Source organism: Pseudomonas sp. 313 (assembly GCF_000316965.1).
GTDB lineage: Bacteria > Pseudomonadota > Gammaproteobacteria > Pseudomonadales > Pseudomonadaceae > Chryseomonas > Chryseomonas benzopyrenica.
This window is the reverse complement of the sequence record NZ_ANBZ01000031.1, coordinates 1-55733: the sequence shown is the minus strand read 5'-3', so window position 1 is coordinate 55733 and position 55733 is coordinate 1. Positions and strand designations below refer to the sequence as shown.

The following is a 55733-nucleotide window of genomic DNA, read 5'->3' as shown; positions in this document are numbered from 1 at the left end:
CATCGAGCGCTGGGCCGAGTTGGAGTGATCCAACCCGGCCGCGGGATCAGGTCTTGTCCTTGTTCAGGGCCACCGCCAGGGTATCGCAAGGCGCGCCGTGCAGCAGGTCGTTGGACGTCGAGCCCAGCAGCAAGGCCAGACCGTGACGACCATGGCTGCCGACCACGATCAGGTCGCAGCCCTGCTCCTTGGCCATGCGGTGGATCTCCTGGCGCGGCTGCCCATAGGCCAGCACGCAGTTGCCAGCCAACTCGGCGTACTGGGTGGTGAAACCATCCAGTCGTTCGCGGGCCTGCTCGATCTGCTGCTGCTGCAGCGACGACAGATCCATGGGCACATCACCGCCAAAGGCCATGGCCATGGGCTCGACCACGTGCACCAGGGACACCTTGCTGCCACAGCACTGACCCAGGGCCACGGCGCGGCGGATCACCGGCTGGCAATCGTCGGTCAGGTCGACGGCAACCAATATGTGTTGGTAGGCCATACACATCTCTCCTTCATGATGGGGCGCCAGGCCGTACCGTGGCTGGCGCTCGATTCGCAGGCTTCAGGTTCTGCCTGGAAAGAACCGGCTGTCGCTCGGCAGCTGTTCAGGCAGAGGCTCGCCCACTTGTAGTTTCGACTCCAGGAGTCGGGGATAGCTCCACGGCTATCTTGCACAGAAGCGCGCCAAGCTCAAGCGCCCACCACGCGAACCCCCGGTTGCGCTTTCCCCGCGTGTCCCAATTGACAAGCGCCCGCTTTTGCCAGAAGGTTGTGCGAGCCGTTCAAACGGTTGTATGAATTTTCGCCCCGGCCCGGCCGGTGCCCTCCACAGAACAATATCGGGGCTGGCGATTTTCGGCTTCCACCCGAAGCTGCCGCCCGCCTCGCGACCAGGACTCAAGGGAGACCCGCTGATGATTTTCGAAGGCAAAGCCCTTTCGGTGCGCGACGTGGAGGACGGCATCGCCGAACTTCGCTTCGACCTCCAAGGCGAATCGGTCAACAAGTTCAGCGCCATCACCCTGCGCGAATTCCGCCAGGCCGTGGATGCCCTGAAAGCCCACGCCGGCCTGCGCGGCGTCATCGTCACCAGCGGCAAGGACGTCTTCATCGTCGGCGCCGACATCACCGAATTCGTCGAGATGTTCGGCCGGCCGACCGAAGAGCTGCAGGCCGGCATCGCCGAGATCAACCGCATCTTCAACGACTTCGAAGACCTGCCGGTGCCCACCGTGGCCGCCGTGGGCGGCATCGCCCTGGGTGGTGGTTGCGAGATGACCCTGGCCGCCGACTACCGGGTGCTGAGCACCGCCGCGCGCATCGGCTTGCCGGAAGTCAAGCTGGGCATCTATCCCGGCTGGGGCGGCACCGTTCGCCTGCCGCGCCTGATCGGCAGCGACAACGCCATCGAGTGGATCGCCTCCGGCAAGGAAAACGACGCCGCCACCGCCCTCAAGGTCGGCGTGGCCGATGCCGTGGTCGCCCCCGAGCATCTGTTCGACGCCGCCCTGGATCTGGTCCGCCGTGCTGCGGCCGGCGAGCTGGACTACAAGGCCAAGCGCAAGCCCAAGCTGGAAAAGCTGCAGCTCAATGCCATCGAAGCCATGATGGCCTTCGAATCGGCAAAGGGTTTCGTCGCCAGTCAGGCCGGTCCGCACTATCCGGCGCCGCTGGAAGCCATCAAGGCCATCCAGAAGTCCGCCAACTACGGTCGTGACAAGGCCCTGGAAGTCGAAGGCGCCGGTTTCGCCAAGATGGCCCAGACCTCGGTCTCCGCCAGCCTGGTCGGGCTGTTCCTCAATGACCAGGCGCTCAAGCGCAAGGCCAAGGTGCTGGAAAAGCAGGCTGCGCCGGTCAAGCTGACCAGCGTCCTGGGTGCCGGCATCATGGGTGGCGGCATCGCCTACCAGTCTGCGCTCAAGGGCACGCCGATCCTGATGAAGGACATTCGTGACGAAGCCCTGGAACTGGGCCTGAACGAAGCCAGCAAGCTGCTCAACAAGCGCGTCGAGAAGGGCCGCCTGGAGCCGGTGAAGATGGCCGAGGCGCTCAATCGCATCCGCCCGACCCTGTCCTATGGCGACTTCAAGAGCGTCGACCTGGTGGTCGAGGCGGTGGTCGAGAACCCCAAGGTCAAGCAGGCCGTGCTGGCCGAAGTGGAAGGCCAGGTACGCGAGGACGCCATCCTCACCTCCAACACCTCCACCATCTCCATCAGTCTCCTGGCCCAGGCGCTCAAGCGTCCGGAAAACTTCTGCGGCATGCACTTCTTCAACCCGGTGCACATGATGCCCCTCGTCGAGGTGATCCGTGGCGAGAAGACCAGCGAAAGAGCCATCGCCACCACCGTGGCCTACGCTCGCCAGATGGGCAAGAACCCCATCGTGGTCAATGACTGCCCCGGCTTCCTGGTCAACCGCATTCTCTTCCCGTACTTCGGCGGCTTCGCCGCGCTGCTGGCCCAGGGGGCCGATTTCCAGCGCGTCGACAAGCTGATGGAGAAGTTCGGCTGGCCCATGGGCCCGGCCTACCTGATGGACGTGGTCGGCATGGACACCGCCCACCACGCCCGCGACGTCATGGCCGAGGGCTTCCCCGAGCGCATGAGGGAAAGCCGCAAGACCGCGGTGGACGCCCTTTACGAAGCCCATCGCTTCGGCCAGAAGAACGGCAAGGGCTTCTATGTCTACGAGACCGACAAGAAGGGCAAGCCGAAGAAGGTCGCCGATCCGACCGTGGCCGAGGTGCTGGCACCGGTCACCTACGAACAGCGTGAATTCACCGACGAGGAGATCGTCGAGCGGATGATGGTGCCGCTGTGTCTGGAAGCCGTGCGCTGCCTGGAAGACGGCATCGTCGACAGCGCCGCCGAGGCCGACATGGGCCTGATCTACGGCATCGGCTTCCCGCCCTTCCGTGGTGGTGCGCTGCGCTACATCGACAGCCTTGGCGTGGCCGAATTCGTCGCCATGGCCGACAAGTACGCCGACCTCGGGCCGCTGTACCACCCGACCCCCAAACTCCGCGAAATGGCCGCCGCTGGCCAACGCTTCTTCGGTTGAGCCTGGAGTAAAGAAATGAGTCTGAATCCGAGAGACGTCGTCATCGTCGACTTCGCCCGCACGCCCATGGGCCGTTCCAAGGGCGGCATGCACCGCAACACCCGCGCCGAGACCCTGTCCGCGCGGCTGATCGACGCGGTCCTCGACCGCAACCCCCAGGTCAACCCGGCCGAGGTGGAAGACGTGATCTGGGGCTGCGTCAACCAGACCCTGGAACAGGGCTGGAACATCGCCCGCATGGCCTCGCTGCTGACCCGCATCCCCCATACCAGCGGCGCCCAGACGGTGAGCCGCCTGTGCGGTTCTTCCATGAGCGCCCTGCACACCGCCGCCCAGGCGATCCAGACCGGCAACGGCGACGTCTTCGTCGTCGGCGGGGTGGAGCACATGGGCCACGTCGGCATGATGCACGGCGTCGATCCGAATCCCCAGCTGTCGCTGCACGCCGCCAAAGCCTCCGGCATGATGGGCCTGACCGCCGAGATGCTGGGCAAGATGCACGGCATCACCCGCGAAGCCCAGGACCAGTTCGGCTACCGCTCTCATCAACTGGCCTGGAAGGCCACCCAGGAAGGCAAATTCAAGGACGAGATCATTCCCCTGGAAGGTCACGACGAGAACGGCTTCCTCAAGGTCTTCAGCCAGGACGAGACCATCCGTCCGGAAACCACCCTCGAAGGACTGGCGGCCCTGAAGCCGGCCTTCAACCCGAAGGGCGGGACCGTGACCGCCGGCACCTCCTCGCAGATCACTGATGGCGCCTCCTGCATGCTGGTCATGTCCGCCCAGCGCGCCCAGGACCTGGGCCTGCAACCGCTGGCCAAGATCCGCTCCATGGCGGTGGCCGGCGTCGACCCGGCGATCATGGGCTACGGTCCGGTCCCGGCCTCGCAGAAGGCGCTCAAGCGCGCCGGCCTGACCATCGCCGACATCGATTTCATCGAGCTCAACGAAGCCTTCGCCGCCCAGGCCCTGCCGGTGCTCAAGGACCTCAAGGTGCTCGACAAGATGGAGGAAAAGGTCAACCTGCACGGCGGTGCCATCGCCCTGGGTCACCCCTTCGGTTGCTCTGGCGCCAGAATTTCAGGCACGCTGTTAAATGTCATGAAACAGAATGACGGCACCTTCGGCCTGGCCACCATGTGCGTGGGGCTCGGCCAGGGCATCACCACGGTGTTCGAACGCCTGCGCTGATCCGCCGCAGCGTGCGTCATCCGACCGGGGCGCCCCCAGGGCTGCCCCGGTTTTCTTTTTTCGAGGTGGAACATGGCATTGCAGACGGGACTCTACCGGCACTACAAGGGTCAGCAGTATCGGGTGCTGGGTCTGGCCCGGCATTCGGAGACCGAGGAAGAGCTGGTCATCTATCAGGCGTTGTATGGCGAATATGGTCTCTGGGCCCGCCCCTTGAGCATGTTTCGCGAGAGCGTCCAGGTCGATGGCGAGCAGGTGCCGCGCTTCGCGCTGATCAGCGTCGAAGCCGATCCCTTGGGTCTGGATGCCACGCCGCAGCCTTGACCTTGCCGACATCGCCACTATATATAGCGGTGCCGCGTTGGCCGACCGCCCCCGGCGCACCAGACTGAAGTCGTTCTGGTCCTCCATCCGCCGTATTGGCGCTCGCCTTTCGCTCGCTCATCGCTTTCAAGCAGGAATCTGACTCTCCCATGGGTAAATCGCTGGTCATCGTGGAATCCCCGGCCAAGGCCAAGACCATCAACAAGTATCTGGGTAACCAGTACGTGGTGAAGTCGAGCATCGGCCACATCCGCGACCTTCCCACCAGCGGCGCCGGCACCGCCAAGGAGCCCGCCGCCAAGACGCGCAAGACCGCCGCCGAGGCGCCCGCGCTGTCACCCAAGGAAAAGGCCCGGCGCCAGCTCTTCACCCGCATGGGCGTCGATCCCGAACACGGCTGGAAGGCGCACTACGAGATCCTGCCTGGCAAGGAAAAGGTGATCGAGGAACTGCGCCGTTTGGCCAAGGACGCCGACACCGTCTATCTCGCAACCGACTTGGATCGCGAAGGGGAGGCCATCGCCTGGCACCTGCGGGAAGCCATCGGTGGCGACGACTCGCGCTACAAGCGCGTGGTCTTCAACGAAATTACCAAGAAGGCCATCCAGGAGGCCTTCTCCCAGCCCGGCGAACTGGACATCAATCGTGTCAACGCCCAGCAGGCGCGGCGTTTTCTTGACCGCGTGGTCGGCTACATGGTCTCGCCGCTGCTGTGGTCGAAGATCGCCCGTGGCCTGTCCGCTGGTCGAGTTCAGTCGGTAGCGGTCAAGCTGGTGGTGGAGCGCGAGCGCGAGATCCGCGCTTTCGTCCCCGAGGAATACTGGGAGATCCATGCGGACCTGGCCACGCCGAAGAAGGCCCAGGTGCGTTTCGAAGTGGTGCGCGAGAAGGGCGAAGCCTTCAAGCCGCTGAACGAAGCCCAGGCCAAGGCCGCGCTGACCAAGCTGGAAAAGGCCGCCTATCGCATCGCCAAGCGCGAAGACAAGCCGACCAGCAGCAGGCCCTCCGCACCCTTCATCACCTCCACCCTGCAGCAGGCGGCGAGCAATCGCCTGGGCTTCGGGGTGAAGAAGACCATGATGATGGCCCAGCGTCTCTATGAAGCCGGCTACATCACCTACATGCGTACCGACTCGACTAACCTGTCGGGCGATGCCATCGCCATGGCCCGTGGCTACATCGAGAGTGAATTTGGCAAGCAGTACCTGCCGGAAAAGGCCAACGTCTACGGCAGTCGCGAAGGCGCCCAGGAAGCGCACGAGGCCATCCGTCCGTCCGACGTCAACGTCAAGCCCAACAGCCTGTCGGGCATGGAACGTGACGCCGAGCGCCTGTACGAACTGATCTGGCGCCAGTTCCTGGCCTGCCAGATGCCGCCGGCCGAATACCTGTCCACCACGGTGACCGCCGCGGCGGGCGACTTCGAGCTGCGTGCCCGCGGTCGCATCCTCAAGTTCGATGGTTACACCCGCGTCCTGCCGCAGCAGAGCAAGCCGGGTGACGACGACGTCCTGCCGGAGATGAAGCAGGGCGAGGACCTCGGCCTGGTCAAGCTCGACCCGAGCCAGCACTTCACCAAGCCGCCGGCCCGCTTCTCCGAAGCCAGCCTGGTCAAGGAGCTGGAGAAGCGCGGCATCGGCCGGCCGTCCACCTATGCCGCCATCATCTCCACCATCCAGGATCGTGGCTACGTGACGGTGCACAACCGCCGTTTCTATGCCGAGAAGATGGGCGACATCGTCACCGATCGCCTCAACGAAAGTTTTGCCAACCTGATGGACTTCAGCTTCACCGCCAACATGGAAGGCAACCTGGACAACGTCGCCCAGGGCGAGCGGGACTGGAAGAATCTGCTCGACGAATTCTATGGCGACTTCAAGCAGAAGCTGGAGAACGCCGAAGCGGGCGAGAAGGGCATGAGGGCCAATCAGCCTACCCTGACCGACATTCCCTGCCAGCTCTGCGGCCGGCCGATGATGATCCGGACCGCCTCCACCGGGGTCTTCCTCGGCTGCTCGGGCTATGCCCTGCCGCCCAAGGAACGCTGCAAGGCCACCATCAACCTGGTGCCGGGCGACGAGATCGCCGAAGACGACGAGGGCGAGTCCGAATCCCTGGTTCTGCGCGGCAAGCATCGTTGCCCCATCTGCAGCACCGCGATGGACGCCTATCTGATCGACGAGCACCGCAAGTTGCACGTCTGCGGCAACAATCCGGACTGCCCGGGCTACGAGATCGAAGAGGGCAGCTATCGCATCAAGGGCTACGAAGGCCCGTCGCTGGAATGCGACAAGTGCGGCAGCGAGATGCAGCTCAAGACCGGCCGTTTCGGCAAATTCTTCGGCTGTACCAATCCGGCCTGCAAGAACACTCGCAAGTTGCTCAAGAACGGCGAGCCGGCTCCGCCGAAGATGGATGCCGTGCCCATGCCTGAGCTGCGCTGCGAAAAGGTCGACGACACCTATGTGTTGCGCGACGGGGCGTCGGGCTTGTTCCTGGCCGCCAGTGGCTTCCCGAAGAATCGCGAGACCCGTGCGCCGTTGGTCAGTGAACTGCTGCCCCATCGCGACGAGATCGATCCCAAGTACCATTATCTGCTGAGTGCCCCGGTGAAGGACGCCGAAGGCCGCCCGGCGGTGATCCGCTTCAGCCGCAAGACCAAGGAGCAGTACGTGCAGACCGAGGTCGAGGGCAAGCCCACCGGCTGGAAGGCCTTCTACGACGGCAAGAAGTGGCAGGTGGAAGAGAAGCGCTAGGGCCTTTGGCTCCGGCGCGAGACAGGTGGTCGGCGTGAGCCGGCCTGAGGAGAAGGGCATGGCCAACGAGCGTTACACCCGCACCAACCAGAAGCTCTATTTCGCCGGTCTGGCGCTGGACAGCTGGCGCTCGGCTCAGGCGGCACCCTCCGCACAAAGCCAGGGCCGCATCATGGCCGAGCGCGAGGCCTGCCTGTTTCACCTGCATGGCGCCCTGCTGGGGCTCTGTCAGGAGGTGGCAGGCTTCTACCGTCATCCCACCATGGAAGCCACGTCGCTCGCCGTCCTGCTCTCACCCGACGCCTTGAACGAGGCGCCCAGTCCGGAAATGGGTGAACTGGTGGAGCTGGCTGGCAATTCGGAGACTTGGCTGGCGCAGTTGATCGCCGAATACCAGCGGCTGCTGCAACCGCCCCAGGCGCCGCGGCGGCCCAAGCAGGACCCGACCTTGGCCCTCATCGAAGCGGTCAGCCTGGAACCGGCCGAGCCGGAACTGGGTCTTGAAGAAGTGGAAGCCTGGCGCGAAAGTCTCAAGCAGACGGCGCTCAGATTCCGCGGTGCCATGACCGAGTGGTAGGAGCCGTCCAGCTAGCATGCCGCAGAGGCCGTCAGGACGATGGCCTTGCAGACCGTCGAAAAAGGCTCAGGCAAGTCAGCCTCCCAGACCCCACGCTGTTACACTATCCGCTTAGCTGTGGAGATACTGAATGACTACTGCCTACCTGGAAATCGTTGAACTCTCCGATGGTCGCATCGTGTTGCGCCGTGCGGACGACGAGGAAGCCCTCGTGACCCTTGAGTTTTCCAGCGATGCCAAGGATTTCCTGCATGGACAGCAGATAGAGGTGGCCAAGGCCATGTTCAACCTGGGCGTGCAGATGGCGGGTCGCTTGGCCGAAGGCGACAGCCTTCAGCGTGACGATCAACCCCGCGTCCTGCACTGACTCTCCGCCTGATCCGGCATTCCGTGCGGGAATGCCGCCGCTACATCCCTTCCTGCCCGCTGCCTAGGCGAATCTGACGTTCAGACTCTGGCTATTGCCCTGGGCCGCGGCGCGTGCCAGTTGCTGCTTGCCCGCATCGCTGAGGTCGTGCAGCCAGCTGATCACCGTATGACTCTGCCCCTTGCGCAGCACCTCGCAGGCCAGTTGCAGCGTCTTGGCCGCGCTCGGCGTCTGCAGCAGGAGCACCCGTTCCGGATTCAGATGGGTACTGCGCAACCAGGCGTTGCTGAGCAGCGACGGCGGCGTGACCAGGGTCAGCCAGCGAGCATCGTCTTTGTCGCTCAGCTGGCGCAGGATGGGCGCCAGCAACTGCAGGCATTGTTCCTGGCTACCGTGCAGGGACATCTCGCTGAAGGTGTCCGGCAGCGGGGCGGCCGGCAGCTCCCGGGCCGGCTTGCCGGCCTTGGGCAGAAAGGCGGTCAGCTCCTGCAGCAGGAGCTCAGGTGCCAGGTCCAGCTCTTGAACCAACGAACGCGGGGCATCGAACATCAGGGGAAATTGCATGGCGACCTCCTGGAGGCGACTCGATCAAATCCACTTGAGGTCATGTACCACGGATACATGACGTCACTGTGCTCAGCCTGGTCTTGAGCGCTTTTTCGGAGCGCGAACCGATACCCCCGATCAAGACTTCGGCGTAAGGCAAATAGCGGTGACAAGAGGCTGGCCCGCAGGCCAGCCCTAGACGTTAGCGGCGGATGACGCCAACGCTTAACCCTTCGATGGCGAATTCCTGGGTGGAAAGATCGACTTCGATAGGGGCGAACTCGGGATTTTCCGCCAGCAGGGTTACCTGGTTGCCCGAGCGCTTGAATCTCTTCACGGTGACTTCGTCGCCCACCCGGGCCACGACGATCTGGCCATTGTGCACCTCACGGGTCACATGGACGGCCAAGAGGTCGCCATCGAGGATGCCGACGTCTCTCATGCTCATGCCCTTGACCTTGAGCAGGTAGTCGGCACGGGGCTGGAAGAAGGCCGGGTTGATGGCGCAGTTTTCCTCGACGTTCTGCTCGGCCAGGATGGGGGCGCCCGCGGCGACCCGACCGATGACTGGCAGGCTCTCGTCGGCCTTGCGCGTGGTATCCAGCCCCGGGATGCGGATGCCACGAGAGGCGCCCGGCGTCATCTCGATGGCGCCCTTGCGGGCCAGGGCCTTGAGGTGCTCCTCGGCCGCATTCGGCGATTTGAAACCAAGCTCCTGCGCGATCTCCGCGCGGGTAGGCGGAAAGCCATTGGCTTCGAGGCAACGCTTGATGAAGGCCAGGATCTCGGCTTGTCGCGGTGTCAGTTTCAGCATGATGCACGTCGCGTCGTCTAATGATGCTGTGATTATATACAGTAACTCCAGGTGGTAGGCAAGGGCACCTGGCCCGGCTTCGGACGACAGGCCGGATTGGTGGCAAATAGCCCGCAAACAGCGGAAGGACGAGTGCTCCAGCGCTTTCAGGTCAGGCTCACCGCCCGAACTGCGATTGACTTGGATAGCGTTTGAAACATATGTTTCAAACGGAAATTCATCTATCGAGGAAGGTCATGGCGCAGTCGGATACCGTGGAGCGCATTCTGGATGCGGCCGAGCAACTGTTCGCCGAGCGCGGCTTTGCCGAAACCTCGCTGCGACTCATCACCACCCGCGCCGGGGTCAATCTGGCGGCCGTCAACTATCACTTCGGCTCCAAGAAGGCCCTGATCCAGGCGGTGTTCTCGCGCTTTCTCGATCCCTTCTGCTTCAACCTGGAGCGGGATCTGGATCAGTGGCAGCCGAAGAACGGGGAAGAGGTGAGCCTGGAGGCGCTGCTGAATCTGCTGGTGGACCACTCCCTGGCCATCAAGCCACGGCATGGCAATGACCTCTCGGTGTTCATGCGTCTGCTGGGTCTGGCGTTCAGCCAGAGCCAAGGCCACCTGCGCAAATACCTGGAACAGACCTATGGGCGTGCCTTCCGCCGCTTCCTGCTGCTGGTGAACCGCGCCGTGCCCGAGATTCCGCCCCTGGAGCTGTTCTGGCGCGCCCACTTCATGCTGGGCGCGGCGGTGTTCAGCATGTCCGGCATCAAGGCACTGCGGGCGATCGGCGAGAACGATTTCGGCGTCGATACCCACACCGACCAGGTGCTGCGGCTGATGGTCCCCTTCCTCGCCACCGGCATGCGGGCGCCGACGGCGATGCATGCACCGGAGCTGGCCCAGGCCCAGTATCGGCCGCGGCGGCCAGTCGCGGTGGAGACGGCCGAGACCTACTAGGCTGCGGCATCGAGGGTGGCTGGGGTAAGCTTGCGTCCCTTTCACGGCGCCATGCGCCGGAGCATTCGGACGAGGTACCCATGCAAGGCTCCCTGATGGTCGATATCGCTGGCACCTGGCTCACCGCCGAGGATCGTCAGCTGCTGCGCCAGCCAGAGGTGGGCGGACTGATCCTGTTCGCCCGCAACATCGAAACCCCGGGGCAGGTCCGCGAACTGTGCCGCGCGATCCGCGCGGTGCGCCCGGAGCTGTTGCTGGCCGTGGACCAGGAAGGCGGTCGCGTGCAGCGCCTGCGCCGCGACGTGGTACGGCTGCCGGCCATGGGGCAGCTGGGCGGTCGCGCGGACAGCCTGGAATTGGCCCGGCTCTGTGGCTGGATCATGGCGACCGAGATCCTGGCGGTGGGGCTGGACTTCAGCTTCGCTCCGGTGCTGGACGTCGACCATGGGCGCAGTCAGGTCATAGGCCTGCGCTCCTTCGGCGCTGCCGAGCAGGTGATCAGGCTGGGCGGTGCCTTCATCGCCGGCATGGGTGACGCCGGCATGGCCGCCACGGGCAAGCATTTCCCCGGGCATGGCTGGGCCGAAGCCGATTCCCACTATGCCATTCCCACCGACGAGCGCGATCTGGACACCCTGCTGCGCACCGACCTGCGCCCGTTCCAGGCGCTGCTGCCAGCGCTGGGTGGCGTCATGCCCGCCCATGTCATCTATCCTGCCGTGGATCCCCAGCCGGCCGGCTTTTCCCGACGCTGGCTGCAGGACATCCTGCGCGGCGAACTGGATTACCAGGGGGTGATCTTCAGCGACGACCTGTCCATGGCCGGTGCCCATGTGGCCGGCGATGCCGGTCAGCGCGTCGAAGCGGCCCTCAGCGCTGGTTGCGACATGGGACTGGTCTGCAACGATCGCGCGGCGGCCGAGCTGGCCCTGACCCGGGTACAGCAGCTGGGCGTTTCGCCCGCGCCACGGTTGGCCAGCATGAGGGCTCGTCGCCACGTCGATCTCGATTATCGGCAGCAGCCGCAGTGGAGTCTTGCCCTGCAGCGGCTGCGCCAGGCTGAACTCATCTAGAGGACGTATCCATGACCACCTACGCTATCATCGGAGGCACCGGCCTCACCGCGCTCGCCGGCCTGGAGCTGGACCAGGCCCAGACCTTCGAAACGCCCTGGGGAGAGCCTTCGGCACCCGTGCGGCGCGGTCGCTATGCTGGCCGCGAGGTGCTGTTCCTGGCGCGCCATGGCCATCCCCATCGCCTTCCGCCGCATCAGGTCAACTACCGCGCCAACCTCTGGGCGCTCAAGGAGGCCGGTGCCGACGCCATCGTCGCGGTGAATGCCGTGGGCGGTATCCATGCGGCCATGGGCAGCGGCCATCTGTGCGTGCCCCATCAACTGGTGGACTATACCTGGGGGCGCGGCCATACCTTCTTCGAAGGCGCGGACCTGGAGCAGGTCACCCACATCGACTTCAGCTTTCCCTACGACGAGCCCTTGCGTCAGCGGCTGCTGAGCGCACTGCGCACGCTGCAACTGGCGCACAGCGACCACGGCGTCTACGCCGCGACCCAGGGGCCGCGGTTGGAGACTGCAGGGGAGATCGTCCGCCTGGAGCGCGACGGCTGCGACATCGTCGGCATGACCGGAATGCCGGAAGCGGCCCTGGCCCGGGAACTGGGTCTGCCCTATGCCTGCCTGGCGCTGGTGGTGAATCCGGCCGCCGGCAAGGTGCAGCGGGAAATCACCATGGCTGAGATCGAAGCCGTCCTCGCCAGCGGCATCGATGAGGTCCGGCAGGTGCTGGCCGAGGTGCTGACGGGCTGATAGCACCCGAGCCGCTCCCAGGATGCCCCGGGAGCGGCTCTTCGCTCAGCTGGCGGCGGGCGTCAGGCGATCGAAGAGGGCTTCCAGGACGTTGAAGCGTTCTTCCGCCCGCTCCATCGGCACCTGGAACTTGAACAGGGTCGCGCCTTCCAGTCGATACTTCTTCGGCTGCGCCTGGATCATCTTCACCAGCACCAGCGGATCCACCTGGGTATCGGCGGCGAATTCCAGCCGTCCGCCCTGGGGTCCCGCATCCACCTTGACGATGCCCAGGCCCTCCGCACGCAGCTTGAGCAGCGTCAGGCGTACCAGGTTCTTGGTTGGTTCCGGCAGGAGCCCGAAGCGGTCGATCATCTCCACCTGCAGCTCCTTTAGTGCGTCTTCGTCCGCTGCCGAGGCGATGCGCTTGTAGAGGATCAACCGGGCATGGACATCGGGCAGGTAGTCTTCCGGGATCAGCGCGGGGACGCGCATGTTGATGTCCGGACCGCCGCCCAGGGGTTTTTCGAGGTTGGGTTGCTCGCCCTTGCGGATGGCCTTGACCGCGCGCTCCAGCATTTCCATGTAGAGGGTGAAACCTACCGCCTGGATCTGGCCGCTCTGGCCTTCGCCGAGCAATTCGCCGGCACCACGGATCTCCAGGTCGTGGGTCGCCAGGATGAAACCGGCCCCCAGGTCCTGGGCACCGGCGATGGCTTCCAGGCGCTTTTCGGCGTCCGGGGTCATGCCCTTACGCGGTGGGGTGAGCAGGTAGGCATAGGCCTGGTGGTGACTACGACCGACCCGGCCGCGTAGCTGGTGCAGCTGGGCCAGGCCAAACTTGTCGGCGCGCTCGATGATGATGGTGTTGGCGTTGGGGACGTCGATACCGGTCTCGATGATGGTCGAGGCCACCAGCACGTTGAATCTCTTGTGGTAGAAATCGCTCATCACCTGTTCGAGATCGCGTTCACGCATCTGCCCGTGGCCGATGCCGACCCGGGCCTCGGGCACCAATTCGGCCAGTTCGCGGGCCCGCTTCTCGATGGTCTTGACCTCGTTGTGCAGGAAGTACACCTGGCCGCCGCGCAACAGCTCGCGCAGCAGGGCTTCCTTGATCACCGCGTTCTGCTCCTCCATGACGAAGGTGCGCACCGAGAGGCGCCGTGCGGGCGGGGTGGCGATGATGGACAGGTCGCGCATGCCGGCCACGGCCATGTTCAGGGTGCGGGGAATCGGTGTGGCGGTGAGGGTGAGGATGTCCACCTCGCTGCGCAGCGACTTGAGCTGTTCCTTCTGGCGTACCCCGAAGCGGTGTTCCTCATCGATGATGGCCAGGCCGAGGTCCTTGAACTTTACATCGCCCTGCAGCAGCTTGTGGGTGCCGATGATGATGTCGATCTTGCCATCAGCCAGCTCGCGCGCGGCGGCGGCGACCTCCTGGGCCGATTTGAAGCGGCTCATCACCTCGACTCGCACCGGCCAGTCGGCGAAGCGGTCGCGGAAGCTGTTGTAGTGCTGCTGGGCGAGCAGGGTGGTGGGGACCAGCACCGCCACCTGGCGTCCACCGTGCACGGCGATGAAGGCCGCGCGCATGGCCACCTCGGTCTTGCCGAAGCCCACGTCGCCGCAGACCAGGCGATCCATGGGCGTGCCCGCCAGCATGTCCTTGTGCACGGCCTCGATGGCGGCCTGCTGGTCCGGCGTCTCCTCGAAGGGGAAGCCGGCGGAGAAGGTGGCGTAGTCCGCCGCCGGATCCTTGAAGGCATAGCCCTTGCGCGCGGCGCGGCGGGCATAGATGTCGAGCAGCTCGGCGGCGACGTCCCGTACCTGTTCGGCGGCCTTGCGCTTGGCCTTCTGCCAGGTTTCGGAGCCCAGCTTGTGCAGCGGCGCCAGAGCGTCGTCGGTGCCCGAGTAGCGGGCGATCAGGTGCAGGTTGGCCACCGGCACATAGAGCTTGGCGTCGTCGGCGTATTCGAGCAGCAGGAATTCCTGGGGCTGGTCGTCCAGCTCCAGGGTGATCAGGCCCATGTAGCGGCCTACGCCATGATCGATGTGCACCACCGGCGCGCCTTCGCGCAGCTCGGTGAGGTTCTTGATGACGTTCTCGCCGGCGTCACGACCCTTCTCGCGACGGCGGCGCTGCATGATGCGCTGGCCGAACAGCGGATTCTCCGGAATCAGGGCGACACCGGCGTCATCCAGCACCAGGCCTTCGTCCAGCGGCGCCAGGGCGATGGCGATGCGCTCGGCACTGGCTTGGAAGGCTGCCCAGCCTTCGACTTGGCCAGGGCGCAGATTCAGCCGCGCCAGCAATTCCAGCAGCACCTCGCGGCGACCGGCGCTTTCCGCGGTGAACAGCACGCGACCGGGGAAATCGGTGATGAAGTGCTCCAGTGCCGCCAGCGGCTGGCTGGCCTTGGCGTCGATGGCCAGATCAGGCAACGCCCGCGCGGTAAAACGTTCGCGGCCCACACCGGATTCCAGATCGTCCGCACCGATGACCACCCGCGGCCAGGCCTTCAGCCGGGCGAAACAGTCTTCCACCGGCAGGAAGACATCGGCCGGCGGCAGCAAGGGTCGCTCCGGATCGACTCGGCGGTCTTCGTAGCGATTGCGGACGTCGGTCCAGAATTGCTCGGCGGCCTGTTCGATGCCCGGCAGGGAAAACACCTGGGTGTTGGCCGGCAGATAGTCGAAGAGCGTCGAGGTCTCGTCGAAGAACAGCGGCAGGTAGTACTCGATGCCCGCCGGGGTGATGCCGCTGGCGAGATCCTGATAGATGGGGCAGCGGCGATAGTCGACGTCGAAGCGCTCGCGGAATCGCGCGCGAAAGCCGGTCACGGCTTCCTTATGCAGTGGGAATTCCCGCGCCGGCAACAGGCGGATACTGTCGACCTTGTCGATGGAACGCTGCGTCTCCGGATCGAAGGTGCGCAGCGTCTCGATCTCGTCGTCGAACAAGTCGATCCGGTAGGGCAGGTTGCTGCCCATGGGAAAGAGATCGATCAGGGCGCCGCGCACGGCGAACTCGCCATGTTCGTACACCGTATCCACATATCTATAGCCGGCTGCTTCCAGGCGCGCGCGGGTGGCTTCCACGTCCAGCCGCTGGCCGACGTCCAGCACCAGGCTGCTGCCGAGCAGGAAGCGCGTGGGTGCCAGGCGGTGTAGGGCGGTCGCCAGAGGGACTACCAAAATACCGTGGGAAAGCTCCGGCAGCCGATAAAGGGTGGCGACGCGCTGGGAGATGATGTCCTGGTGTGGCGAGAAGACATCGTAGGGCAGCGTCTCCCAATCGGGGAAATTCAGCACCGGCAATTCGGGGGCGAAGAAGCGCAGTTCCTGCTCCAGGCGATCAGCGGTCTGGCTGTCCTGGGTGATCAGCAGGGTGAAGCGGCGGGTCGCGGCCTTGGCGGCTTCAGCGATGGCGAGGGCTAGCGCGGCGCCGGGCAGATTGCCCCACTGCTGGCGGCCGGCGGTTTCAGGAATTGACGGGGTACGCAAAACTGACACGCGGGCGGAACTCCGGTGGATTTTGGGAGGGTTGGGATTGTAACGACCGGGCTTTCGCGCTGTCAGTGCAGCGACGCGCGTCGATTGCCTGGGACAGGCAGCGCGGTCATAATGTAGTTCCTTTTTTCAGCTCCTACATAGGGAAGGATTTGTCGTGAGTCAGAAGCCTGAGCAGTGCCTTGAAGAATGGATCGATCGCGAAGCGCTCGCCGAGGCCATGATTCCCCTGATTGGTCAGCTGTACCGTAACAACAATGTTGTGACCTCGATTTACGGTCGCGGTTTGGTCAACCGTTCGGTGATCTCCATTCTCAAGGCCCACCGGTTCGCCCGCCAGATCGACAACGTCGAGCTGTCCGTGCAGGACACCTACCCGTTGGTGAAGGCCCTGAGCGAGCTGGAACTGGGCGCCGCCTCCATCGACCTGGCCCGCCTGAGCCTGAAGTTCAAGGCCGAGGGTGCCGGTCGCGACCTTAAGGACTTCCTGCGCAGCGAGCTGTCCGCCGTGGTCGGCAAGCAGGGCGTCGAGCAGCGCAAGGGCAAGGACGTCGTACTCTACGGCTTCGGTCGCATCGGCCGCCTGCTGGCGCGCATCCTCATCGAGCACCAGGGTAGCGGCGACGGCCTGCGCCTGCGCGCCATCGTCGTGCGCAAGGGCGCCGACAACGACCTGGTCAAGCGTGCCAGCCTGCTGCGTCGCGACTCCGTGCACGGTTCCTTCGACGGCACCATCACCGTCGACGAAGCCAACAGCACCCTGTGCGCCAACGGCACCCTGATTAAGGTGATCTACTCCAACGATCCCACCACCGTCGACTACACCGCCTACGGCATCCAGGATGCCATCGTGGTCGACAACACCGGCAGATGGCGCGATGCCGAAGGCCTGGGCCAGCACCTCAAGTGCAAGGGCGTCTCCCGCGTGGTGCTGACCGCACCGGGCAAGGGCAGCCTGAAGAACATCGTGCATGGCATCAACCATGACACCATCACCGCCGAAGACACCATCGTTACCGCGGCGTCCTGCACCACCAACGCCATCGTGCCGATCCTGAAAGCGGTCAACGACAAGTACGGCATCGTCAACGGTCACGTCGAGACCGTGCATTCGTACACCAACGACCAGAACCTGATCGACAACTTCCACAAGGGCGATCGCCGTGGCCGCAGCGCCGCGCTGAACATGGTCATCACCGAGACCGGCGCCGCCAAGGCCGTGGCCAAGGCGCTGCCGGAACTGGCTGGCAAGCTGACCGGCAACGCCATCCGCGTGCCGACGCCCAACGTCTCCATGGCGATCCTCAACCTGAACCTGGAGAACGGCACCAGCAAGGACGAGATCAACGAGTACCTGCGTGAAATGGCGCTGCACTCGCCGCTGCACAAGCAGATCGACTTCGTGAACTCGCCGGAAGTAGTCTCCAGCGACTTCGTCGGCTCCCGCCATGCGGGCGTGGTCGACGCCGGTGCCACCATCGTCAGCGACAACCGCGTCGTGCTCTACGTCTGGTACGACAACGAGTTCGGCTACAGCTGTCAGGTCGTGCGGGTGCTGGAAGAGATGGCGGGGGTCAATCCGCCGGCCTTCCCGGCCTGAGTCTTGCGTCCTAGGCAAGGCTGACTTGCAAGAAAAAGCGGGAGCCCAGGCGGCTCCCGTTTTCGTTTTGGTCAGGTTTTGCGCCACAATAGCGGCCCGTGACAAGAGGTCGCAGCCCCCTGGGGCGATCTCGCGCCGGATCTGGCCTCTCGCGAGGCGATCCGGCTCCAGCCGTCGCCTGCGGACGGCTAACCTTCTGAGGAGAAAGCATGGCGGTCTATAGCTACGACGTGGTGGTACTGGGTTCGGGACCGGCAGGCGAGGGCGCGGCGATGAACGCCGCCAAGAATGGCCGCCGCGTGGCGGTGGTGGACAATCGCCAGGTGGTCGGCGGCAACTGCACCCATCTCGGTACCATTCCCTCCAAGGCCCTGCGCCATTCGGTCAAGCAGATCATCCAGTTCAACACCAACGAGATGTTCCGCTCCATCGGCGAGCCACGCTGGTTCTCCTTTCCCGACGTGTTGCGCAGCGCCGAGCGGGTGATCGCCCGTCAGGTGTCATCCCGTACCGGCTACTACGCACGCAACCGGGTCGACCTGTTCTTCGGTACCGCCAGCTTCGCCGACGAGAACACCATCGAGATCGTCAACCAGCGCGGCGACCTCGAGCGCCTGGTGGCCAAGCAGGTCGTCATCGCCACCGGTTCGCGTCCCTACCGGCCGGTGGATGTCGACTTCAGCCATCCGCGCATCTACGACAGCGACACCATCCTGTCGCTGACCCACACGCCGCGCCGGCTGATCATCTACGGCGCCGGGGTGATCGGCAGCGAATACGCCTCCATCTTCAGCGGCCTCGGCGTACTGGTCGACCTGATCGACAACCGCGACCAGCTGCTCAGCTTCCTCGACGACGAAATCTCCGACGCCCTGAGCTATCACCTGCAGAACAACAATGTGCTCATTCGTCACAACGAGGAATACGAGCGCATCGAAGGCCAGGAAAACGGCGTGATCCTGCACCTGAAGTCCGGCAAGAAGCTGCGCGCCGATGCCTTGCTGTGGTGCAACGGCCGGACCGGCAACACCGATCAGCTCGGGCTGCAGAACGTGGGCATCTCGGTGAACAGTCGTGGCCAGGTCACCGTGGACGAAAATTACCGGACTTCGGTTGCCAACATCTATGCGGCGGGCGATGTCATCGGCTGGCCGAGCCTGGCCAGTGCCGCCTACGACCAGGGGCGTTCGGCCTCGGACAATATCCTGCACGACAACAACGGGCGGGTAGTCAACGACATCCCTACCGGCATCTACACCATTCCCGAGATCAGTTCGCTGGGCAAGACCGAGCGTGAGCTGACCCAGGAGCGGGTGCCCTACGAGGTCGGCAAGGCCTTCTTCAAGAGCATGGCGCGGGCGCAGATCTCCGGCGAACCGGTGGGCATGCTGAAGATCCTCTTCCACCGCGAGACCCTACAGGTGCTGGGCGTGCACTGCTTCGGCGACCAGGCCTCGGAGATCCTGCACATCGGCCAGGCGATCATGAACCAGCAAGGCGAGGCGAACAGCATCCGCTATTTCGTCAACACCACCTTCAACTACCCGACCATGGCCGAAGCCTATCGGGTGGCGGCTTTCGATGGCTTGAATCGGTTGTTTTGACCGAGACGGCTTTACTCGCCGACACAATCGCGGCCATGGGCCGCTCCTACAGGGTGTAATGCTTCTGTAGGAGCGGCCCATGGCCGCGATAATGCGAGCAGCCGGTAGGTTGGGCTGAGTGCAGCGAAGCCCAACGATGCCTGGGTTCAACGCGGGCTGTTGGGCTTCGACGATAGAGCTGTCTCAACCCAACCTACGATTCCATGCGGCACCCGTAGGTTGGGCTGAGCACAGCGAAGCCCAACGATGCCTGGGTTCGACTCCGGGCCGTTGGGCTTCGACGATAGAGCTGTCTCAACCCAACCTACGATTCCATGCGGCACCCGTAGGTTGGGCTGAGCACAGCGAAGCCCAACGATGCTGGGTTCACTCGGGCTGTTGGGCTTCGACGATGGAGCCGTCTCAGCCCAACCTACGATCCCATGCGGCACCCGTATGTTGGGCTGAGCACAGCGAAGCCCAACGATGCTCGGATTCGATTCGTCAGGTCCTACCCCAGCGTCCGCTGCGCCAGGCTCGGGAAGTCGGTGATCAGGCTGTCCGCGCCGAAATCGGCCAGACGGCGCATCAGGCTGGCGTCGTTCACCGTCCAGACCGAGACGTGCAGTCCCTGCCGCTGGGCCTTGAGCAGGCGTTCCGGGGTGCACAGCGTCCAGTTCAGCGCCAGCAGGTGGCAATCGTAGTGGGCGGCCACCTTGAGCGGATCCAGCCAGGCGTATTCCGCCACCAGGCCACGGGCCAGATGGGGGGTATCGCGCTGCAGGGCGCCCAGGACCTCACGCGAGGCACTGGTCACGGTGATCTTCTCCTGCAGGCCGAATTCCTCGACCAGCTGGGCGATGGCCTTCACGGTCTGCGCCGCCCGCACCCGCGAGGCGCTCTTCACTTCCAGCTGCCAGTGTTCGAAGGGGCACTTCTCGAACAGCTCGCGCAGGGTCGGGATGGGGCTGGGACGTGGCCAGACCGGGCCACCCTGGCGGGCATCCAGGGCGACCAGATCGGCGACGGCCTTTTCGCTGACCTTGCCGCCCCGGCCGGTGGTGCGTTTCAGGGTGGGGTCGTGGATCACCACCAGTTCGCCGTCACGGGAGAGGTGCAGGTCCAGCTCGCAACGCCTGACACCCAGTTCCAGGCACAGCTCGAAACCGGCCAGGGTGTTTTCCGGGGCTTCGCCGCGGGCCCCGCGGTGTCCATAGATGAGGGTCATGAAGGCTCCTAGACGCTAGGGTGAAGGGGCGGGGCGACGCAGTTCACGAACCGCATCCAGCACCCGATCGTTTTCGAAATAGACGCTGAAATCGCGATAGTCCCAGCGGCGAATGGGCGGGCGGCCAACCGGAGGATGCTCCTGGTCGGGCAGGCCGAAGCGTTCCAGCACCTGGCTGCGGCTGTCGCCCCGCTGGGGCAGCGGCGTGCCGGCCTGGCCCTGCTGGCCCAGCGGGATCTGCAGGGTCTCGGCCCAGCCGGGGAGGGCAATGCCGAGCAGCAAGGCGGCCAGCCAGGGACGTTTCACGCCTCCTCTCCGCGGTCGGCGCGGCGCACCCGGGCCTGCTGGCGCAGGACATGGCGCGCCAGCAACTGGCGCTGGGCATCTTCCAGGTCGATGAAGCTGGTGCCGATCTCATATCCGCCACTGACGGCCTGGCAACCGGTCACCTCGGCCAGCACCTGCAGGCCGAGGCCCTGGGGTGGCAGCGCCATGCGTAGGTCGAGTCGGGTGCCCAGGGCATAGGGCTCGGCATCGACGAAGGCCAGGCCCCCTTCGGAGAGCACCACGTCGCGGGTCGCGCCGCTGTCGTGCAAGAGATTCCAGGTAAAGGCCTGGCCAAGCAGGTCGAGGCGCTTGTGCACCAGGCGCAGGCAGGCGGTGACGGCGCGATCGCGCTCGTCCAGATTGCGCAGCAGGTGACGGGATTCGAATTCCAGCTGATGCAGTTCGCTCAGGAGTGCGAACAGCGGCGCGGTCTCGCCGGGGACCCCGTCGGCAGGGCTGATTTGCAGTGCGATACGGTCGGTGATGCGATAGTATTCCCGCCGTTCACGCGCGTCTGGGGTGGTCATGTCGGGCCGCTCCGTGGGTGATGGCCCCGAGTGTAGCCGGCGAGCCGGCACGGTGTCGCCGTCCAACCCGCAGGGCGCCTACGTCTTTCCGCCGTGCAAGCGAGCCTATGTTCAGACCCCTGCCGATCTACCTTGGCCTGCGTTACGTCCGCGCCAAGCGCCGCAATCATTTCGTTTCCTTCATCTCGCTCACCTCCATGATCGGCCTGGCCCTCGGCGTGGTCGTCATGATCGTGGTGCTGTCGGTCATGAACGGCTTCGACCGCGAGATGCGCGATCGCGTCCTCGGCATGATTCCCCATGCGACGGTGGAGTCCTACCAGCCGGTCACCGACTGGCGCAGCGTGCGCGAGTTGGCCCTGCAGAACAGCCAGGTGGCCGCGGTGGCGCCCTTCACCCAGTTGCAGGGCATGCTGGCCCACGACAAGGCGGTGCAGACGGTACTGCTCAACGCTATAGACCCGGCCGAGGAATCCAAGGTCTCGATCATCGCCAGCTTCATGCGCGAGGGGAGGCTCGACGACCTCAAGCCGGGCGACTTCGGCATCATCATCGGCTCCCTGGCCGCCGAAAAACTGGGCGTCAAGATCGGTGACAAGCTCACCTACATCGCTCCGGAAGTGGCCGTGACCCCCGCCGGTATGTTTCCGCGCATGAAGAGATTCACCGTGGTGGGCATCTTCAGCGTCGGCGCCGGCGAACTGGACGGCTCGGTGGGCCTGATCGACATCGAGGACGCCGCGCGCCTGCAGCGCTGGCCGGCGAACGCGGTGCAGGGTGTGCGCCTCAAGCTGCACGACCTGTTCCAGGCGCCGGACGTGTCCTGGAACATCGCCCGCCAGCTGCCCGGCAACGACTGGTACGCCCGCGACTGGACCCGCACCCATGGCAATCTCTATCAGGCCATCGGCATGGAAAAGACCATGATCGGCCTGCTGCTGCTGCTGATCGTCGCCGTGGCCGCCTTCAACATCGTCTCCACCCTGGTGATGGTGGTGACCGACAAGAAGTCGGACATCGCCATCCTGCGCACCCTGGGCGCCACGCCCCGGCAGATCATGGCGGTGTTCATGGTCCAGGGAACCTTCATCGGCGTCATCGGCACCGCCATCGGCTGCCTGCTGGGCGTGCTCGCCGCGCTCAACGTCAGCGCCGCGCTGGCCTGGGTGCAGCGGGTCACCGGGCACCAGTTCCTCAACGCCGAGGTGTATTTCATCGACTACCTGCCGGCGCAGCTGCAGCTGCACGACGTCCTGCTGGTCTGCGGCGCGTCCTTCGCCCTGAGCTTCCTGGCCACGCTCTATCCCTCCTGGAGCGCCGCCCGTACCCAACCCGCCGAGGCCCTGCGTTATGAATGATCGAGCCGTTTTGCGTTGCCAGGACCTGGGCAAGCGCTACGAGGAAGGCCCCCAGACCGTCGAGGTGCTGAGCAACGTCCAGCTAACCCTGCAACCGGGCGAGCGGGTGTCCATCGTCGGCAGTTCGGGATCGGGCAAGACCACCCTGCTGAATCTGCTCGGCGGCCTCGATACCCCCAGCAGCGGCAGTGTCTGGCTCGACGGCGAGGAGCTGTCGGCGCTGAACGAGAAGGCCCGCGGCCTCTTGCGCAATCGCGCCATGGGCTTCGTCTACCAGTTCCACCACCTGCTGCCCGAATTCAGTGCCCTGGAAAACGTCTGCATGCCCTTGCTGATCGGCAAGGCCTCCATCGGCGAAGCCCGTGAGCGCGCGGCCAAGCTGCTGGAACGGGTCGGCCTCGGTCATCGCCTGGGCCACAAGCCGGCCGAGCTGTCCGGTGGCGAGCGCCAGCGCGTGGCCATCGCCCGGGCCCTGGTCAACCAGCCCAAGCTGGTACTGCTCGACGAACCCACCGGCAACCTCGACCAGCACACCGCCCATGGGATCCAGGACTTGATGCTGGAGTTGTCCACGTCGCTGCGCACGGCCTTCCTGGTGGTGACCCACGACCAGGTGCTGGCTGGCCAGATGGACCGGATGCTGCGCCTGGACGAAGGCCATCTGGTCGACGCCACGCCGGCCCGGCAGGTCTGAGGTCGTCATGTTCAGACCTCTTTCGCTGTTCATCGGCCTGAGATACACCCGCGCCAAGCGGCGCAAGTCGTTCATCTCCTTCTTCTCGCTGGTCTCCATGTTCGGCCTGGCCCTGGGCGTGCTGGCCATGATCCTGGTGCTGTCGGTGATGAACGGCTTCCAGGAGGAAATGCGTGGCCGCATCCTCGGCATGGTGCCCCATGCCTTCATCAGCGGCGCCCAGCCGCTGGACGACTGGCGCCCGCTGGCAGCCAAGGCCGAGCAGCAGCCCCATGTGCTGGCGGCGGTGCCCTACACCCAGTTGCAGGGCATGCTCTCGGTGCGTGGCCGCATGCAGCCGCTGCTGGTGGACGGCGTCGATCCGGCCCAGGAAAAGCGAGTCTCCATCGTCGGCGAGCGCATGACTCAGGGCAGTCTCGACGCCCTCAAGCCCGGTGAATTCGGCATCGTGCTGGGCGAGATCGCCGCGCGACGCTTCCAGTTGGAGCTGGGCAGCCAGGTCACGGTGATCATCCCGGAAGTGGGCGCCACTGGCAGTATCACCCCACGGCTGCGCCGCTTCACCGTGGTCGGCACCTTCAAGGTCGGCGCCGAGCTGGATGCCTCCCTGGCGCTGATCAACGTCGCCGATGCCGCGCCGCTCAAGGGCTGGCAGCCGGGGCAGGTAGAGAGCATCCGCCTGGCGCTGGACGATCTGTTCCAGGCGCCGCGCATCTCCCGCGACGTGGCCAAGGCCTTGGGCGACGGCTACCAGGCGCGTGACTGGACGATCTCCCAGGGCAGCCTGTTCCAGGCCATGCAGATGGAAAAGACCATGATCGGCCTGCTGCTCCTGCTGATCGTCGCCGTGGCCGCCTTCAACATCATCGCCACCCTGATCATGGTGGTGGCCGACAAGAAAGCCGACATCGCCATCCTGCGCACCCTGGGCGCCACGCCCGGGCAGATCATGGCGGTGTTCATGGTCCAGGGCACGGTGATCGGCCTGGTCGGCACCCTGATCGGCGGCGTGCTGGGCGTTATCGCGGCGCTCAACGTCAGCAGTTGGATCGCCGCCCTTGAGCGGCTGGTCGGCCACAAGCTGTTCGGCGGCGACATGTACTTCATCAGTAACCTGCCGTCGCGGCTGGAGTTGGAAGACGTAGTGCTGATCGCCGTGGCCGCCCTGAGCATGAGTTTCCTGGCGACCCTCTATCCCGCCTGGCGCGCCTCCCGCACCTCACCGGCCGAAGCGCTGCGCTACGACTGATCTCCCTGCCGGGCCCGGTGGCGGCTTGCCCCTGGCCCTCTGGCGTCCGAACTGCTCTAATTCGCGCTTCTGAAGCCCTTTCGGCTCTCCAAGGATGGAGTCCTGATGCGCGCCGCTCTGCTGTCCTTCGCCCTCGGCGTGCTGTTCCTGCGCGCCTTCGCCTCGCTGCCGTCGTTGCCGCTGCTGGCGGCCCTCGCGGCGATGGCCCTGGGGCTGCTGCTGACCCGCTTCCTGGCCCTTGGCGCCTGCGGCCTGGGCCTGGCCTGGGCGTTGCTCAATGCCCACTGGGCCCTGGACGATCGTCTGGCTCCGGCGCTGGAGCAGCGGGTGCTGTGGATCGAAGGCCAGATCAGCGGCCTGCCCGCGGTGGACGCCGACGCGGTGGCCTTCGTGCTCGCCGGGGCTACCAGCCGCCGCGACCTGAAGCTACCGGCGCGGATCCGCCTGAACTGGCACGGTGGTCCCCGTCCGCTGGCCGGCGAACGCTGGCGCCTGGCGGCGGAGTTGCGCGGCCCCGCGGGCCTGGTCAACCCCCTGGGCCAGGATCGCGAAGCCTGGCTGCTGGCCCAGGGCATCGGCGCCACCGGCAGCGTCAAGGATGGCCAGCGCCTGGCGGCGGCCAGTGGCCTGGCGACCTGGCGCGACGGTATCCGGCAATACCTGCAGACCCGCAATCCGGCCGGGCAGGGCGGGTTGCTGGCCGCCCTGGTGGTGGGCGATGGCTCGGGCATCACCGATGCCCAGTGGCAGCTGTTCCAGGACACCGGCACCGTGCACCTGATGGTGATCTCCGGGCAGCACATCAGCCTGGTCGCCCTCAGCGTCTATGCCGGGGTGGTCCTCCTGGCGCGCCGTGGTCTCTGGCCAAGCCGGTTGCCCTGGCGCCTGTCGGCCGCGGTGCTGACGATCGCCACCGCGCTGGGCTACGGACTGCTGGCCGGCTTCGAGGTGCCGGTACAGCGCGCCTGCGTCATGGTCACCCTGGGGCTGCTCTGGCAACTGGGCCGCCAGCAGGTTCGCCTGGCGGACGCCGTCCTGCTGGCCCTGGTGCTGGTGCTGGCGGCCAATCCGCTGGTCAGTCTGCTGACGGGTTTCTGGCTCTCCTTTGGCGCCGTGCTGTTGCTGCTCTGGAGCTTCGCCGGCCGTCTGGGCCGACTGCCCTGGTGGGCTACCCTCGGGCGGGCCCAGTGGTGCATGGCCGTGGGGCTGGCGCCGCTGCTTCTGGCGCTGGGCCTGCCCCTGAGCCTGAGCGGCCCGCTGGCCAACGCCCTGGCCGTGCCGCTGATGGACCTGGCCATCGTGCCCCTGGCGTTGGTGGGTACCCTGCTGTCGCTGCTCTGGTCGCCGCTGGGCGAGCCCGCGTTGTGGCTGGCCGGTGGGCTGTTGCAGGGACTGCTCTGGGTGCTGACCGGGTTGGCGCATCTGGCCGCCGCCTGGCAGCCCGTATTGGCGCCTGCCTGGACGCTGTGGCTGGCAGGACTAGGGGCGTTGCTGGCCCTACTGCCCGCGGGCGTGCCGCTGCGCGGCCTTGGCGCACTGCTGATGCTGCCCGGGCTGTTTCCCCCGGTGCCTGCGCCCGGGGAGGGGCTGGCGCGGATCACCGTATTGGACGTGGGGCAGGGGCTGGCCGTACTGGTGCGCACCCGTGACCATGCCCTGCTCTACGACGCCGGTCCGCGCCAGGGCAGCTATGACAGCGGCGCCCGGGTCGTCCTGCCCAACCTGAAGGCCGCCGGCATCGATACCCTGGATGTCATGCTGCTCAGTCATGCCGATGCCGACCATGCCGGCGGTGCGCTGGCCGTCGCCAGGGGGCTGCCGCCGGACCGGGTGCTCAGTGGTGAGGTGGGTCGCCTACAGCCGCAATTGCGCGCCCGGGATTGTGAAGACGGCGCCCGCTGGGAGTGGAACGAGGTCGGCTTCACCACCTGGTGGCGTCCCGACGCGGATTCCAATGCCGCCTCCTGTGTACTCCGCGTCGAGGCCAGGGGCGAGCGCCTGCTGCTGACCGGCGATATCGATGCTCGCCGCGAGGCGGAGTTGGTGGCCAGTGGCAAGCCCCTGGCGGCGCAGTGGCTCGTCGCCCCGCACCACGGCAGTCGCAGTGGCTCCAGCGCCGTCTTCATCGAGGCCGTCCAGCCACGCGGCGTGCTGATCTCCCGCGGGCTGAACAATCGCTATGGCCATCCCCATCCCCAGGTGCTGGCGCGCTATCGCGAGCGCGGCGTGCTGCCCTACGACACCGCCGCGCTGGGTGCCCTGACCTGGACCCTCGGTCGCTGGGAGGCACCGCGCGGTCAGCGCCAGGAGCGTCACTGGTGGCGAATACCCCCGCCGACACCCTAAGGCGTTCGTGCTAGAGTGGCCGCATTTTGCGGCAGGGGTAACGGTCTCGTGTTCGAAATGGTCAAAGCTGGCGGCTGGATGATGCTGCCGATCATCCTCAGTTCCATCCTGGCCACGGCCATCATCGCCGAGCGGCTGTGGACCCTGAGGCGCGGCCGGGTCGCCCCGCCCACGCTGCTCGCCCAGGTCTGGCGCTGGATCCAGGACAAACAGCTCAACAATGAACGTCTGCGCGAGTTGCGTGCCGGTTCGCCCCTGGGCGACATCCTCGCCGCGGGCCTGACCAATTCCCGTCATGGTCGCGACATCATGAAAGAAGCCATCGAGGAAGCCGGCAGCCGCGTGGTGCATGACCTCGAGCGCTATCTCAACACCCTCGGCAGCATCGCCGCCCTGGCGCCGCTGATGGGTCTGCTCGGCACGGTGTTCGGCATGATCGATATCTTCAGCGCCTTCATGAACGACGGCATGGCCAATGCGCCCATTCTCGCCGGCGGCATCTCCAAGGCCCTGGTCACCACCGCCGCCGGTCTGCTGGTGGCGATTCCCGCGGTGTTCTTTCATCGCTATCTGCTGCGTCGGGTGGACGAGCTGGTGGTGGGCATGGAGCAGGAAGCGGTCAAGCTGGTGGACATCCTCCACGGTGATCGCGAGGTGGACGTCCGCGAAGGAGCCCTGGCGTGAAATTCCGTCGTCGCGCCGGGGGCGCCGCTCGCGAAGAGGTCTATATCAACCTGGCCTCCTTCATCGACGTCATCTTCGTCCTGCTACTGTTCTTCGTGGTGACCGCGACCTTCAGCCGGCCCAGCCAGCTGAAGATCGAGCTGCCCGAGGCCGACAGCGCCGCGGCAGCCGCCAACCAGGCCAAGACCCTGGAAATCAGCATCACCGCCGAAGGCCAGATGGCGCTCAACGGCCAGACCCTGGCACGCAACGACCTGACCGGCCTGACCACCGCGCTGCAGCGTGAATCCGGCGGCGACAACAGCCTGCCGCTGGTGATCACCGCCGATGGCCGCGCCACCCACCAGGCGGTGGTCATGGCCATGGATGCCGCCGGCAAGCTGGGCTTCAGCCAGCTGCGCATCACCACCCTCGAGGCTCAGGCGAAACGTCCGTGAGCCTGGGCGAGCGCCTGGTCCGCGCCTGGTACGCAGGCCATCCGGCCCTGGGCCTGCTGACGCCGCTCGAAGTCCTCTATCGCCAGGTCGCCCGGCGCAAGCGCCAGCGCTTCCTGGCGGGGCAGGGCAGCATCCATCGGGCGCCGGTCCCGGTCATCGTGGTGGGCAATCTCACCGTCGGCGGGACCGGCAAGACGCCCATGATCCTCTGGCTGATCGATCATCTGCGCGCGCGCGGCCTCAGGGTCGGCGTGGTCAGTCGCGGTTATGGCGCCACGCCGCCGAGCCTGCCCTGGCGCGTGCGGGCGACCGACACCGCTGCCGTCGCCGGCGACGAGCCGCTGCTGATCGTGCAGCGCACCGGGGTGGCGCTGGTCACGGATCCCGACCGCGGTCGTGCCGTCGAGCGCCTGCTCGCCGAAGAGTCGCTCGATGTCATCCTCAGCGACGACGGCCTGCAGCACTATCGCCTGGCGCGGGATCTGGAACTGGTGATGGTCGATGCGGCGCGGGGGTTCGGCAACGGCCGCTGCCTGCCGGCGGGGCCGCTGCGCGAACCCCTGGAGCGCCTGGCCGAGGTGGACGCCGTGATCCACAACGGCGCCGCCGTCGATCCTGCCGACGGCTACGGCTTGACCCTGCAGCCCAGTGCCCTGGTCAATCTGCGCAGCGGCGAGACCCGGCCGCTGGATTTCTTTCCGCCAGGGCAGCGCCTGCATGCCCTGGCCGGCATCGGCAACCCCGGGCGTTTCTTCGCCACCCTCGAAGGACTACACTGGCAGCCGTTGCCCCATGCCTTCGCCGATCACGCCACCTACAGCGCCGCGGACCTGGCCTTCACGCCCGAGCTGCCGCTGGTGATGACCGAGAAGGACGCGGTCAAGTGCCGGTCCTTCGCCGCCGCCGACTGGTGGTACCTGGCGGTGGACGCCCAGCCCTCGGCCGCCTTCGTCGCCTGGCTGGATGGGCGTCTCGACCGGCTCCTGCCCGAACACTCTCACTGACGGAACCTCTGCCCATGGATCTCAAGCTGCTGGATATCCTCGCCTGCCCCCTGACCAAGAGTCCGCTGATCCTAAGCGACGACAAGACCGAACTCATCAGCAAGGCCGCCGGCCTGGCCTTCCCGATTCGCGACGGCATCCCGGTGATGCTGGAAAGCGAGGCGCGCATCATCACCACGGACGAGCGTCTGGATAAATGAGCACCGCCTTCACCGTCGTCATTCCGGCGCGACTCGCCAGCACCCGGCTACCCAACAAGCCGCTGCTCGACATCGCCGGCAAGCCGATGATCCAGCACGTCTGGGAGCAGGCGCGGCGCAGTGGCGCCGAGCAGGTGGTGGTGGCGACCGACCACGACGACATCCTGCGCGCCTGCGAAGGCTTTGGCGCCCGGGTCCTGCTGACCCGCGCCGATCATGCCTCGGGCACCGATCGCCTGGCCGAGGTGGCCGAGCTGCTCGGCCTGGCCGACGACGCCCTGGTGGTCAACGTCCAGGGCGACGAGCCGCTGATTCCGCCGGCGGTGATCGACCAGGTGGCGGGCAATCTCGCCGCCCATCCCGAAGCCGGCGTGGCCACCCTCGCGGAGCCGATCGCGGACGTCGACAGCCTGTTCAATCCCAATGTGGTCAAGGTGAGCACCGACCTGAACGGCCTGGCGCTGACCTTCAGCCGGGCGCCGCTGCCCTGGGCGCGCAATGCCTTCGCCAGTGATCGCGCGCAGTTGCCCCAGGGTTTTCCCTACCGCCGGCATATCGGCATCTATGCCTATCGCGCCGATTTTCTCGCTGACTTCGTCAGCTGGGGTCCCTGCGCCCTGGAAGAGACCGAAGCCCTGGAGCAGCTGCGTGCCCTCTGGCACGGCGTCCGCATCCATGTCGCCGATGCTCTGGAAGCGCCCCAGGCCGGGGTGGATACCCTGGAAGACCTCGAGCGCGTCAGGCGCCTGCTGGGAGCCTAGATGACCCTGCGCATCCTGTTCGTCTGCATGGGCAACATTTGCCGCTCGCCCACCGCCGAAGGCATCCTCAGGGCCAAGCTGGACGCCGCCGGCCTGGTCGAGGCGGTGGAGCTGGACTCGGCTGGCACTGGCGACTGGCATGTCGGCAAGGCCCCGGATGCCCGCGCCATCCAGGCCGCGGCGGGTCGCGGCTATGACCTCGGCGCCCTGCGTGGGCGCCAGGTAACCGCGGGCGATTTCCAACGCTTCGACCTGATCCTGGCCATGGATCAGGACAACCTCGCCTGGCTGGAGCAGCTGCGGCCCGACCAGGGTGCAGTACCCGAGCTGTTCCTGGCTCGTCAGGGACTGGCGGTGGATGAGGTGCCGGATCCCTACTACGGCGGCGCGGCCGGCTTCGAGCGCGTCCTCGACCTGCTGGAAAGCGCCTGCGATGGCCTGGTCGCCGAGGTGGCTGCCCGTCATGGTCGCTGAGTTGCAACAGCAGGTCCCCTTGCAGGGGCTCAACACCTTCGGCCTGGTGGCGCAAGCCGATCGCTATCTGGAAGCCGCGAGCGATACCGAGGTCCGCGAGGCCCTGGCCCTGGCGCGGCAACTCGGCGTGCCGCTACGGGTGCTGGGCGGTGGCAGCAACCTGGTCCTGCCCGAGCGGGTCGAGGGCCTGGTGCTGCGGCTGACGTCCCGCGGTATCCGACTGCTGGCGGAGGAGGGCGATGCCCTGCTGGTGGAAGCCGAAGCCGGCGAACCCTGGCATCCCTTCGTCATGGCGACCCTGGCCAACGGCTGGTACGGCCTGGAAAATCTCAGCCTGATTCCCGGCACCGTCGGTGCCTCGCCCATCCAGAACATCGGCGCCTATGGCGTCGAATTGAAGGACAGATGCGCCGGGGTCACGGCGCTCGACCGCCACAGCGGCGAACTCCACGACCTCACCTCAGCCGATTGCGCCTTCGCCTATCGCGAGAGCCGCTTCAAGGCCGAGGCTGGTCGCTGGATCGTGCTGCGGGTGCGCTTCCACCTCAGTCGCCAGCCGCAGCTGGTGCTGGACTACGGTCCCGTGCGCCAGGCCTTGACCGAGGCGGGTGTCACCCAGCCCACGCCCGAAGCCGTCAGCGCGGCCATCTGCAGCATCCGCCAGAGCAAACTGCCCGACCCGGCGGTGCTGGGCAATGCCGGCAGCTTCTTCAAGAATCCCGTGGTGACCGCCGCCGAAGCCGCCGCGTTGCAGCAACGCTATCCGTCCCTGCCGACCTATCCCCAGGCCGATGGCACGGTCAAGCTGGCCGCCGGCTGGCTGATCGACCAGGCCGGCTGGCGCGGCCATCGCGACGGCGCCGTGGGGGTGCATGCCGCCCAGGCGCTGGTGCTGGTCAACTTCGGCGGCGCCCGTAGCCGGGATGTCCTGGCCCTCGCCGAGCGCATCCGCGCCTCGGTGCGCGAGCGCTTCGGGGTGACGCTGGAGATGGAGCCGGGAAGCCTGACGTGACCGACGATTCGCCCGATGTCCAGCGCCGCCGCCTGCTGATCGCCACCACCTCCGCCGTCGGCGGCCTGGGGCTGGTGGCGGGCAGCGTGCCCTTCGTCTGCGCCCTGCGGCCCAGTCGGTCGGCGGAGGTGGCGGCGGCACCGGTCGAGGTGGACCTCAAGGCCTTGCGCGAAGGCGAACAACTCACCGTGCAGTGGCGCGGCCAGCCGGTCTGCGTCCTGCGTCGCAGCGCCGCGGACCAGGCCCGACTCCTGGCCGACGAGGCGGGGCTGGCCGACCCGGATTCTCGGGAATCCAGCCAGCCACCCTATGTCGATCCGCGCCTGAGATCGCGGCGGCCGGACATCTTCGTGGTCACCGCCATCTGCACCCACCTGGGCTGCATTCCCTCCCTGGCGCCAGGCGCGGCAGAGCGGGAGGGGGGCTATCTCTGTCCCTGCCATGGCTCCCATTTCGACCTGGCCGGGCGGGTCTTTCGCGACCAGCCGGCACCGCTGAATCTGGCCGTGCCCCCCTATCATTTCCGCGGCGACACCCTGCTGGTGATCGGCAGTGACGAGGAGGGGGCGACATGAAGAGCGACGAGCCCGGCTGGCTGGAGCGACGGCTGCCCATGGGCGCCTTCTGGCGACGCCATATCAGCGACTACCGGGTGCCGCGCAACCTCAACGTCTTCTATCTGTTCGGTTCGCTGCTGGTCTTCATCCTGGCGCTGCAGGTGCTGACCGGGCTCTGGCTGTTGTTCGGCTACGAGCCGACGGTGAAGGGCGCCTTCGCCTCGGTCCAGCTGTTCATGCGCGAGGTGCCCTTTGGCTGGTTGATCCGCTATCTGCACGCGGTGGGCGCCTCGGCGCTGTTCGTCTGTCTCTATCTGCACATGCTGCGCGGCCTGCTCTATGGCTCCTATCGCGCGCCGCGGGAGCTGGTCTGGAGCTTTGGCGTGCTGCTCTATGTGCTGCTGCTGGCCCAGGCCTTCTTCGGCTATCTGCTGCCCTGGGGCCAACTGTCCTACTGGGGCGCCCAGGTGTCCCTGAGCGCGGTCGAGGCGCTGCCCCTGGTAGGCCCGACTCTGGCCGACCTGCTGCGGGGCGGGGTGGTGCTGTCCGATGCCACCCTGCGGCGCTTCCAGGCCCTGCATGTGGTCGGGCTGCCGCTGCTGATCCTCACGCTGGTGACGCTGCACGTCGTCGCCCTGCGCCAGACCGGTTCGAACAATCCCGAGGGTGATGAGCGCGATGTCCGAGGTGCAGCCGGGGTGCCTTTCCACCCCTATCTGACGCTCAAGGACCTCTGCGGCCTGGCGGTCTTCCTGCTGGTGTTCCTGGGCGTGGTACTGCTGGCGCCGGACCTGGGTGGGCTGGTGCTGGAGCCGGCCAACCAGCAGCCGGCCGATCCCTTGGTGACCCCCGCGCACATCGCGCCGCCCTGGTACCTGGCGCCCTTCTATGCGCTGTTGCGGGCGGTGCCGAGCAAGGCCGGCGGTCTTGGCCTGGCGGCCCTGGCCATCGCCCTGCTGTTCGTGCTGCCCTGGCTGGATCGCAGCACGGTCCGCTCGGTGCGCCACAAGGCCTGGCCGGCGCGGCTGGGGCTGTATCTGGGCTGTCTGGCCTTTGCCGCTCTGGGCGTGCTGGGCGTGGTCGCGCTTACCGAACAGCGCCTGCTGCTGGCGCGCCTGGCGGCTGGCGTCTATTTCGCCTGTCTGCTGGGCATGCCCTGGTACAGCAGGCTGGGGCGTCCGCGAACGCTGCCGGAGCTCGGCTCATGATGCGTTGCCTGTTCCTGGGTCTGCTGTTGCTGTGCAGCGGTCTGGCCATCGGTGCCGAAGGCGATCCCCGGGCCGGTGCCCTCACCTTCGGTCGCTATTGCCTGGCCTGCCACGGCCAGGAGTACCAGCGCTTCGATCGCGTCGCCGCCGATCTTCACCTGGACCTCGCCAGCTGGGCGCCCGGGCGCACCGCCAGTGCGCCCATGCTTGGCCTGCTCAAACCCGAGGATGCCCGCCGCGCCTTCGGCAGCGTACCGCCGGATCTCACCCTGATCGCCGCGGTGCGCGGCGAAGCCTGGTTGCGCGCCTTCCTGCAGGAATTCTATGTGGCGCCCGGACGTCCGCTCGGGGTCGACAATCTCGCGGCGCCCGGCACCCGCATGCCCGACGTCCTGGCCGCCCTGCGCGGTCGCCAGCTGCGCGACTGCCACGAAGGGCGCTGCGTGCTGCGCCTGGAGCCGGGCAGTGGCGCCCAGACCCCCGAGCAGTTCGCCCGTACCGTCGACGATCTGGTCGCCTACCTGGGCTATTCCGCCGCACCCGAACGTAGCCTCGCCTGGCGGCTCGCACCCTGGGTGCTGGGCTATCTGGTGCTGTTCGCCATCCTGGCCTTCTGGCTCAAGCGCGAATTCTGGCGGCGATTGCCCGACAGTGAGCGATGAGACTAGGTGGCAGGCGGCAAGGTGCGAGATAATCCCCCTTTGCAGCTTCGCCCCTGACGGGGGAGGGACCCATGGGCGCCATAACCCGCCTGACCTGTTTCCATGATCCCGAGGATCACTACAGCCATCGGATCCGTCTGATCCTGGCGGAAAAGAACGTCGAGTGCGAGCTGATCGCCGTGCGCCGTGGCGAGTGCCCGCGGCAGCTGGCCGAGCACAATCCCTATGGCACCGTGCCGACGTTGATGGATCGCGACCTGGTGCTCTATGGCACCGAGGTACTCATGGAGTACCTCGAGGAACGCTATCCGCATCCGCCGCTGCTGCCGGCCTATCCGGTCACCCGGGGTCAGTCGCGGCTGCTGATGCACCGTATCGGGCGCGATTGGTGCACCCTGGTGGACAGTATCCTGCAAGCCGCGCCGGGCGCCGACCTCGCCGCCGCGCGCAAGGAACTGCGGGAAAGCCTGACCGGCGTGGCGCCCATCTTCGCGGAAAAAGCCTTTTTCCTGAGCGACGACTTTTCCCTGGTGGACTGTTGCCTGCTCCCCATCCTGTGGCGATTGCCGCGCCTGGGCGTCGAATTGCCCCGGGCCGCCAAGCCGCTGCAGGACTACATGGATCGCATGTTCGCACGCGACAGTTTCCGATCCAGTCTTTCGGTCACCGAGCGTGAGATGCGCTAGAGGAGAACCCCATGAATTCCAGTCGCCCCTACCTGGTCCGCGCGCTCTACGAGTGGATCGTGGACAACGACTGCACGCCCCATCTGCTGGTCAACGCCGACTATGCCGAGGTGCGCGTGCCGCCGGGCTATGCCAACGACGGCCAGATCGTGCTGAACGCCTCGCCCAGTGCCGTGCGTGACCTGCACATGGACAACGAAGCGGTGAGCTTCAACGGCCGTTTCGGTGGCGTCGCCTACAACCTCTATGTCCCGATCGGTGCCATCCTGGCCATCTACGCCCGGGAGAACGGCCAGGGTATGGTCTTCGACAGCGAACCCAGCCCGCCGGATGACCAGGGTCCCGACAACGGCGGCAGCAAGCCCGAGGCGCCCAAGCCGACACCGACGCGGCCAAGTCTGAAAGTCGTCAAGTAAGCCTGGCCGACACCTGCTGCAGGGCCTTCTGCAGCAGGCATGAAAAAGCCCCTGTCAGCAGTGCCGGTAGGGGCTTTTTCGTTAGCCTTGCAAACTCAGCGCTTGAGCGAGGCCGGCAGGTGCGGCTGGATCTGGGTCAGCAGACCGCGGAAGCACTTGGGGTTGCCGGCGACGATGTGGCCCTTCTCGAGGAAGTCGTGGCCGCCATTGAAGTCGCCGATGAGGCCACCGGCTTCCTGCACCAGCAGGGCGCCTGCCGCCATGTCCCACTCCGACAGGCCCATTTCCCAGAAGGCGTCGAAGCGACCGGCGGCGACATAGGCCAGGTCCAGGGCGGCGGAGCCGGCGCGGCGGATGCCGGCGGTCTGGCCGATCAGGCTGCGGAACATGCCCAGGTAGTTGTCCAGGTGGTCGACGTCATTGGCACGGAAGGGGAAGCCGGTACCCAGCAGAGCGCCTTCCAGGCTGCGACGGTTGGTGACACGGATGCGCCGGCCGTTCAGGGCGGCACCGCGGCCACGGCTGGCGGTGAATTCTTCCTGACGCACCGGATCCAGGACCACGGCATGTTCCAGGCGACCCTTGTACTTGCAGGCGATGCTCACCGAAAAGTGCGGGACGCCACGAATGAAGTTGGTGGTGCCGTCCAGCGGGTCGACGATCCAGACATAATCAGCGCCTTCGCCTTCGCCCGCCAGGTAGCCGGATTCCTCACCGTAGAAACCATGGGTGGGATAGGCCTTGCGCAGGGTGGCGAGGATGGTCTGCTCGGCGGCACGGTCGACTTCGGAGACGAAGTCGTTGGCGCCTTTTTCGTCGACGGCGATCACGTCCAGGCGCTCAATCGAACGGAAAATCAGTTCACCGGCGCTGCGGGCCGCGCGCAGTGCGATGTTCAGCATGGGCTGCATGGATAAATCACCTGGGTTGTATAAGGAAAGCCGGCAATGATAGCAGACTTCGCGGCGCTGGAAGGGGTATTCGTGGCCAGCGGGCGCGTGTGGGCGTAGTATACGGCGCCGATTTCCCGCGTCCGTTCGAGGATAGCCACGTGCTGCACAACATCCGCGTCGTTCTGGTCAATACCAGCCATCCCGGCAATATCGGCGGTGCCGCCCGGGCAATGAAGAACATGGGCCTGTCGCGCCTCTATCTGGTCGATCCCGAGGACTTTCCCAGCGGCGAGGCCAATGCCCGCGCGTCCGGGGCCAATGACGTGCTCGACGCCGCCATCGTGGTCGACACTCTGGAAGAGGCCCTGACCGGCTGCAGCCTGGTGCTGGGCACCAGCGCCCGCGACCGCCGCATCCCCTGGCCGCTGCTGGATCCGCGCGAATGCGCCACCACCTCCCTGGCCCAGGTGGAGCAGGGCGGGGAGGTGGCCCTGGTGTTCGGTCGCGAATATGCCGGCCTGACCAACGAAGAGCTGCAGCGCTGCCACTACCATGTGCACATCCCCTCGGATCCGGCCTTCGGCTCGCTCAATCTCGCCGCGGCGGTCCAGGTGCTGGTGTACGAGGTGCGCATGGCCTGGCTCGCGGCGCAGAACCAGCCGACCAAGATGAACAAGGTCGAAGCCACCGCCATGCTCAACACCCAGCCGGTGACGGTGGAGGAGCTGGAACTCTACTACGAGCACCTGGAGCAGACCCTGGTGGAGATCGGCTTCCTCGATCCGGCCAAGCCGCGCCACCTGATGAGTCGGCTGCGGCGGCTCTACGGTCGTGCCGGCATCAGCAAGCTGGAGATGAACATCCTGCGCGGCATCCTCACCGAAACCCAGAAGGCCGCCCGCGGCGAATCCCACCCGCGGACTATCCCCCCGATAGATAATGCCTGAGTGATTTGGTCGGTTTTAAAGTTGACCTTTTTTGTCGGGAATCCGATAATCAGGGTCATCCGATGCAACCCGCTCGAGTTCATCATGAGACTGACCACCAAAGGCCGCTATGCCGTAACCGCCATGCTCGATCTGGCGCTGCACGCCCAGCGGGGGCCGGTGTCGCTGGCCGACATTTCCGAGCGGCAGGGCATTTCGCTGTCCTATCTGGAGCAGCTGTTTGCCCGGCTGCGCCGCGGCGCGCTGGTCAACAGCGTACGCGGTCCCGGCGGCGGTTATCAGCTGGCGCGCGACATGGGCGGTATCCATGTGGCCCAGGTGATCGATGCCGTCAACGAATCCGTGGATGCCACTCGTTGCCAGGGCGGTGGGGGCTGTCACCAGGGTGATACCTGCCTGACCCACCACCTCTGGTGCGATCTGAGCGATCAGATCCATACCTTTTTGAGTGGCATCACCCTGGCCGACCTGGTCGCCCGCAACGAGATCCAGCAGGTGGCCAAGCGTCAGGACACCAAGGCCTGTGCCAGTAAGCAATCGCCCTTAGCGGTCGAAAAAATCGAAGCGTCCACCATCGACTGAGCAGAGACGCCCGTCTGATTAGGAGTAACCGATGAAATTGCCGATCTACCTAGACTATTCCGCCACCACGCCCGTCGATCCGCGCGTCGCTCAGAAGATGAGCGAGTGCCTGCTGGTGGACGGCAACTTTGGCAACCCCGCATCGCGCTCCCACCTGTTCGGCTGGAAGGCCGAGGAAGCCGTGGAAAACGCCCGTCGTCAGGTGGCCGAACTGGTCAACGCCGACCCGCGCGAGATCGTCTGGACCTCCGGTGCCACCGAGTCCGACAACCTGGCCATCAAGGGCGCCGCGCACTTCTACCAGAACAAGGGCAAGCACCTGATCACCTCCAAGATCGAGCACAAGGCGGTGTTGGACACCACCCGCCAGCTCGAGCGCGAAGGCTTCGAGGTCACCTATCTCGAGCCGGGCGAAGACGGCCTGATCACCCCCGACATGGTCGAGGCGGCCCTGCGTGACGACACCACCCTGGTGTCCATCATGCACGTCAACAACGAGATCGGTACCGTCAACGACATCGCCGCCATCGGCGAGCTGACCCGCTCCCGTGGCGTGCTCTTCCACGTCGACGCCGCCCAGTCCACCGGCAAGGTCGAGATCGATCTGGAAAAGCTCAAGGTCGACATGATGTCCTTCTCGGCGCACAAGACCTATGGTCCCAAGGGCATTGGCGCCCTCTACGTCCGCCGCAAGCCGCGCGTCCGTATCGAAGCCCAGACCCACGGTGGCGGTCACGAGCGTGGCATGCGTTCGGGTACCCTGGCGACTCACCAGATCGTCGGCATGGGCGAGGCCTTCCGTATCGCCAAGGAAGAGATGGTCCAGGAAAATGCCCGCATCAAGGCCCTGAGCGATCGCTTCTACCGTCAGTTCGAAGGCCTGGAAGAGGTCTACCTGAACGGCAGCCTGATCCATCGTGTGCCGCACAACCTGAACCTGAGCTTCAACTACGTCGAAGGCGAGTCGCTGATCATGGCGCTCAAGGACCTGGCGGTCTCGTCCGGTTCGGCCTGTACCTCGGCGTCCCTGGAGCCGTCCTACGTCCTGCGTGCCCTGGGCCGTAACGACGAGCTGGCACACAGCTCCATCCGCTTCACCTTCGGCCGCTTCACCACCGAAGAAGACGTTGACTACGCCGCGAGCAAGGTCACCGAAGCCGTCAACAAGTTGCGCGAATTGTCTCCGCTGTGGGACATGTTCAAAGAAGGCGTAGACCTGAGTCAGGTCGAGTGGCAAGCCCACTGACCCACCCTGATAAGCGAGGATTGAACCATGGCATACAGTGAAAAGGTCATCGACCACTACGAAAACCCGCGCAACGTCGGCAAGTTCGATGCGGCCGATCCCGATGTCGGCACCGGCATGGTCGGCGCTCCGGCCTGTGGCGACGTGATGCGTCTGCAGATCAAGGTCAACGAGCAGGGCATCATCGAAGATGCCAAGTTCAAGACCTACGGCTGTGGCTCCGCCATCGCCTCCAGCTCCCTGGCCACCGAGTGGATGAAGGGCAAGAGCATCGAGGAAGCGGCGTCGATCAAGAACAGCATGATCGCCGAAGAACTGGCCCTGCCGCCGGTGAAGATCCACTGCTCGGTACTCGCCGAAGACGCCATCAAGGCGGCGGTCAGCGACTACAAGCAGAAGAAAGGCCTGCTCTAAGGAGGAACCATGGCGATCAGCATGACCGAGTCCGCCGCCCGCCACGTGCAGCGTTCCCTCGATGGGCGCGGCAAGGGGGAGGGCATCCGCCTGGGCGTTCGTACCACGGGTTGCTCGGGGCTGGCCTACGTACTCGAGTTCGTCGATGAATTCGCGGCCGAGGACCAGGTGTTCGAAAGCCATGGCGTCAAGGTCATCATCGACCCCAAGAGCCTGGTCTACCTGGACGGCACCGAGCTGGATTTCGTGCGTGAAGGCCTCAACGAGGGCTTCAAGTTCAACAATCCCAACGTGCGTGGCGAGTGTGGCTGCGGCGAAAGCTTCAACATCTGAGGCTCGCCATGGGTAAGCCCTGTCACTTCGCGCTGTTCGAGATCAAGCCCGCCTTCGAGATCGACCAGGCGGGTCTGGCCGCACGCTATCGCGACCTGGCCCGCACGGTCCATCCGGATCGGTTCGCCGATGCGCCGGAACGCGAGCGGCGCCAGGCGCTGGAGCGGTCGGCCGAGCTCAACGAGGCCTATCACGTGCTGCGCGCGCCGTCGCGCCGCGCGCGCTATCTGCTGGAGCTCGAAGGTCACGAGATGCCACTCGAGGCGACCATCCAGGACACCGATTTCCTCATGCAGCAATTGCAGTGGCGCGAGGAGTTGGAAGACCTGCAGGACGCCGGCGACAGCGCGGGCATTCCCGCCTTCCGCCAGCGCCTCAAGGAGGCGCAGCGCGACATCGAGCAGGCCTTCGCCGCGATCTGGCAGGACCCCGCCCAGCGCGAGTCTGCCGAACGCCTGGTCCGTCGCATGCAGTTTCTCGACAAGCTGGCCAGCGAGATCCGCCAGCTCGAAGAGCGTCTGGACGATTAATCACAGGTGTCGCTCAGGCACCGACAACCATAAGCCGACTAGCCAATGGCTCTATTGCAGATAGCCGAACCCGGAATGGCGCCGAAGCCGCACCAGCGCAAGCTGGCGGTGGGCATCGATCTGGGCACCACCAATTCCCTCGTGGCTGCCGTCCGCAGTGGCGTGGCCGAGACCCTGCCCGATCTGCAGGGCGAGGTGATCCTGCCCTCCGCCGTGCGCTATGCCGCCGATGGGGTGGACGTGGGGGCAGGCGCCAAGGCCGCTGCCGCCCAGGATCCCTTCAATACCATTCTCTCCGTCAAGCGCCTCATGGGGCGTGGCATCGCCGACGTCAAGCAGCTGGGCGAGCAGTTGCCCTACCGCTTCGTCGCCGGTGAATCGGAAATGCCCTTCATCGATACCGCTGCCGGGCGCAAGAGTCCGGTGGAGGTCTCCGCCGACATCCTGCGGGTGCTGCGCGAGCGGGCCGAAGCCACCCTGGGTGGCGAACTGGTCGGCGCGGTCATCACCGTGCCGGCCTACTTCGACGATGCCCAGCGCCAGGCCACCAAGGACGCTGCCCGCTTCGCCGGACTGAACGTCCTGCGCCTGCTCAACGAGCCTACCGCGGCCGCCGTGGCCTATGGCCTGGACCGGGGCGAGGAGGGTGTGGTCGCCATCTACGACCTGGGGGGCGGCACCTTCGACATCTCCATCCTGCGCCTGACCCGCGGCGTCTTCGAAGTCATGGCCACCGGTGGCGACAGCGCCCTGGGTGGTGATGACTTCGATCATGCCATCGCCGGCTGGATCGTCCAGCAGGCCGGGTTGTCCAGCGATCTGGATCCAGGCACCCAGCGGCGCCTGCTGCAGAGCGCCTGCGCGGCCAAGGAAGCCCTGTCGGCTACCGAGCGCGTAGAGGTCAGCCATGGCGACTGGTCGGGCGTGCTGGAGCGCAGCACCTTCCAAGAGCTCATCGCTCCGCTGGTGGCGCGCAGCCTCAAGGCCTGCCGCCGGGCCCTGCGTGATGCGGAAGTGGAGCCGGCGGAAATCGCTGCCGTGGTCATGGTCGGTGGCTCCACCCGCGTGCCCTATGTGCGCGAAGCCGTGGGCGAACTGTTCGAGTGCACCCCGCTCACCGACATCGATCCGGATCGCGTGGTCGCCATCGGCGCGGCCCTGCAGGCCGATTCCCTGGCCGGCAATCGCGCTGGCGAAGAACTGCTGCTGCTGGACGTCATCCCGCTGTCCCTGGGGCTCGAGACCATGGGCGGCCTGATGGAGAAGATCATTCCGCGCAACACCACCATTCCTGTGGCGCGGGGGCAGGACTTCACCACCTATCGCGACGGCCAGACCGCCATGCTGGTGCATGTGCTACAAGGCGAGCGCGAACTGGTCAAGGACGCCCGCTCCCTGGCCCGTTTCGAATTGCGCGGCTTCCCGCCCATGGTCGCCGGTGCCGCCAAGATCCGCGTCACCTTCCAGGTCGATGCCGACGGCCTGCTCGGCGTCAGCGCCCGCGAGCTGTCCAGCGGCGTGGAAGCCAGCGTCCAGGTCAAGCCGTCCTACGGTCTGACCGACGGCGAGATCGCCAACATGCTGCAGGACTCCTTCCGTCATGCCGGTGACGACATGCAGGCCCGCGCGCTGCGCGAGCAGCAGGTCGAAGCGCGGCGGCTGATTGAGGCGGTCACCGCCGCGCTGGCCGCCGACGGCGAGCGCCTGCTGGACGCCGAGGAGCGTCAGGTGATCGAGCTGGAAATCGGCCAGTTGGCCGAGCTGCTGGACGCCACCGACCTCCAGGCGCTCGAAGACCAGACCAAGCGTCTTTCTCACGTAACCGATGCCTTCGCCGCCCGGCGGATGAACGCCTCGGTCAAGGCGGCCCTGGCGGGTCGTCGTCTCAACGATATCGAGGAGTAGTTCCATCATGCCGCAGATCACCCTGCTGCCCCACGCCGAGCACTGCCCCGAGGGCGCAGTCTTCGAAGCCAGCGAAGGCGAGACCATCATCGCCGCGGCCATGCGCAACGGCATCGACATCGAGCACGCCTGCGAGATGTCCTGTGCCTGCACCACCTGTCACGTAGTCGTCCAGGAAGGCTTCGATTCCCTCGAGCCTTCCGATGAGCTCGAAGACGACATGCTGGACAAGGCCTGGGGCCTGGAAATGCGTTCGCGCCTGTCCTGCCAGGCGGTAGTTGGCAGCGAAGACCTAGTGGTGGAGATTCCGCGCTACACCATCAACCAGGTTTCCGAAGGTCACTGAGGACAGCTGTCATGGCACTGAAATGGACCGATGTGCTGGATATCGCCATCGAACTCAACGACGCCCATCCCGACGTGGATCCGCGCTACGTGAACTTCGTCAAGCTGCGCAACTGGGTCGTAGACCTGCCGGAATTCGACGACGATCCCCAGCGCGGTGGCGAGAAGGTGCTGGAGGCCATCCAGGCCGCCTGGATCGACGAATCCGCCTGACGCATCGCCCGTACCGCGCTACGCTTTTCACCGGGACCCGCGTATAATCCGCGGGTTTCGTTTTTGCTCTATTCCCACATTCGGAGTTCACATGTCTGTTCAACGTACCCTGTCGATCATCAAGCCCGATGCCGTGTCCAAGAATGTCGTCGGTGAGATCGTCACCCGCTTCGAGAAGGCTGGCCTGCGCGTCGTCGCCGCCAAGATGGTCCAGCTGTCCGAGCGCGAAGCCGGTGGCTTCTACGCCGAACACAAAGAGCGTCCCTTCTTCAAGGATCTGGTCTCCTTCATGACCTCCGGTCCGGTCGTGGTTCAGGTGCTGGAAGGCGACAACGCCATCGCCAAGAACCGTGAGCTGATGGGCGCCACCGATCCCAAGAAAGCCGACGCCGGTACCATCCGTGCCGACTTCGCCGTCTCCATCGACGAAAACGCCGTCCATGGTTCGGATTCCGAAGCGTCCGCCGCGCGCGAGATCTCCTACTTCTTCGCAGCCACCGAAGTCTGCGAGCGCATCCGCTAAGGATGAGCGCCGGCCAGGGAAGCGGCCAGCCCGCCTTCCTGGCATCGCCCGCGTCCTGCGCGGGCTTCAAACAGATTTCGTCGAGGTGATCCCATGACCACAGCCACCGATAAGGTCAATCTGCTGGGCCTGACCCAGCCGCAACTCGAGTCGTTCTTCGAGTCCATCGGGGAGAAGCGCTTTCGCGCCGGCCAGGTCATGAAGTGGATCCATCACTTCGGCATCGATGATTTCGACGCCATGAGCAACCTGGGCAAGGCGCTCAAGGAAAAGCTCAAGGCCGCCGCGGAGATCCGTGGCCCCGAGATCGTCAGCGAGGACATCTCCCGCGACGGCACCCGCAAGTGGGTGATCCGCGTCGCCTCCGGCAGCTGCGTCGAGACCGTCTACATTCCGCAGAACGGCCGTGGCACCCTGTGCGTGTCGTCCCAGGCCGGTTGCGCCCTGGACTGCAGCTTCTGCTCCACCGGCAAGCAGGGCTTCAACAGCAACCTCACCGCCGCCGAAGTGATCGGTCAGGTGTGGATCGCCAACAAGTCCTTTGGCAGCGTACCGGCCAAGATCGACCGCGCCATCACCAACGTGGTGATGATGGGCATGGGCGAACCGCTGCTGAACTTCGACAACGTCGTCGCCGCCATGCGCATCATGATGGACGACCTGGGCTACGGCATCTCCAAGCGCAAGGTCACTCTGTCCACCTCGGGCGTGGTGCCGATGATCGAAGAGCTGGCCAAGCACATCGACGTCTCCCTGGCGTTGTCGCTGCATGCACCCAACGACGAGTTGCGCAACGAGCTGGTCCCGATCAACCGCAAGTATCCCTTGGCCATGCTGCTCGATGCCTGCCAGAGATACATCCGGCAACTGGGCGAGAAGCGCGTCCTGACCATCGAGTACACCCTGCTCAAGGACGTCAACGACCTGCCCGAGCACGCCCTGCAGCTGATCGAGCTGCTGCGCAACGTGCCCTGCAAGATCAACCTGATCCCTTTCAATCCCTTCCCGCACTCCGGCTACGAGCGGCCGAGCAAGAACGCCACCCGCCGGTTCCAGGAGCTGCTGGTGCAGGCCGGTTTCAATGTCACGGTGCGGACCACCCGCGGTGACGACATCGATGCCGCCTGCGGCCAGCTGGTGGGGCAGGTCATGGACCGTACCCGTCGCAGCCAGCGTTACATCGCCGTTCGCCAGCTCGACGGTGCCGAAACCGTGACGCCGCTCCAGGGCTGAGGGCGCGATCATGGCGATCACGCGCTTTGCGGCTGTCGCGCTCGCCCTGGTGGTCGGTAGCCTGGCCGGCTGCGTGACCGAGGGTGACCGCAACCCCATGGATACCCGCCAGGGACGGATGCAGGCCCGTGATGCCTACATCCAGCTTGGCCTCGGCTATGTCCAGCAGGGCAACACCGAACAAGCCAAGGTGCCGTTGAAGAAGGCCTTGGAACTGGATTCCTCCAGCGCCGACGCCCATGCCGCCCTCGGGCTGGTGTTCCAGGCCCAGGGCGAGACCGAACTGGCCGATCAGGAGTATCGCCTGGCCCTGCGCGAGCGGCCCCGCGATGCCCGCATCCTCAACAACTATGGCAGCTTCCTCTATGAGCAGGGGCGCTACAAGGATGCCTACGAACGCTTCACCCAGGCCGCCGAAGACAGCCTCTACCCCGAGCGCGCGCGGGTGTTCGAGAATCTCGGCCTGACGGCCTTGCGACTCAATCAGGTCGACTTGGGCAAGGAAAATCTGGAAAAATCCCTGCGGCTGGATCGCAATCAGCCCAGGGCCCTGTTCGAATTGGCTCAATTGGCCTATCAGACGCGCGACTACGTGCCGTCTCGCAGCTATTACCAGGCCTTCAGCCAGCTCAGCCCCCAGGATGCCCGCAGCCTGTTGCTCGGGATCCGCCTCGCCGAGGTGTTCAACGATCGCAACACCGCCGCGAGCTATGCCCTGCAGCTGAAGCGCCTCTACCCGAACTCACCTGAATATCGTCAACTTCAGTCGGAGCAGAAATGACCGCAGTGCAATCCGAAGCGGTACACGCCGGACGGGGCAATCCCGGTGAGATCTTGCGTCAGAAGCGACTGGCGCTTGGCTGGAGCCAGGCCCAGGTCGCCCAGAATCTCAATCTCAGCGAGCGCATCATCGAGCAGCTCGAGTCCGGCAACTATCAGCAGATGCCGGGGCACACCTTCGCCCGTGGCTACACCAAGGCCTATGGCAAGCTGCTGGGCCTGGACCAGGTCGAACTGGTGCGTACCTTCGACAGCTACACCGGCACCGATGCCAAGGGCAGCACCGTGCACAGCCTGGGCCGCCTCGACGAGCCGGTGAGGTTGTCGCGCAATGTCCTCAGATTCGTCAGTTTCGTCCTGGTGGTGCTGATCATCGCCATGGGTCTGTTCTGGTGGCAGGAGCGCAGTCGTCAGACTTCCAGCAGCAGCGCCGTGAGCATGGAGCATGTCGAGGTCGAGGGTGCCGACGGCAAGACCGAGATCCATCCCATCGACGAGCCGGAAGAACAGCCCCCGGTCACTGCTCAGCAGCCCGCCGTCACCCTGCCGTCTCCGGTAGGCACGCCGACGCCGGATGCCAATGCCGTGGCCGCCATGACCACCCCGACCGCCGCGCCGACTCCGGCCCCGGCCAGCGGTTCGAGCACGTCCACCCCTCCGGCGCCGGCTGCAACGGCGCCTGCCGCCTCGGCCACCGCGCCTGCCGCAGCGCCTGTCGCCGGCAGCGACAGCCTCAACATCCGCTTCACCGCCAACTGCTGGACGCAGGTCAGCGACGGTACCGGCAAGATCCTTTTCAGCGGCGTGAAAAAGGGCGGCGAGAGCCTCGACTACGCCTCGATCAAGGCGCCGGTCAACATCCGTCTCGGCTTCGCTCGTGGTGCCCAGATCACCTACAACGGCCAGGTCGTCGACCTCGCGCCTTACACCAAGGGCGAGACCGCCCGCATCAAACTCGGTCAGGCCGGACAATGACGTCCGGCGACCCCATGGGAAACCAGCATGCATAGCGAATCGCCCATCAAACGTCGGTTGTCCCGCAAGATCTGGGTCGGCTCGGTGCCGGTCGGCGGCGATGCTCCCATCGCCGTGCAGAGCATGACCAACACCGAAACCTGCGACGTCGACGCCACCGTGGCCCAGGTTCAGCGCCTGCAGGACGCCGGTGCCGACATCGTGCGCATCTCCGTGCCCGACATGGACGCCGCCGAAGCCTTCGGCCGCATCAAGCAGCGGGTCAGCCTGCCGCTGGTGGCTGACATTCACTTCGATTACAAGATCGCCCTGCGCGTGGCCGAGCTGGGCGTGGACTGCCTGCGCATCAACCCTGGCAACATCGGTCGCGAAGACCGGGTCAAGGCGGTGGTCGACGCGGCCCGCGAGCGCGGCATCCCGATCCGCATCGGCGTCAACGCCGGTTCGCTGGAAAAGGACCTGCAGAAGAAGTATGGCGAGCCCACCCCGGAGGCCCTGGTGGAGTCGGCCATGCGCCATGTCGACCATCTGGAGAAGCTGGACTACCCGGACTTCAAGGTCAGCGTGAAGGCCAGTGACGTCTTCATGGCCGTGGCCGCCTACCGTCAGCTGGCCACCCGCATCGAGCAGCCGCTGCACCTGGGCATCACCGAAGCCGGCGGCCTGCGCTCGGGCACGGTGAAGTCCGCCGTGGGCCTAGGCATGCTGCTAGCCGAAGGCATCGGCGACACCATCCGCATCTCGCTCGCGGCCGATCCGGTCGAGGAGATCAAGGTCGGTTTCGACATCCTCAAGTCCCTGCGCCTGCGTTCGCGTGGCATCAACTTCATCGCCTGCCCGAGTTGCTCGCGGCAGAACTTCGATGTGGTCAAGACCATGAACGAACTGGAAGGGCGCCTAGAGGACCTGCTGGTGCCCCTGGACGTCGCGGTGATCGGCTGCGTGGTCAACGGTCCCGGCGAAGCCAAGGAAGCCCATGTCGGCCTGACCGGGGGTACGCCCAACAATCTGGTGTACATCGATGGCAAGCCGGCCTCCAAGCTGAACAACGACAATCTGGTGGACGAGCTGGAAGGGCTCATCCGCCGCAAGGCGGCCGAAAAGGCCGAAGCGGATGCCGCGCTCATCGCGCGCAGCTGAAAGATCAAGGAATAAGGCCCTTTCGTGAGCAAGTCCCTGCAAGCCATCCGTGGCATGAACGATATCCTGCCGGAGCAGACTCCGGCCTGGCGCTACCTGGAACGTACCTTCGCGACGCTGCTCGACGGCTATGGCTACCACGAGATCCGTCTGCCCATCATGGAGTTCACCGAACTCTTCGCCCGCGGCATCGGCGAGGGCACCGACGTGGTGGACAAGGAGATGTACACCTTCCTCGACCGCAACGAGGAGTCCCTGACCCTGAGGCCGGAAGGCACCGCGGGTTGCGTGCGGGCCGTGCTCGAACATGGCATGACCGGCGGTGGCCAGGTGCAGAAGCTCTGGTACGCCGGGCCTATGTTCCGTTACGAGAAGCCGCAGAAGGGTCGCTATCGCCAGTTCCACCAGATCGGCGTCGAGGTGTTCAACCTGCCCGGTCCGGACATCGACGCCGAACTGATCGTGCTCACCGCACGTCTCTGGCAGCGCCTGGGCCTGACCGACGCCGTGACCCTGCAGCTCAACAGCCTGGGTTCCAGCGCCGATCGCGCCCGCTATCGCGAAGCCCTGGTGGCCTATCTGCAGGAGCGCTTCGAGCAGCTCGACGAAGACAGCCAGCGTCGGCTGACCACCAACCCGTTGCGCATCCTCGACAGCAAGAACGCCCAGACCCAGGCGCTGCTGCAGGACGCCCCGACCCTGGCCGACTATCTGGACGACGAATCCCGCGCCCACTTCGACGGCCTCAAGGCCCGTCTGGACGCCGCCGGCATTCGCTACCAGATCAATCCCAAGCTGGTGCGTGGCCTGGACTACTACGGCCGTACGGTCTTCGAGTGGGTCACCGACAAGCTGGGCGCCCAGGGCACCGTCTGTGCCGGTGGCCGCTACGATGGCCTGATCACTCAGTTCGGCGGCAAGCCCACCCCGGGTGTCGGCTTCGCCATGGGGGTCGAGCGCCTGGTGCTGCTGCTGGAAACCCTGGAATGCCTGCCTGGCGATCTGCAGCGACCCGCCGATCTCTATCTGTGCGCCTTTGGCGAGGCGGCCGAGCTGGCCGGCCTGAAGTTGGCAGAACAGTTGCGCGATGCCCGTCCGGACCTGCGTCTGCTGGTCAATGCCGGTGCCGGCAGCTTCAAGAGCCAGTTCAAGAAGGCCGACAAGAGCGGCGCGCTCTGGGCCATGATCCTGGGTGAAGACGAACTGGCCGCGCAACAGGTGGCACTCAAGCCGCTGCGTGGCGATGCGCCCCAGGAAAAGGTCGATTTCGCGGCCCTGGCCGCCCGTCTGGACGAGATTTTGCCCCTGGCCGGTTCCGGTCGCGGGAATTGAGGAGAACGGATTTGAGTTCCATCGACGACGACAATCTGGTGGTCGCCAAGGCCTGGTGGCAGCGTAACGGCAAGCCGCTGGTGGCGGGTGGTGTCATCGCCCTGGTGGCGGTGCTCGGCTGGCAGGGCTGGCAGCGTTACCAGAACAGCCAGGCGCAAGGCGCTTCGGTGCTCTATCAGCAACTGGTGGAAGCCACGCTGGCTCCCGGTGGCAAGGTCGACACCGCCCGGGTGACGGACACCTACGGCAAGCTCAAGCAGGATTATTCCGGTACCGCCTACGCCCAGTACGGGAGCCTCTTCGTCGCCAAGGTGGCGGTAGAGAACAATCGCCTGGACGACGCCGCCGCCGAACTCAAGGCCGTAGTGGACAAGCCCCATGACGCCGAACTCGGCGAGCTGGCGCGTCAGCGACTGGCCCGGGTGCTGGCGGCCCAGGGCAAGGCCGAAGAGGGCCTCAAGCTGCTGGATGGCGAGGCGCCCAAGGCCTATGTCGCCAATCGCGAAGAATTGCGTGGCGACCTGCTGGTGGCGCTGAAGAAGCCGGCCGAGGCCCGCGCCGCCTATGAAAAAGCCCGCGCCGCGCTGCCCAACGATGCAGCCGAAGGCGTGCTGCAGATGAAACTCGATGATCTCGCCAAAGGAGACGCCTGATGTTGCGCTGGAAGCCTATCGCGGTACTGGGTCTCGCCCTTGCGGTCGTCGGGTGCAGCAGCACCGGCAAGAAGGAATTGCCGCCGGCCGAGCTGAAGGACATCAAGGCTGAAGTTCGCCTGGATGAAGTCTGGAGTCGCTCGGTGGGCGACGGCCAGGGCAAGGAATACAACCGCCTGGTACCGGCCGTCGACGGCCAGACGATCTTTGCCGCTGATGCCGACGGCCGGGTCATGGCGATGAATCGCGAGACCGGCCAGGTGCTGTGGAAGAAGGACCTGGACCTGCCGGTGTCCGGTGGGGTGGGGGTCGGCTCCGGCCTGGTGCTGGTCGGCACCCTGCGTGGCCAGGTGATCGCCCTCGACAGCGCCAGTGGCGACGAGAAGTGGCGCGCCCAGGCGTCCAGCGAAGTGCTGTCCGCCCCGGTGGTCAACAACGACGTAGTGGTCGTGCAGTCCCAGGACGACAAGCTGCAGGCGTTCGAGCTGGGCAGTGGTACCCGTCGCTGGGTCTACGAAGACACCCAGCCGGTGCTGAGTCTGCGCGGTACCGGTGCGCCCCTGGTCACCAACCAGGTGGTCATGGCCGGTTTCGCCAGCGGCAAGGTGGTCGCCCTGGACGTGCAGCGCGGCCTGCCGCTGTGGGAACAGCAGATCGCCGTGCCCAAGGGCCGTTCCGAACTGGAGCGGATCGTCGACGTGGACGGTGGTCTGTCGCTGTCGGGCGACACCCTCTATGTGGTCAGCTACAACGGCCGCGTGGCCGCGCTCAATCCGGCCAACGGCCAGATCCTCTGGCAGCGGGACGCCTCCAGCTACGACGGCGTCGCCGAAGGCTTCGGCAACGTCTACCTGAGCCTGGACAACGGCACCGTGGAAGCCGTCGAGGAATCCTCGACGTCTTCGCTCTGGACCAACGCCGATCTGGCCCGTCGCCAGCTCACCGGCCCGGTGGTCTGGTCGAGCAACGTGGTGGTGGGCGACTACGCCGGCTACATCCACCTGCTGAGCCAGGTCGACGGCCGTTTCGTCGGTCGCACCAAGGTCGACGGTGACGGCGTCCGGGTACGGCCACTGGTCGTCGGCGACATGCTCTATGTTTACGGCAATGGCGGTAAACTCGTCGCCTATCGTCTGCGCTAGAAACTATTATCCTCAACCGATGGCCGCTACCGTGAAGTTCGGTAGCGGCCATCGTGTTTTCTGCTCTGGGAGAGCCGCATGGTTCCCGTAATTGCCCTGGTGGGGCGGCCGAACGTCGGCAAATCCACGCTTTTCAACCGCCTGACCAAGACCCGGGACGCCATCGTCGCCGACTTTGCCGGCCTGACCCGCGATCGCAAGTACGGCGAAGCCAAGTGGCAGGGACGCACCTACATCGTGGTCGACACCGGCGGTATCTCCGGTGACGAGGAAGGCATCGACCTGAAGATGGCCGAGCAGTCGCTGCAGGCCATCGAAGAATCCGATGCGGTGCTGTTCCTGGTGGACTCCCGCGAAGGCATGACCGTCGCCGATCAGATGATCGCCGAGCACCTGCGCAAGCGAAACAAGCGCACCTTCCTGGTGGCCAACAAGGTCGATACCGTAGACCCGGATATCGCCCGGGCGGAATTCAGCCCGCTGGCCATCGGCGACGCCTATCCTATCGCGGCGGCCCACGGGCGCGGCGTGAACAGCCTGCTGGAAGACGCCCTGGGCGTCTTTCCCAAGGATGAGGTCGAGGTCGAGGAGCTCACCGAGGAGCAGGTGCGGGCGGCCGCGGAGGAGGGCGGTGACGTCTTCCGTCGCGTGCAGGGCATCGACGAGACCACCGGCATCAAGATCGCCGTGATCGGCCGGCCCAACGTCGGCAAATCGACCTTGGTCAACCGCATGCTCGGCGAAGAGCGGGTGATCGTCTATGACCAGGCCGGCACCACGCGCGACAGCATCTATATCCCCTTCGAGCGCAACGAAGAACGCTACACCCTGATCGACACCGCCGGCGTGCGCCGCCGCGGCAAGGTCTTCGAAGCGGTCGAGAAGTTCTCGGTGGTCAAGACGCTGCAGGCGATCCAGGACGCCAATGTGGTGATCTTCGTCATGGACGCCCGCGAAGGCGTGGTCGAGCACGACCTCAACCTGCTCGGCTTCGTGCTGGAGACCGGGCGTGCCCTGGTGATCGCCCTCAACAAATGGGACGGCATGGAGTCCGGCGAGCGCGACTACGTCAAGACCGAACTGGAACGCCGGCTGCTGTTCGTCGACTTCGCCGACATCCACTTCATCTCGGCGCTGCATGGCACTGGCGTGGGCCACCTGTACAAGTCAGTGCAGCAGTCCTTCGCCTCGGCCACCACCCGCTGGCCGACCAGTCGCCTGACCCAGATCCTCGAGGACGCGGTGCAGGAGCACCAGCCGCCGATGGTCAGTGGCCGGCGCATCAAGTTGCGCTATGCCCACCTGGGTGGCGCCAACCCGCCGCTGATCGTCATCCACGGCAACCAGACCGATGCCGTACCCAAGTCCTATACCCGCTATCTAGAGAAGACCTATCGCCGGGTGCTCAAGCTGGTGGGTACGCCGATCCGTATCGAGTACCGCGGTGGCGAGAACCCCTTCGAGGGCAAGAAAAACACCCTCACCGAGCGCCAGGTCAACAAGAAGCGCCGGTTGATGAGCCACCACAAGAAGGCCGAGAAGAAGCGCAAGGACAAGCGCCGGTAGACCGGCAGGACGTTGCGCAGGGAAAGGGGGCTCAGGGGAGCCCCCTTTTTCTTTGGTAGAGGGTTGGGGTGAGGGCGTCCCCGCGGATTCATCAGTGGAAAAGGCTGCGCCGTTTTCCACGCTACGGGGTAGCCTCCCGGCTTGGCGCGGCGGCCTCCTTGGGCACTGGCCGACCCCCTCTCCCTCTGGGAGAGGGTTGGGGTGAGGGCCTGCCCCGCGCCGGCGCTTCAAGGAAAAGGCCACGCGCTTGCCCTCACCCTGGCGCTCTCCCCAAGGGCGAGGGGATGCCTGAATTGACCGCTGCACCCAGGCGTTGGCCCGGCAAGACTTGCCCTCACGCGCAAAAAATCGCAGTCTGCCGATCTCCTTCCAGCCAGACCCGTGCCCACGCGATGATCCAGAGCAAGCTTCCCGACCTCGCCGTCACCATCTTTACCCGCATGTCCCAGCTCGCCGCCCAGACCGGTGCGCTGAATCTGTCCCAAGGCTTTCCCGATTTCGACGGCCCGGCCGAGCTGCTCGCGGCGGTCGGTCGCCATGTCGCGGCCGGTCACAACCAGTACGCGCCCATGACCGGATTGCCGGCGCTGCGCCAGCAGGTGGCGGCCAAGGTCGCCGCCTTCTATGGCCGCGAGGTGGATGCCGAGGCCGAGGTTACCATCGTGCCCGGGGCCACCCAGGGCCTGTTCTGCGCCCTGCAGACGCTGGTACGACCAGGCGACGAGGTGATCGTCTTCGACCCCTGCTACGACAGCTACGAACCCTCGGTGCAACTGGCCGGCGGGCGCTGCGTGCACGTGCCTCTGGCGCTGCCGAGCTTCGGTATCGACTGGACGGCGCTGGAAGCGGCCCTGAGTCCGCGTACCCGCGCCATCGTGCTTAATACCCCGCACAACCCCAGTGGCGCTCTGGTCAGCGCCGCCGAGTTGGATCGCCTGGCCGCACTGATCCGCGGGCGCGATCTCTATCTGGTCAGCGACGAGGTCTATGAGCACCTGATCTACGACGGCGAGCGCCATGCCAGCGTCATCGCCCACGACGAACTCTATGCCCGCGCCTTCGTGGTCAGCTCCTTCGGCAAGACCTATCACGTCACCGGCTGGAAGACCGGCTACGTGGTGGCGCCGCCGGCGCTGTCGGCCGAGTTGCGCAAGGTGCACCAGTACGTGAGCTTCTGCGGGGTGACGCCGATCCAGGCCGCCCTGGCCGACTTCATGGCCGCCCATCCCGAGCACCTCAGCGAGCTGCCGGCCTTCTACCAGGCCAAGCGCGATCTCTTCTGCGACCTCCTGGGCAACTCGCGCTTCACCTTCCAGCGCGCCGCCGGCACCTATTTCCAGGTGGTGGACTATTCCGCCATCCGCCCGGAGCTGGACGACGTGGCCATGGCCGAATGGCTGACCCGCGAGCATGGCGTCGCCGCCATTCCGCTGTCGGTGTTCTACCAGATACCGCCCGCTGACCTGCGCCTGGTGCGCTTCTGCTTCGCCAAGCGCGAAGACACCCTGCGTCAGGCAGCGGAGCGGCTATGCGCGATCTGACCCCCACCCAGGACCTGCGCCTGGCGCTGCTGCAGAGCGAACTGGCCTGGCACGACCCGGCCGCCAATCGCGCCCATTTCGAGCGTCTGCTGACGGCTGTGGGCGAGACCGACCTGGTCATCCTGCCGGAGATGTTCACCACCGGCTTTTCCATGGAATCGGCGGCCCTCGCCGAGCCCGCCGATGGGCCGACCGCCGTCTGGCTACGAGAACAGGCCCGACGTATCGGCGCCGTGGTGACGGGCAGCCTGATCGTGCAGGACGAAGCTGGACAGCATCGCAACCGGCTGCTGTGGGCGACGCCCGAAGGCGAGTTGCTGCACTACGACAAGCGTCATCTGTTTCGCATGGCCGGCGAGCACGAGCATTACGCGCCTGGCGAGCAGCGCCTGGTGGTGACCCTCAAGGGTTGGCGGATCCGCCCGCTGATCTGCTACGACCTGAGATTCCCGGTCTGGAGTCGCGCCCAGGACGATACCGATCTGCTGCTCTATGTCGCCAACTGGCCGGCGCCGCGCCGCGGCCACTGGAATCGCCTGCTGCCGGCGCGGGCCATCGAGAATCTCTGCTATGTCGCGGCGGTGAATCGTGTTGGCAGCGACGGCAACGGTCATCCCTACGCCGGTGACAGCCAGGTGCTGGACTTCCAGGGTGAGCCCCTGGTCGAGGCCGGCGCGGCGGCCGGCATCTTCCACACGACCCTGTCGGCCGCAGCCCTCATGGCCTATCGCGAGCGTTTTCCGGCGCAGCGCGATGCCGACGCCTTCCGCCTGGACTGATCAGGCCCAGAAGGGCGCGGGCTGGGCGGCATGCTGATGGATCAGGGCGACGGCCTGGTCCACGTCCGCCCCGGTGGTGTAGCGACCCAGGCTGAATCTGTAGCTGCGCGCGGCCTGTTCGGCAGATAGGCCCAGGCCCAGGAGCACATGGGAGGGCGCCGCCTTGGCCGAACTGCAGGCCGAGGTCGTCGAGAAGGCCAACTGACGCTGCAGCGCCACGGTGTCCAGTGGCGTGGCGAAGGTCAGGTTCAGGGTATGGGGAATGCGCTGCCGGGCGCAGCCATTGAGCTGCATGCCGTTCAACGTCTGCACCCCTGCCAGGAACCGTTCGCGCAATTGACCAAGACGCTCGTTTTCCCGCGCCATGGCCTGGCCGGCAAGGGCGAAGGCAGTGCCCATGCCGACGATCTGATGAGTGGCCAGGGTGCCGGAGCGCAGGCCGCGCTCATGGCCGCCGCCATGGATCTGCGCCTGCAGGGCGCCCTCGGCACGCGGACCCACATAGAGGGCGCCGATGCCCTTGGGACCGTAGGTCTTGTGCGCGGAAAAGGACATCAGATCGACATCCAGGCCGGTTAGGTCGATGGCGACCTTGCCGGTGGCCTGGGCGGCGTCCACATGGAAGAGGGCGCCACGGGCGCGGACCAGCCGGCCGATGGCGTCGATGTCGGTCAGGGTGCCCAGTTCGTTGTTCACCAACATCAGCGAGACCAGGCAGGTGTCCTCCCGCCAGGCCTGGGCGACGGCATCGAGGTTGATGAGACCTGCCGCGTCCGGCGCCAGGTAGGTGACGGCGAAGCCTTCTGCTTCCAGCTGGGCCGCGGTATCCAGGACCGCCCGGTGTTCCAGACAACTGGTGATCAGGTGGCCGCGCCCGCGACGACGGGCCACGCCGAGCAGGGCGAGGTTGTTGGATTCGGTGGCGCCGGAGGTCCAGACCAGCTGCGCGGGCTGGGCGCCGACCAGGGCGGCTACCTGCTGGCGAGCGCTATCCACAGCCTGCTGGGCGTCGTTGCCGAAGGCATGGCCGCGCGAGGCGGGATTGCCGAAGACGCCCTGGCGCCCCAGGCAACCCAGCATGGCCTCGATGACGACATCGTCGACAGGGGTGGTGGCGGCGTAATCGAAATACAGGGGATAAGCGTCCATGGCGGCCTCGAGCGATCAGATGAGAATAGGCTAGCGTCTTCATCTCGAAAGGAATTTGCTTTTCGATCGCTAACTGTGGGGTCTATGCGAATAGAATTCCTCTGTAAAGCCTTTTTGGGGAAAAGCATTTCATGGATCGCTTCGATCGCGCCATTCTCGACATCCTCCAGCAGGACAGCACCCGGTCGGTAGCTGATATCGCCGAGCGCATCGGTTTGGGCACCACCGCTTGTTGGCGGCGCATCCAGAAGCTGGAGGAGCAGGGGGTCATCCGCGCTCGGGTGGCGCTGCTCGATCCCCGCCAGCTCAACGTGGGGGTGACGGTGTTCGTCTCGGTGCGCACCAACCAGCACGCCATGGACTGGCTGCAGCGCTTCCACGCGGCGGTGGCGGCCATTCCGGAGGTGGTGGAGCTCTATCGCATGGCGGGCGACACCGACTACCTGATGCGTATCGTGGTCCCGGACATCGCCGCCTATGATGGCGTGTACAAACGGCTGATCCAGGTGCCGGGGTTGCTGGATGTCAGCTCCAGCTTCGCCATGGAGCAGATCAAGTACAGCACGGCCTTGCCGCTGGATTATGTGCGGTAGGAGCTGATAAAGAT

General features: G+C 65.8%; 58 protein-coding genes (1 of these 58 running past the window's edge). 49 read left to right on the top strand and 9 right to left on the bottom strand.

Going from position 1 to position 55733, the window contains the following annotated elements:
• Positions 1 to 28 carry the end of an ATP-binding cassette domain-containing protein gene (locus C722_RS0106850; RefSeq protein ID WP_017639787.1) on the top strand. It extends 1877 nt beyond the left edge of the window, so only the last 28 of its 1905 coding nucleotides appear in the window; its start codon lies off the left edge, out of view; its stop codon occupies positions 26 to 28.
• An 18-nt stretch (positions 29 to 46) separates the two neighbouring features.
• On the opposite strand, the gene C722_RS0106845 is transcribed toward C722_RS0106850, so the two are convergent.
• Positions 47 to 487 (bottom strand): universal stress protein, encoded by a 441-nt coding sequence (locus tag C722_RS0106845; protein WP_017639786.1) that lies wholly within the window; start codon positions 485 to 487, stop codon positions 47 to 49.
• A gap of 415 nt (positions 488 to 902) precedes the next feature.
• Here C722_RS0106845 and fadB point away from each other — a divergent pair, with 415 nt between their 5' ends.
• The 6 genes from fadB to C722_RS0106815 all read left to right on the top strand — a co-directional run bounded on the left by fadB (position 903) and on the right by C722_RS0106815 (position 8268).
• Positions 903 to 3050, top strand: a complete 2148-nt coding sequence (gene fadB / locus C722_RS0106840) for a fatty acid oxidation complex subunit alpha FadB (protein WP_017639785.1) — start codon at positions 903 to 905, stop codon at positions 3048 to 3050.
• 15 nt (positions 3051 to 3065) lie between these two features.
• Positions 3066 to 4244, top strand: coding sequence for an acetyl-CoA C-acyltransferase FadA (fadA, locus tag C722_RS0106835; RefSeq protein ID WP_017639784.1), 1179 nt, complete (start codon positions 3066 to 3068; stop codon positions 4242 to 4244).
• 72 nt (positions 4245 to 4316) lie between these two features.
• On the top strand, positions 4317 to 4568 hold the full coding sequence (locus tag C722_RS0106830) for a DUF1653 domain-containing protein (protein WP_026083700.1): 252 nt from the start codon (positions 4317 to 4319) through the stop codon (positions 4566 to 4568).
• Between the two features lie 149 nt (positions 4569 to 4717).
• Positions 4718 to 7324, top strand: a complete 2607-nt coding sequence (topA, locus tag C722_RS0106825; protein WP_017639782.1) for a type I DNA topoisomerase — start codon at positions 4718 to 4720, stop codon at positions 7322 to 7324.
• 58 nt (positions 7325 to 7382) lie between these two features.
• The gene (locus tag C722_RS0106820; protein ID WP_017639781.1) at positions 7383 to 7901 is read left to right on the top strand and encodes a DUF6586 family protein; all 519 of its coding nucleotides are present in this window, start codon (positions 7383 to 7385) and stop codon (positions 7899 to 7901) included.
• A 130-nt stretch (positions 7902 to 8031) separates the two neighbouring features.
• Entirely contained in the window at positions 8032 to 8268 is a 237-nt protein-coding gene (locus tag C722_RS0106815; protein ID WP_007162387.1) for a hypothetical protein, read from the top strand.
• 63 nt (positions 8269 to 8331) lie between these two features.
• On the opposite strand, the gene sulA is transcribed toward C722_RS0106815, so the two are convergent.
• Together sulA and lexA are read right to left on the bottom strand one after the other, a co-directional pair.
• A complete protein-coding gene (gene sulA / locus C722_RS0106810) occupies positions 8332 to 8832 on the bottom strand; it encodes an SOS-induced cell division inhibitor SulA (protein ID WP_017639780.1) in 501 nt (166 codons plus the stop codon).
• Between the two features lie 184 nt (positions 8833 to 9016).
• The gene (gene lexA, locus C722_RS0106805; RefSeq protein WP_026083698.1) at positions 9017 to 9628 is read right to left on the bottom strand and encodes a transcriptional repressor LexA; all 612 of its coding nucleotides are present in this window, start codon (positions 9626 to 9628) and stop codon (positions 9017 to 9019) included.
• 236 nt (positions 9629 to 9864) lie between these two features.
• Between lexA and C722_RS0106800 the strand changes: the two genes are divergently transcribed.
• From C722_RS0106800 to C722_RS0106790, 3 genes are all read left to right on the top strand, one after another.
• Positions 9865 to 10575 carry a TetR/AcrR family transcriptional regulator gene (locus tag C722_RS0106800; RefSeq protein WP_017639779.1) on the top strand — a complete coding sequence of 237 codons (711 nt, stop codon included), beginning with the start codon at positions 9865 to 9867 and terminating at the stop codon, positions 10573 to 10575.
• Positions 10576 to 10655: 80 nt separating this feature from the next.
• Positions 10656 to 11648 carry a beta-N-acetylhexosaminidase gene (gene nagZ / locus C722_RS0106795; protein WP_017639778.1) on the top strand — a complete coding sequence of 331 codons (993 nt, stop codon included), beginning with the start codon at positions 10656 to 10658 and terminating at the stop codon, positions 11646 to 11648.
• 11 nt (positions 11649 to 11659) lie between these two features.
• Entirely contained in the window at positions 11660 to 12400 is a 741-nt protein-coding gene (locus C722_RS0106790) for an S-methyl-5'-thioinosine phosphorylase (RefSeq protein WP_017639777.1), read from the top strand.
• Positions 12401 to 12445: 45 nt separating this feature from the next.
• Here the strand turns inward: C722_RS0106790 and mfd are convergent, their stop codons facing one another.
• Positions 12446 to 15895 (bottom strand): transcription-repair coupling factor, encoded by a 3450-nt coding sequence (gene mfd, locus C722_RS0106785; protein ID WP_026083697.1) that lies wholly within the window; start codon positions 15893 to 15895, stop codon positions 12446 to 12448.
• A 154-nt stretch (positions 15896 to 16049) separates the two neighbouring features.
• Here mfd and C722_RS0106780 point away from each other — a divergent pair, with 154 nt between their 5' ends.
• Positions 16050 to 17492 carry a glyceraldehyde-3-phosphate dehydrogenase gene (locus C722_RS0106780; RefSeq protein ID WP_017639775.1) on the top strand — a complete coding sequence of 481 codons (1443 nt, stop codon included), beginning with the start codon at positions 16050 to 16052 and terminating at the stop codon, positions 17490 to 17492.
• 209 nt (positions 17493 to 17701) lie between these two features.
• A complete protein-coding gene (gene sthA / locus C722_RS0106775; protein WP_017639774.1) occupies positions 17702 to 19096 on the top strand; it encodes a Si-specific NAD(P)(+) transhydrogenase in 1395 nt (464 codons plus the stop codon).
• 490 nt (positions 19097 to 19586) lie between these two features.
• On the opposite strand, the gene C722_RS0106770 is transcribed toward sthA, so the two are convergent.
• From C722_RS0106770 to C722_RS0106760, 3 genes are read right to left on the bottom strand one after another with little or no spacing between them, the layout of a single operon-like run.
• Positions 19587 to 20303, bottom strand: coding sequence for a glycerophosphodiester phosphodiesterase (locus C722_RS0106770; protein WP_017639773.1), 717 nt, complete (start codon positions 20301 to 20303; stop codon positions 19587 to 19589).
• A 15-nt stretch (positions 20304 to 20318) separates the two neighbouring features.
• A complete protein-coding gene (locus tag C722_RS0106765; RefSeq protein WP_017639772.1) occupies positions 20319 to 20609 on the bottom strand; it encodes a phosphodiesterase in 291 nt (96 codons plus the stop codon).
• Positions 20606 to 21157, bottom strand: coding sequence for a PilZ domain-containing protein (locus C722_RS0106760; protein ID WP_017639771.1), 552 nt, complete (start codon positions 21155 to 21157; stop codon positions 20606 to 20608). The genes C722_RS0106765 and C722_RS0106760 overlap by 4 nt, the downstream gene beginning before the upstream one ends.
• Positions 21158 to 21264: 107 nt before the next feature.
• On the opposite strand from C722_RS0106760, the gene C722_RS0106755 reads away from it, so the two are divergent.
• The 16 genes from C722_RS0106755 to C722_RS0106680 all read left to right on the top strand — a co-directional run bounded on the left by C722_RS0106755 (position 21265) and on the right by C722_RS0106680 (position 34905).
• Positions 21265 to 22515 carry a lipoprotein-releasing ABC transporter permease subunit gene (locus tag C722_RS0106755; RefSeq protein WP_017639770.1) on the top strand — a complete coding sequence of 417 codons (1251 nt, stop codon included), beginning with the start codon at positions 21265 to 21267 and terminating at the stop codon, positions 22513 to 22515.
• Complete coding sequence (lolD, locus tag C722_RS0106750; RefSeq protein WP_026083696.1) at positions 22508 to 23209, top strand: lipoprotein-releasing ABC transporter ATP-binding protein LolD; 702 nt, start codon at positions 22508 to 22510, stop codon at positions 23207 to 23209. The genes C722_RS0106755 and lolD overlap by 8 nt, the downstream gene beginning before the upstream one ends.
• Positions 23210 to 23216: 7 nt before the next feature.
• Complete coding sequence (locus C722_RS0106745) at positions 23217 to 24458, top strand: lipoprotein-releasing ABC transporter permease subunit (RefSeq protein WP_017639769.1); 1242 nt, start codon at positions 23217 to 23219, stop codon at positions 24456 to 24458.
• Positions 24459 to 24563: 105 nt separating this feature from the next.
• Entirely contained in the window at positions 24564 to 26804 is a 2241-nt protein-coding gene (locus C722_RS0106740) for a DNA internalization-related competence protein ComEC/Rec2 (RefSeq protein ID WP_017639768.1), read from the top strand.
• A gap of 48 nt (positions 26805 to 26852) precedes the next feature.
• On the top strand, positions 26853 to 27488 hold the full coding sequence (locus tag C722_RS0106735) for a MotA/TolQ/ExbB proton channel family protein (protein WP_017639767.1): 636 nt from the start codon (positions 26853 to 26855) through the stop codon (positions 27486 to 27488).
• Entirely contained in the window at positions 27485 to 27925 is a 441-nt protein-coding gene (locus C722_RS0106730) for a biopolymer transporter ExbD (protein WP_017639766.1), read from the top strand. Before C722_RS0106735 ends, C722_RS0106730 begins: the two co-directional genes overlap by 4 nt.
• Positions 27922 to 28929: a tetraacyldisaccharide 4'-kinase gene (gene lpxK, locus C722_RS0106725; protein WP_017639765.1), complete on the top strand. Its 1008-nt coding sequence runs from the start codon at positions 27922 to 27924 to the stop codon at positions 28927 to 28929. The genes C722_RS0106730 and lpxK overlap by 4 nt, the downstream gene beginning before the upstream one ends.
• 14 nt (positions 28930 to 28943) lie before the next feature.
• Positions 28944 to 29129 (top strand): Trm112 family protein, encoded by a 186-nt coding sequence (locus C722_RS0106720; protein WP_007162406.1) that lies wholly within the window; start codon positions 28944 to 28946, stop codon positions 29127 to 29129.
• Positions 29126 to 29890: a 3-deoxy-manno-octulosonate cytidylyltransferase gene (gene kdsB, locus C722_RS0106715; protein WP_017639764.1), complete on the top strand. Its 765-nt coding sequence runs from the start codon at positions 29126 to 29128 to the stop codon at positions 29888 to 29890. Before C722_RS0106720 ends, kdsB begins: the two co-directional genes overlap by 4 nt.
• 6 nt (positions 29891 to 29896) lie before the next feature.
• Entirely contained in the window at positions 29897 to 30364 is a 468-nt protein-coding gene (locus C722_RS0106710; RefSeq protein WP_026083695.1) for a low molecular weight protein-tyrosine-phosphatase, read from the top strand.
• Positions 30354 to 31376 (top strand): UDP-N-acetylmuramate dehydrogenase, encoded by a 1023-nt coding sequence (gene murB / locus C722_RS0106705; protein WP_017639762.1) that lies wholly within the window; start codon positions 30354 to 30356, stop codon positions 31374 to 31376. Before C722_RS0106710 ends, murB begins: the two co-directional genes overlap by 11 nt.
• Entirely contained in the window at positions 31373 to 31951 is a 579-nt protein-coding gene (gene petA, locus C722_RS0106700) for a ubiquinol-cytochrome c reductase iron-sulfur subunit (RefSeq protein ID WP_017639761.1), read from the top strand. The genes murB and petA overlap by 4 nt, the downstream gene beginning before the upstream one ends.
• Entirely contained in the window at positions 31948 to 33141 is a 1194-nt protein-coding gene (locus C722_RS0106695) for a cytochrome bc complex cytochrome b subunit (RefSeq protein ID WP_017639760.1), read from the top strand. The genes petA and C722_RS0106695 overlap by 4 nt, the downstream gene beginning before the upstream one ends.
• Entirely contained in the window at positions 33138 to 33803 is a 666-nt protein-coding gene (locus C722_RS0106690) for a cytochrome c1 (protein ID WP_017639759.1), read from the top strand. Before C722_RS0106695 ends, C722_RS0106690 begins: the two co-directional genes overlap by 4 nt.
• A gap of 71 nt (positions 33804 to 33874) precedes the next feature.
• Positions 33875 to 34489: a glutathione S-transferase N-terminal domain-containing protein gene (locus C722_RS0106685; protein ID WP_017639758.1), complete on the top strand. Its 615-nt coding sequence runs from the start codon at positions 33875 to 33877 to the stop codon at positions 34487 to 34489.
• 11 nt (positions 34490 to 34500) lie between these two features.
• Positions 34501 to 34905 carry a ClpXP protease specificity-enhancing factor gene (locus tag C722_RS0106680; protein WP_017639757.1) on the top strand — a complete coding sequence of 135 codons (405 nt, stop codon included), beginning with the start codon at positions 34501 to 34503 and terminating at the stop codon, positions 34903 to 34905.
• A gap of 95 nt (positions 34906 to 35000) precedes the next feature.
• Here the strand turns inward: C722_RS0106680 and suhB are convergent, their stop codons facing one another.
• Entirely contained in the window at positions 35001 to 35816 is an 816-nt protein-coding gene (gene suhB / locus C722_RS0106675) for an inositol-phosphate phosphatase (RefSeq protein ID WP_007162415.1), read from the bottom strand.
• A gap of 140 nt (positions 35817 to 35956) precedes the next feature.
• On the opposite strand from suhB, the gene trmJ reads away from it, so the two are divergent.
• The 20 genes from trmJ (at position 35957) to C722_RS0106575 (ending at position 53977) form a co-directional block, all read left to right on the top strand.
• Positions 35957 to 36745: a tRNA (cytosine(32)/uridine(32)-2'-O)-methyltransferase TrmJ gene (gene trmJ, locus C722_RS0106670; protein WP_017639756.1), complete on the top strand. Its 789-nt coding sequence runs from the start codon at positions 35957 to 35959 to the stop codon at positions 36743 to 36745.
• A gap of 84 nt (positions 36746 to 36829) precedes the next feature.
• Complete coding sequence (gene iscR / locus C722_RS0106665; RefSeq protein ID WP_017639755.1) at positions 36830 to 37327, top strand: Fe-S cluster assembly transcriptional regulator IscR; 498 nt, start codon at positions 36830 to 36832, stop codon at positions 37325 to 37327.
• A 31-nt stretch (positions 37328 to 37358) separates the two neighbouring features.
• Complete coding sequence (locus C722_RS0106660) at positions 37359 to 38573, top strand: IscS subfamily cysteine desulfurase (protein WP_017639754.1); 1215 nt, start codon at positions 37359 to 37361, stop codon at positions 38571 to 38573.
• A gap of 27 nt (positions 38574 to 38600) precedes the next feature.
• The gene (gene iscU / locus C722_RS0106655; RefSeq protein ID WP_007162419.1) at positions 38601 to 38987 is read left to right on the top strand and encodes a Fe-S cluster assembly scaffold IscU; all 387 of its coding nucleotides are present in this window, start codon (positions 38601 to 38603) and stop codon (positions 38985 to 38987) included.
• 9 nt (positions 38988 to 38996) lie between these two features.
• A complete protein-coding gene (gene iscA, locus C722_RS0106650; protein WP_007162420.1) occupies positions 38997 to 39320 on the top strand; it encodes an iron-sulfur cluster assembly protein IscA in 324 nt (107 codons plus the stop codon).
• A gap of 8 nt (positions 39321 to 39328) precedes the next feature.
• Positions 39329 to 39850, top strand: coding sequence for a co-chaperone HscB (gene hscB, locus C722_RS0106645; protein WP_017639753.1), 522 nt, complete (start codon positions 39329 to 39331; stop codon positions 39848 to 39850).
• Positions 39851 to 39895: 45 nt separating this feature from the next.
• Positions 39896 to 41755 carry a Fe-S protein assembly chaperone HscA gene (hscA, locus tag C722_RS0106640; protein WP_026083694.1) on the top strand — a complete coding sequence of 620 codons (1860 nt, stop codon included), beginning with the start codon at positions 39896 to 39898 and terminating at the stop codon, positions 41753 to 41755.
• Between the two features lie 7 nt (positions 41756 to 41762).
• Complete coding sequence (gene fdx, locus C722_RS0106635) at positions 41763 to 42101, top strand: ISC system 2Fe-2S type ferredoxin (RefSeq protein ID WP_017639751.1); 339 nt, start codon at positions 41763 to 41765, stop codon at positions 42099 to 42101.
• An 11-nt stretch (positions 42102 to 42112) separates the two neighbouring features.
• On the top strand, positions 42113 to 42313 hold the full coding sequence (gene iscX / locus C722_RS0106630; RefSeq protein WP_017639750.1) for a Fe-S cluster assembly protein IscX: 201 nt from the start codon (positions 42113 to 42115) through the stop codon (positions 42311 to 42313).
• Positions 42314 to 42404: 91 nt separating this feature from the next.
• Positions 42405 to 42836 carry a nucleoside-diphosphate kinase gene (gene ndk / locus C722_RS0106625; RefSeq protein WP_007162425.1) on the top strand — a complete coding sequence of 144 codons (432 nt, stop codon included), beginning with the start codon at positions 42405 to 42407 and terminating at the stop codon, positions 42834 to 42836.
• Between the two features lie 93 nt (positions 42837 to 42929).
• A complete protein-coding gene (rlmN, locus tag C722_RS0106620) occupies positions 42930 to 44069 on the top strand; it encodes a 23S rRNA (adenine(2503)-C(2))-methyltransferase RlmN (protein WP_017639749.1) in 1140 nt (379 codons plus the stop codon).
• A 10-nt stretch (positions 44070 to 44079) separates the two neighbouring features.
• Positions 44080 to 44850, top strand: a complete 771-nt coding sequence (gene pilW / locus C722_RS0106615; RefSeq protein WP_017639748.1) for a type IV pilus biogenesis/stability protein PilW — start codon at positions 44080 to 44082, stop codon at positions 44848 to 44850.
• Positions 44847 to 45824, top strand: a complete 978-nt coding sequence (locus C722_RS0106610) for a helix-turn-helix domain-containing protein (protein WP_017639747.1) — start codon at positions 44847 to 44849, stop codon at positions 45822 to 45824. The genes pilW and C722_RS0106610 overlap by 4 nt, the downstream gene beginning before the upstream one ends.
• 27 nt (positions 45825 to 45851) lie before the next feature.
• Complete coding sequence (gene ispG / locus C722_RS0106605) at positions 45852 to 46964, top strand: flavodoxin-dependent (E)-4-hydroxy-3-methylbut-2-enyl-diphosphate synthase (protein ID WP_017639746.1); 1113 nt, start codon at positions 45852 to 45854, stop codon at positions 46962 to 46964.
• Positions 46965 to 46988: 24 nt separating this feature from the next.
• Positions 46989 to 48296, top strand: coding sequence for a histidine--tRNA ligase (gene hisS, locus C722_RS0106600; RefSeq protein WP_017639745.1), 1308 nt, complete (start codon positions 46989 to 46991; stop codon positions 48294 to 48296).
• Between the two features lie 11 nt (positions 48297 to 48307).
• A complete protein-coding gene (locus C722_RS0106595) occupies positions 48308 to 48949 on the top strand; it encodes a tetratricopeptide repeat protein (protein ID WP_017639744.1) in 642 nt (213 codons plus the stop codon).
• Positions 48949 to 50091, top strand: a complete 1143-nt coding sequence (gene bamB / locus C722_RS0106590) for an outer membrane protein assembly factor BamB (protein WP_017639743.1) — start codon at positions 48949 to 48951, stop codon at positions 50089 to 50091. Before C722_RS0106595 ends, bamB begins: the two co-directional genes overlap by 1 nt.
• 78 nt (positions 50092 to 50169) lie before the next feature.
• Positions 50170 to 51657: a ribosome biogenesis GTPase Der gene (der, locus tag C722_RS0106585; RefSeq protein WP_017639742.1), complete on the top strand. Its 1488-nt coding sequence runs from the start codon at positions 50170 to 50172 to the stop codon at positions 51655 to 51657.
• 392 nt (positions 51658 to 52049) lie between these two features.
• The gene (locus C722_RS0106580; protein ID WP_017639741.1) at positions 52050 to 53198 is read left to right on the top strand and encodes a pyridoxal phosphate-dependent aminotransferase; all 1149 of its coding nucleotides are present in this window, start codon (positions 52050 to 52052) and stop codon (positions 53196 to 53198) included.
• A complete protein-coding gene (locus tag C722_RS0106575; protein ID WP_017639740.1) occupies positions 53186 to 53977 on the top strand; it encodes an amidohydrolase in 792 nt (263 codons plus the stop codon). The genes C722_RS0106580 and C722_RS0106575 overlap by 13 nt, the downstream gene beginning before the upstream one ends.
• Here C722_RS0106575 and C722_RS0106570 read toward each other — a convergent pair whose 3' ends face one another.
• Positions 53978 to 55126 carry an aminotransferase class V-fold PLP-dependent enzyme gene (locus C722_RS0106570; protein WP_017639739.1) on the bottom strand — a complete coding sequence of 383 codons (1149 nt, stop codon included), beginning with the start codon at positions 55124 to 55126 and terminating at the stop codon, positions 53978 to 53980.
• Between the two features lie 131 nt (positions 55127 to 55257).
• Here C722_RS0106570 and C722_RS0106565 point away from each other — a divergent pair, with 131 nt between their 5' ends.
• Positions 55258 to 55719: an Lrp/AsnC family transcriptional regulator gene (locus C722_RS0106565; RefSeq protein ID WP_017639738.1), complete on the top strand. Its 462-nt coding sequence runs from the start codon at positions 55258 to 55260 to the stop codon at positions 55717 to 55719.
• The last annotated feature ends 14 nt before the right edge of the window (positions 55720 to 55733 follow it).

What these genes read in the sequence shown, in the direction of transcription:
- ndk (WP_007162425.1), top strand. Translation starts at nt 42,405, where the DNA reads ATGTCTGTTCAACGTACCCTGTCGATCATCAAGCCCGATGCCGTGTCC.
- C722_RS0106770 (WP_017639773.1), bottom strand. Translation starts at nt 20,303, where the DNA reads ATGACCCTCATCTATGGACACCGCGGGGCCCGCGGCGAAGCCCCGGAA.
- C722_RS0106720 (WP_007162406.1), top strand. Translation starts at nt 28,944, where the DNA reads ATGGATCTCAAGCTGCTGGATATCCTCGCCTGCCCCCTGACCAAGAGT.
- C722_RS0106740 (WP_017639768.1), top strand. Translation starts at nt 24,564, where the DNA reads ATGCGCGCCGCTCTGCTGTCCTTCGCCCTCGGCGTGCTGTTCCTGCGC.
- hscB (WP_017639753.1), top strand. Translation starts at nt 39,329, where the DNA reads ATGGGTAAGCCCTGTCACTTCGCGCTGTTCGAGATCAAGCCCGCCTTC.
- C722_RS0106610 (WP_017639747.1), top strand. Translation starts at nt 44,847, where the DNA reads ATGACCGCAGTGCAATCCGAAGCGGTACACGCCGGACGGGGCAATCCC.
- hscA (WP_026083694.1), top strand. Translation starts at nt 39,896, where the DNA reads ATGGCTCTATTGCAGATAGCCGAACCCGGAATGGCGCCGAAGCCGCAC.
- pilW (WP_017639748.1), top strand. Translation starts at nt 44,080, where the DNA reads ATGGCGATCACGCGCTTTGCGGCTGTCGCGCTCGCCCTGGTGGTCGGT.
- lolD (WP_026083696.1), top strand. Translation starts at nt 22,508, where the DNA reads ATGAATGATCGAGCCGTTTTGCGTTGCCAGGACCTGGGCAAGCGCTAC.
- fadA (WP_017639784.1), top strand. Translation starts at nt 3,066, where the DNA reads ATGAGTCTGAATCCGAGAGACGTCGTCATCGTCGACTTCGCCCGCACG.
- kdsB (WP_017639764.1), top strand. Translation starts at nt 29,126, where the DNA reads ATGAGCACCGCCTTCACCGTCGTCATTCCGGCGCGACTCGCCAGCACC.
- rlmN (WP_017639749.1), top strand. Translation starts at nt 42,930, where the DNA reads ATGACCACAGCCACCGATAAGGTCAATCTGCTGGGCCTGACCCAGCCG.
- fdx (WP_017639751.1), top strand. Translation starts at nt 41,763, where the DNA reads ATGCCGCAGATCACCCTGCTGCCCCACGCCGAGCACTGCCCCGAGGGC.
- ispG (WP_017639746.1), top strand. Translation starts at nt 45,852, where the DNA reads ATGCATAGCGAATCGCCCATCAAACGTCGGTTGTCCCGCAAGATCTGG.
- fadB (WP_017639785.1), top strand. Translation starts at nt 903, where the DNA reads ATGATTTTCGAAGGCAAAGCCCTTTCGGTGCGCGACGTGGAGGACGGC.
- C722_RS0106800 (WP_017639779.1), top strand. Translation starts at nt 9,865, where the DNA reads ATGGCGCAGTCGGATACCGTGGAGCGCATTCTGGATGCGGCCGAGCAA.
- C722_RS0106570 (WP_017639739.1), bottom strand. Translation starts at nt 55,126, where the DNA reads ATGGACGCTTATCCCCTGTATTTCGATTACGCCGCCACCACCCCTGTC.
- iscX (WP_017639750.1), top strand. Translation starts at nt 42,113, where the DNA reads ATGGCACTGAAATGGACCGATGTGCTGGATATCGCCATCGAACTCAAC.
- C722_RS0106685 (WP_017639758.1), top strand. Translation starts at nt 33,875, where the DNA reads ATGGGCGCCATAACCCGCCTGACCTGTTTCCATGATCCCGAGGATCAC.
- nagZ (WP_017639778.1), top strand. Translation starts at nt 10,656, where the DNA reads ATGCAAGGCTCCCTGATGGTCGATATCGCTGGCACCTGGCTCACCGCC.
- C722_RS0106745 (WP_017639769.1), top strand. Translation starts at nt 23,217, where the DNA reads ATGTTCAGACCTCTTTCGCTGTTCATCGGCCTGAGATACACCCGCGCC.
- C722_RS0106695 (WP_017639760.1), top strand. Translation starts at nt 31,948, where the DNA reads ATGAAGAGCGACGAGCCCGGCTGGCTGGAGCGACGGCTGCCCATGGGC.
- C722_RS0106680 (WP_017639757.1), top strand. Translation starts at nt 34,501, where the DNA reads ATGAATTCCAGTCGCCCCTACCTGGTCCGCGCGCTCTACGAGTGGATC.
- lexA (WP_026083698.1), bottom strand. Translation starts at nt 9,628, where the DNA reads ATGCTGAAACTGACACCGCGACAAGCCGAGATCCTGGCCTTCATCAAG.
- C722_RS0106845 (WP_017639786.1), bottom strand. Translation starts at nt 487, where the DNA reads ATGGCCTACCAACACATATTGGTTGCCGTCGACCTGACCGACGATTGC.
- C722_RS0106565 (WP_017639738.1), top strand. Translation starts at nt 55,258, where the DNA reads ATGGATCGCTTCGATCGCGCCATTCTCGACATCCTCCAGCAGGACAGC.
- C722_RS0106830 (WP_026083700.1), top strand. Translation starts at nt 4,317, where the DNA reads ATGGCATTGCAGACGGGACTCTACCGGCACTACAAGGGTCAGCAGTAT.
- der (WP_017639742.1), top strand. Translation starts at nt 50,170, where the DNA reads ATGGTTCCCGTAATTGCCCTGGTGGGGCGGCCGAACGTCGGCAAATCC.
- sulA (WP_017639780.1), bottom strand. Translation starts at nt 8,832, where the DNA reads ATGCAATTTCCCCTGATGTTCGATGCCCCGCGTTCGTTGGTTCAAGAG.
- iscU (WP_007162419.1), top strand. Translation starts at nt 38,601, where the DNA reads ATGGCATACAGTGAAAAGGTCATCGACCACTACGAAAACCCGCGCAAC.
- C722_RS0106580 (WP_017639741.1), top strand. Translation starts at nt 52,050, where the DNA reads ATGATCCAGAGCAAGCTTCCCGACCTCGCCGTCACCATCTTTACCCGC.
- C722_RS0106755 (WP_017639770.1), top strand. Translation starts at nt 21,265, where the DNA reads ATGTTCAGACCCCTGCCGATCTACCTTGGCCTGCGTTACGTCCGCGCC.
- C722_RS0106760 (WP_017639771.1), bottom strand. Translation starts at nt 21,157, where the DNA reads ATGACCACCCCAGACGCGCGTGAACGGCGGGAATACTATCGCATCACC.
- C722_RS0106575 (WP_017639740.1), top strand. Translation starts at nt 53,186, where the DNA reads ATGCGCGATCTGACCCCCACCCAGGACCTGCGCCTGGCGCTGCTGCAG.
- murB (WP_017639762.1), top strand. Translation starts at nt 30,354, where the DNA reads ATGGTCGCTGAGTTGCAACAGCAGGTCCCCTTGCAGGGGCTCAACACC.
- bamB (WP_017639743.1), top strand. Translation starts at nt 48,949, where the DNA reads ATGTTGCGCTGGAAGCCTATCGCGGTACTGGGTCTCGCCCTTGCGGTC.
- C722_RS0106790 (WP_017639777.1), top strand. Translation starts at nt 11,660, where the DNA reads ATGACCACCTACGCTATCATCGGAGGCACCGGCCTCACCGCGCTCGCC.
- C722_RS0106660 (WP_017639754.1), top strand. Translation starts at nt 37,359, where the DNA reads ATGAAATTGCCGATCTACCTAGACTATTCCGCCACCACGCCCGTCGAT.
- topA (WP_017639782.1), top strand. Translation starts at nt 4,718, where the DNA reads ATGGGTAAATCGCTGGTCATCGTGGAATCCCCGGCCAAGGCCAAGACC.
- C722_RS0106815 (WP_007162387.1), top strand. Translation starts at nt 8,032, where the DNA reads ATGACTACTGCCTACCTGGAAATCGTTGAACTCTCCGATGGTCGCATC.
- sthA (WP_017639774.1), top strand. Translation starts at nt 17,702, where the DNA reads ATGGCGGTCTATAGCTACGACGTGGTGGTACTGGGTTCGGGACCGGCA.
- iscR (WP_017639755.1), top strand. Translation starts at nt 36,830, where the DNA reads ATGAGACTGACCACCAAAGGCCGCTATGCCGTAACCGCCATGCTCGAT.
- C722_RS0106820 (WP_017639781.1), top strand. Translation starts at nt 7,383, where the DNA reads ATGGCCAACGAGCGTTACACCCGCACCAACCAGAAGCTCTATTTCGCC.
- suhB (WP_007162415.1), bottom strand. Translation starts at nt 35,816, where the DNA reads ATGCAGCCCATGCTGAACATCGCACTGCGCGCGGCCCGCAGCGCCGGT.
- iscA (WP_007162420.1), top strand. Translation starts at nt 38,997, where the DNA reads ATGGCGATCAGCATGACCGAGTCCGCCGCCCGCCACGTGCAGCGTTCC.
- C722_RS0106690 (WP_017639759.1), top strand. Translation starts at nt 33,138, where the DNA reads ATGATGCGTTGCCTGTTCCTGGGTCTGCTGTTGCTGTGCAGCGGTCTG.